Raw genomic sequence first — 55,837 nt, 5'->3', positions numbered from 1 at the left:
GGGTGCAACGTCGCGCGCGGGCGGCGTCGTTGCGGTGATGGCAGCGGGGTTGCACCGACTTGGGTCGCAACTGGTCGCTTTGCGCACGAGGGAGACCATCATGCGAGTTGCTACGAAAGGATTACTGCTATCGGCATTCATTTTGAGTTTGTCTGGCGCCGCCTAGCGCAGGGTGCGGGCACAAGCGGTGGCGGGGGCACTGGTGCAGGCCAGGGCGGCACCGGAATGGGAACGCCGAATGCAAACGGAACTACGGAGTCACCATCTGGCGCGTCGGGCGCAAACACGATGGGGAAGTCGGGCGACATGTCGCAAAAGCAGATGAAGCCGAAGATGCAGAAGAAGGGAGGAATGGATGCACCTGCTTCCGACAGTGGCGGCATGAAGAAGGCGTACTGACAGCGGTGCTGTTGCGGAAGCGTCCTGGGTAATTTGCAAGGCCGAGTTCCGGTCAGGAGTGTTATGCGGTAGCGTGAGGAAACCGGATAGCGTCCGGCACGTCGTGGGTCGGCGCACAGCGACAACGGAAGGACGCGCCGCGTGCATCGCGCCGCCGACCAGTTAGCCTGCAAGAGTTATGGCTGCGCCGGGCGGTCGACGGTGCGGCTCCTCCTCAGCGTCCGGTTTCCGTCAGGGCAGCCGGCTCTTTGGGTCAGTTCCGTTCCCGTCGGCCGCGGATTCTTCTTCGTCTATCTGGGCCCGAGCCTGCTTCCAATACTCGTCGGCGCGTCCCTCGGGGCTGCCGTCTTTTTCCCAGAGCTCATAGGCCCGCACACGAATCTTCTCGTCCCGCGAAACATTGTCCATTGCAGTCTCTCCAGTAGATTACGCACGAACAGCTACGCACGATGTCGCCCGGCCTACCGTTTCGACGGCGGAATGCGGTAGAGCCGACGCGCGAGCAAAAAGCCCCCCTCTGGCGAACGCATCAAAACGATTGGCATTTGCGTGCAACTCCTCAACTGCTGGGCTTCGTGTCCTTGAAAGTACGACGCCAGACGGACCGGGCATCGTACGATTCAAGGATGCAGACTTTTCCCTAGAGCCGGCGCGTGACTGCGACGGACTATATCGGGACAGACTGCAGGCATGGCTGCACGGTTCACTCGTCGCACAGGTCGTTACACGGCCCGGCATATCGAACATCCAGACTGGAGCCGTCCCTGAAAACGAGTCGCTTCACGGTTCCAAAATCCGTAACGCTCCGAACGGCATCGCGTTTTACGAAGACGCCTGGACGCTCGTCAGGCAGAACCAGTTGCATCAGCGCGCCGAATTTTTGCATGGCATCGAAAAAACTGGACTCGCGCGACGGCTCGGTCGCTCCTAACCAGTAGACGATGGCGGCGCAGGGATTCTGGGCATCGCGCGCGAGAAACCTCAGCCTTTGTTCGGTATGGATGTAGGACGACGGTTCGATATGTGGTACATCGCGCATTCGATTCTCCGTTGTCTGCCCCTGCGTATCACGGCGCTGACGCGTGACGTAGACCTCAGGCATTCAGGTCAACCCAGATGCGTCCCCAGCGGGTCGCATACCTCAACGCCTGCTCGTCGTCAAAGAAGTAGTCCAAAGCAGCGAACGTCTCCGGCGCACGGCCGGGCTTCTCGATAACAAGGTCTGCGGCATGCAGACCACTGTGCGCGGGACATGCCCTTGCGATAAGTCGGTAACCTCGATGTAACGTCGAAACGGCCGCCGTCATTGCGTTATCTCCATCACGTTTCTTCGTCCACGCCGAAGTGTTTGTGGCGCGTCACTGCAACGACACGACTTCGCTGCAGTTGCCAGCGCGGCAACCCACGTATTGGGATTTCATGTCGAACGAGCATTCTGCGGTAAACACGCGACAGCTAAAACCAGTGTTAACTCTACGTATTTTGACTCCACATGCAAGTTGTAGCCGGTGAGTTCACTGTCAGTCGGCAGGACCGGGGAAGGTAGCTGCCAGCGGCGTCGCGCGCTCTGCTATATGCGTTTCCATCCAGAAGCATCAAGGCGGAGTGCGGCTAGCTGTCGACGAGGCGCAGTTTGTGCCTCGCACCTTTGACCGTCGTAGCATCTACGAACAGGCGTTGTGGTATCAATTTCTCCGGGGCCTTCGCTGCTCGTGACAGAGTCGCACTTACTCATGATGGTATGCCTTGTTGACGATTTTCCAATCATCATCAAATTTAATCAGCGTTAAATAGTCCGTAAACCGCAACCCCTCATAAAGAACAACGACTTTCGCCATTGCGACGCGGCCCGTCACATCGGTAGAAACAATGCGCATGTCAAAAGCTTCGCCGCTTTCCGCAGGTTTCGGTGTGCTCTCAACTTCATTCATCCATTCCTCGAGGGAAAAGCGGGAAAACGGACCCTGGTAGTACCCGAACAGGTACGCGTCTGGATGAAACGCCCTCCGAAGGAGCGCGGTATCACCTCGATGCATTCCGTCGAAATAGCCCTGTATCGTCCTGCCGACGGCGCTTAACTCACTGGTAGCGTTCATGTCTTTTCTCCTGTTTCCTTGCCTGGAAAAACAAACGGAACTGCGTCGCCGCTGCCGGAGGACGACATCATTGATACTAGGCAAGCACGCAGGATTTTCAACTTTAAGCAGCGGAATAACCTCAGCACGGCATGCTCATTTGGAAGCGCGTTGCCGTCGACGGCCGCATCGGGCACGTTTTCAGGCGGAATCAAAACCCGTGTGGCATCGGCCTCCAAAAGATGAAAGGCTTCAGGAATACCTCAGACGTCAAGGCTGCATTTATACCAACGGGATTGGCCATCGAACGAGGATTCGCGACACTAGCGCGAATATCACTCTGCTCACGACGGCTGGAGGTTGTATGCAGTGAAAAGCGCGTTCCAGAATGGCGGGGCGACTTTCCCCTCAAGAGCTGAGGTAGCACCAGAGGCCGTCAGTGAGAAAAGTCTGCAGCGTGCAGCTTTATCGGCTCGGCCGAGCCCCTCAGTACTTTTCGTTCAACAGCCGCGGCAATCCGCTTGTGTCCATCCGTATAAGCCTTCAGAAGGCGAGCGTCGCTTGCGCCGATGGGCGCCCAGAAATACTGTTCGAGAACATCCCGAGTAATCGAACATTGCACCACACGCCCACGGGCGAATACGACAAACTCAACGAGTTTTCCGTCCGTTGAAACGTTGGCTTCTACGGTGAGTGTGGTGTCCATGACGGTATTGGTTCTTTGTTGACCTTGGCGGACCGGCTGTCCTTGGAGGAGGAGCGTCGAAGCGACGCTGCTACCTCACCCAGTTCGCCGGCTTTTGCGAGTTTCTTCACATGCGCAGTCGAGACGCTTTGAAACTTCGCAACTGGCTCTGCGGGCAGCCAGTCTGTACTTTCGTCAGTTGCACGCGCTTGCCCAGGAGATGTTCCGGGCAGAGGCGGCTCACTCGCGCGCAATACTGCGACGAGCGATGCCCGACGTTCGGACATCGACTTTCCGCCTGCGAGCAATTCCTGTTCAAAGGCCCGCTGGAGCAGCTCGGGGACCGCGTCGCTGAGCGCCTGCGACAGACAGTCGAGCGTTTGTTTTCTTGCGTCATCGAGAACCGTCGCTATCAGCGCCGCGAGTTCTTCCGTCAGCGCGGTGGCAATGAACGCGAGCTCCGGTTTCAGGTCGTCGCGTAGAGACGGAACTTCCGATGGGTTGATGCTGCTCAGTACAGACTTGCGCTTTGCGGCCATCGTGGGCTCCCGAAAGTCTGTCAATAGCATGCACCCGCCATGAGTCCGTGTGGGGGCCGTTGAAATATTAACAGCGCAACCAGCTCGCGACTTCGATGTCGCGGTGCGGCGGAAACTCCGCAGCGACGCCGGAGGAGGTGAACTCCACCTGCATATGCGAGCCTCTCTAGCGGTAGCCGAACGCATCGGGAGCTCCGACCTTGAGTCGGGTATTTCAAGCAGGCAAGGAGTCGATGCTTTCCAACAGTCTCTGCAGCCGTTGCTGCTGGTTTGGCAAAAGTCCCGGCGTTGCACCTGCCTGAAGAACCCGCTCACGCCAGTAAGTTCTGGAGAATAGAGAATCCGCTCCTTCCGCCCGCAGCACCCGCTCGAGATGGGCAATCGCGGGGTCGATATCGCGGAATGTGTAGGGGCTGATGCCCGTCGAAGTTCTGTTAGTGGCAGTCATTGCATGTGCCCTGATTTACCTGCTTTTCCTGTCCGGCCTGCGTACGGGACGAACGCCGGCATCTAACTAGTCTGCTATAAAAAGCGTAGCAATATAGGTCGCGTTTTGTCATCAATCAATGCAACAGGCAGGCCGCGGCGATGACCCGGTCACACGGAGCTAGCGCCGGCACATACTGTTAGCCGCCGGTCCCGGGCGGGAACACCTGCCATGCGCCGTCATCGTGCCGGAAGAAAAAAAGCCCAACCGAACCTTCCGGTCGCTGTGCATCCACGCGTACGTAACGCCCGCGGCTGGAGCCTGTGCGACCGAATCGGGTCACCCGAATCGGCGTCGCCGCAGTTGAGGTCAGCCATTTTTCAACCAGCGAACGCAGGGACCTTTCTGCCGTGTTCATCAGCTCCTCCTTCAGTCTCGTTGCCGTGCCCTGTGGCACCCGCCTCGATGCGCCCCAGCCGCGAGGAATGTGGTCGCTTCGCGTGATTGATACCGGGCGAAATCAAATGCAGCCAGGGCAGGCGACCTGCGCAACGCCGCACGAAAATTTAGGGCTAGGAAGACGGGCTTCGTGACGGCGGGCGAGGCGCACTGGTTGCCTCCAAGCGTTCCGAGCGCCACTGATGGCGACCCGCAAGCAAGGCGAGCGGGAGCCCGCTTGGAGGATTTGGCCTCAGTGAGCTACGACAAGACGCTATTACTTCTCATTGGCTTCGACAGGTGCTGCAAGCTGTCGAGTCCGCTTGGCCGGAACCGATGCCACCGTGCTGATATTGCTCTGCGCAGTCTCTACTGCCTGCTTTGCGGCCTTCCTCGCAGCTTCATACGTCGTGTTCGCCGTCTCGCTTGCCGTGGTGATGAACGTTTTCCATGCTGCCGCAGCGGTTTCGCTTCCTGCCGGCGCTTTCTTCGCGAGGCTGTCGACAAAAGCCAGCGCATCTTGCTGGTACTGCTTGAGTTGCGCTTCGGCGACGGCCGCGAATTCGGCTTGAGTGCTGGAGATAATTTCGTGAACGCGGCGCCAGTACGACTGTGTTTTTTCTATGGCGGGTTGAGCGTGGCTTGCCTGTTGTGCGAACAACGCGTGCGGCTCGCCGGCTGAAACCGCCTTGAGCAGGATTTCCCGATTTTCGGCGAGGCTTGATTTGACCGCTTGCACATTCAGCTCGGCCAGCTTTTCGACGCCGTCAAAGATTTTGTTCAGGAGGCCAAATGTTGTGTCAACGCTGGCTTTCTGCGCAGCGACGATTTGTTCCGGGGGAAGACTGCTCATCACTAAACTCCATAGAGGTGAAGCGACTAATGTCGAAAAGTCAGATGAATCAGATCGCGCTATATCAGCAGCAAAGGCTGGTGCACTGCAGCAATACCCATTCTATGGGGGAGTGAGTGGATGTCAACCACCGGTTCGATGGCAGCGCCGAGCGGCGCGTGAGAACATGGGCGAACGCCCTGCCAGTATTGAAAGAGACAGAAGTTTAGGGGAATACCCTAGCAACCTTTTCGGTTCCTCAGGACGTCACTAGTGACCTTTTAGTCAGATGTGTGCAGCGCCACAAAAGCGTCACGGCCCATCCGCCAGCGTTGCTTCGAGCATCGTGGAATTCGACGACGAGAGGCGTTGAATGCGCGACAGTTCGTTACCGGAAGCCCGGGGCGCAAGATTGATGTGGGCGCAACGATTTACTGTTTATATTTGACAGCGGTTTATTGGCGAAGGAATAGTTGTACATGTAACCATGTGCGAGTCTGGTCGCCATACAGCGCTGCGAGGGTTAACTATGACGTCATGAGGCCGTCATAACGTATACGTAGATTTGACCGGCAGCCGGAGAGCGTACTAAATTGCATAAAACATAATATCTGAGAGAAGTTTCATAAGATGAATCGTTACACTAATACTATCGGTCATCTCGAGCGCAGTGCCGAGAATGACCGCCTGAGACGCGCCGTGGCCGCACGCCTTGACAGGGCACTCAAACGCGGCAACATCAGCTCGGCACGCGCGGCCAAGTGGTTGGAAGTGAATGAATACGACGTGCAATATTGGCGAGGCGGAATCACCGTCCCGCCGCTGAACGCTTGTATGCGTCTCGCCACCCTTCTCAATCTCGATGTTCACTGGCTTTGCACCGGGCAGCCTCAGGTCGCCTGATTCGCATTTCGCGGGAATCGCGAGCCAAGGGAGTTTCTTTCCCGTTGATGCCCATACGCTCTGAAGTTCGCAGCTCGTCGGCATCGCTTTCGCAATGACGCCGCTGCGCGGATTTCTGATGCGGCACGGCAGGTGTTCCCGCAGAACCCGGGGGTATCGATGTGAAGGCACTAAAACGAAAAGGGGCGTTCGACGAAGCACCGCGCCTGAATGAATACGAGATGGAGTTGTCGAGAGGCGCCTCGCATATCGCGAGCATGCTGTACGAGCAAAGCATGCTCGCGGCGGTTAGGGAAACCATTCTGGAATTCGAGGCCTCGCACGGACGCGACGACCTGAGGACATTTGCGCATGCCCTTTTCAGAAGACTGGAACAACGCGGGAAGCCGGCTGCGGGCAAGGTGCTTCGGGAGTTCATAGAGCGTGGTCGTCTACCAGAGCGGACACTCAGCGCACCGACCAGACCTGTGCCTACTCGCAAGCCCGTCGCCCAAAAGTGGCGAAGTACTCAATCAGGGAAGGTTAGCGAGTGTGAAAACAGGTGAGGCTGCGTGAATGCAACCGAACAGCAAAGCGGAAAAGAGCCCCGTTTGAAGGGGTTGTCGCAACAGACGAACGACGTCGCAGCCGCTGTATTGCTGCTGGCAGGCTTGCACTGAAGCGAAAACGAGCAGGACTGCTTGATAACATGCATTGACCGCGCCTTGGGAACGGAGCCAGAGGCGGGCCGGGGAAACGGGAGGAAGCGAAGCTGCCGTTCTCATGGTAAAGGCGGTGGTCATGGAAAAAATAGTGTGGTGGATGGAAGCGGCAAAACAGGCGAGTCGGCCGAATTTTCAATCGCCAGGCGTCGCATGGTTATCCGGTTTGACATTGAGACGACAGGCATTAAAAACCGAGCACGTTAGCAGTCGAGGGTGTGACTTACCAGGCAAAAATAGGGTGGTCCTTTAACCGCAGCAAGAACCGGGAGTAGAACATGTCAAAGCGAATCGCTTACGTAACCGGTGGTATGGGGGGGATTGGAACAGCGATATGCCAGCGGCTTTACACCGACGGGCTGACCGTTGTGGCGGGATGCGGGCCCAACTCGCCGAGACGGGAGCGGTGGCTGGCCGAGCAGGCCGCGCTCGGATTCTCCTTTATCGCCTCCGAGGGCAATGTCGGCGACTGGGAGTCGACGGAAGCCGCTTTTGCGAAGGTAAAGAAGGAGGTCGGTGAGATTGATGTGCTGGTGAACAATGCCGGTATTACGCGGGACGGCGTGTTTCGCAAGATGTCACGTGAGAACTGGAACGATGTCATCGACACGAACCTGACGAGCCTCTTCAATGTGACCAAGCAGGTCATCGAAGCGATGGTCAGCAAGCAGTGGGGCCGCATCATCAACATCTCGTCGGTCAACGGGCAGAAAGGGCAGTTCGGCCAGACCAACTACTCGACGGCGAAGGCGGGCATTCACGGCTTCACGATGTCGCTGGCGCAAGAGGTGGCGACGAAGGGCGTCACGGTGAATACAGTTTCGCCCGGCTATATCGGAACGGATATGGTTCGTGCCGTGCGCCCCGAGGTACTGGACGCAATCGTGCAGAGCATCCCGGTACGCCGTCTCGGGGAGGCTAAGGAAATTGCCTCGATTGTCTCATGGCTTGCCAGCGACGAAGCGGCCTTCGCGACAGGGGCAGATTTCTCGTTGAACGGTGGCCTGCACATGAGCTAGCAACCGCCGACGCCTGAACCGGCACGAAAGCGGCTGTCCCCGGCGCTCGCGGCAGAGCGCCGGGGACGCGGAAGCGCCTCGTGCGCGATGCTTTTTGCGCTGCACTTATTCCTCGACGACACGCAGATATTCAGAGACGTCCCGCGCCTGGCGCGCACCCAGATTGACCTGAGGCACCGGACCTCCCGTAGGGACAGTACGCCACGAACTTCACCCACACTCATGGAGACCCATATGTGCGATGTGCAATGCATCGAACCATCTTCATACCCCGTTAGGTCAAGGACACTGCGTTTTCTTGCGCGCGATGGTCAGCTCGCCGCCCGGTGCGACCACTTCGGGTTCAACGTTCCTTCAAATTAATGCTTCAACGCCTTCGACTTCGTCGCATTCTCGACTGCCCGGTCTGCCGCTTCGCTCGCCACTGATGCGGCTTTCGTCGCGGCGTCCAGGTTACTTTGCGCGACTTCGACGGCCTGCTTCGTTGCCTTTTGCACGCTTTCCTGAGCCGTGCTGGCCAGCGTGACAGCTTGTTTCAGAAAAGCGATTGCGGCTTCGGAGCCCACCGGGGTGTTTTGCGCGAGATTTTCGACGAACGATTGAACCTGGCGGCTCACCGCCTGGTACCGCGCATTGACGACCTCTGCCAGCTGCGTTTGCGTGGTCGTCGCAATCTCGGCAACCTGACGTTCGTACGTCAGAACCTTCTCGGCCGAGGGCAGCGCCAGCGTGTCTTGCAGCCCGGTAACTTCCTGTCTGTCCTGTTTTGCCAGCCCGTCTTGCGCGCGTTGGTACCAATCGGCAAGCGTCGTTTTCGCCGTATCGAGATTCAGTCTCACGAGCTTTTCCTCGCCCTCCAGCATGCTGCCGGCCAGGCCGAAGAAGAAGTCAAGATTAGCTCGCTGGGCTGCAGCAGCTTGTCCTTGAAAATCAGCCATGTTCACCTCCTGAAAATGGATGCCCAATGCCCAGCATGTTCGGCAACGGTGACCAACTGATGAAGCGCGTCGTATCGAAGCTCCTGTGTCGGCTTCATTTTCGACACTGGCTCCGCAGGCGTATGGGTCTCAGCCGCGATTGCCCGTACAACATCCTCCGCGCTGGGCTGCGTAAGGGTGCTCTGCGGGCGTCGACAGGTGCAGGAACTGCCAAACGACGAAGATTCCATTACAGGACGGTAGCGGTCGGGGTGCCAATTGAATCGGCCTATCTGGAGCATCCTTGAAGTAGTGTTTTTTCTCGCCGCCACCGACTGGATGTGTCTGCGCCCCTTATTGCGATGACAGTTTCGCCGGCGACCATCATCGCGATGGGTGACGACGTCGATTTCGCCAGTGGAACTTCCCGGACCCGCTGGCGACAAAAACACGTGATGCCAAACAGGACCTTTGAACAGGTCTTCGACAGACCCTTCGTCGTGCGAGCGTTTTCATTGAGCGCCTGCTTCACTCGAAGAAAGCGGCGGAGTGACTTCTGGCCGTGTACGGAACAGCGAAAACGGCATCCGTGTCGATTACAGGGGGCATTTAAAGCGTTAACTCAGAGCGGGGACGACGCGCAGCAACGGGCGTTCAGGCGCAGTGAAGCCCACGCGAACGACGTGCCAGCCCTGGTGATGGCGTTCGACTGCAAGCATCACCCCTTCGTAGCCTGAAGTACATAGGTTTGGTCAGGATGAGTTACACGGAGCATTGCACGCCATGAATCGTCGTCTGAACCTTGACGTACATCTGCAAAGCACTCTCAACCACAACGGCTCCAGGCGCGCCTTTGCGGCACGGCTGGACATGACCATCAAGCGCGCAAAGGTGACCTCCGGTCGGGTGGCCAGGTCACTCGGCGTCGCCGAACACGAGGTGGCCTTTTGGCGTGCCGGCGTTACCGTTCCGAAGAGTGCGGATTGTGAGCGCCTTTCAGAACTTCTCGACGTGGACGTCGCCTGGCTATGCGCAGGTCAGGCGTAAGCCACAGCATGTCATCGCAGTCTCATCGGACACGGCCTCGCACGTGGTCCGGCTTGTCGCCACTCACCGGCACCCCGGTCGGCTCACGTGCCTGGCCACTGCCATTGACCGGCAGCACGGTCGAAATGGCATGTTTGAATACAAGTTGCACGGCTGGGCCAGACTCCAGCAGAACTGCAAACTGGTCAAAGGCGGCCAGTTGACCGCTCAGCCTGATGCCGTTCACGAGGAACACGTTTACAGCGGTCTTGTCGTTCACGAGCATCTGCAAAAAATCGTCTTGTACGTCTGGGCGCGCGGTCATGTTCGAGGTCAAAGCGAGAGGTCATTCGATTGTACCGGCGATACCTGAAGCCGCCAGCCGGTCCGGAGGAACTGTGTTACTGCGACTCCAGGGCGTCGAGGCGCGCTTCCGCAATCTCGCCCGGGTGCTGGAGTGGTACGCGTTTAGCAACTGGAAGCATAGGGCAGCGCGACGGATGAAGGTGGCCGGATGGCCGGCGCAGAGATTCTGAGCCAGTCCGCGGCGCGCTCATCGCTGCAGCGGGTCAGCTCTGGAAGCAGTTCCGGTTGCGCTTGACGAGAACGCGTGGGTCGTCCTGGCTTGATAGTTGTGACAAGAGTGCATGCCGGGCGCAGACGCTGTATTGCCCGCGTCGTCGACGCAGGCTGCTGGATTCAATTCGGTGAGACGTTGGCGGGCCCGCGCGAAATCAGTTTAGCGTTATTCGAAGGAGGCGAATGCGGAGTGTGAGTCTGCATCACCTGTGTTTTCGTAAACTGAAGCGCAGCGCTCGCCAGAAGCTGGCGTCCAGTTGGAATGATTTGAGCCCCGATAACTATCCCCAGCAATCCCACGAGGGCCACCATTGGCGGCGCCGGCGAGCGTACACGAATCAGACTGTATATCGCGCCGGCGAGAATGCCACCAAGGAGCGAGAGAACATAAGGTTTCATTGGCAGAAAATTCCTCGGATTCGCGTATCAACGCGTTCGATGGCCGTCGCGAACTATGTGCATTCAGGTAATAGTCTTGGTCATTGCGCTGAAAGTGCGCTGAAAGGCCCGCACCGGAATGATGATTCCGGGTGCGAGCCTCGCATTTCGGCCCAGGATGCGTCACCCTGTCAGGTCTTCGCCGGGACCGGGGCGAGAGACTCGTGTTTCGTTTCGGTGCGCTGGGGTGCCTTATGAACCATGGTGTAGGCGTAATCGACGCCCATCCCGTATCCGCCGGAATGTTCCTTCACGATTTTCATCACGTCGTCATAGGTTTCTTTGCGGGCCCAGTCACGCTGCCATTCGAGCATCACCTGTTGCCACGTCACGGGCACGACGCCGGCCTGGATCATGCGCTGCATCGCATAGTCATGTCCGTGCTGCGACGTGCCACCCGAGGCGTCTTCGACCATGTAGATTTCGTAGCCGCCTTCGAGCATCGCGCAGAGAGCGAACGTCGTGTTGCAGACCTCCGTCCACAGGCCGGCGACGACGACCTTGTTCCGGCCGTGTTTCTTGAGTGCGTCGCGGACCTTCTGGTCGTCCCACGAGTTCATCGAGGTTCGCTCGAGAGTGGGCTGGTCCGGGAACACGTCGAGCAGCTCCGGGTACGTGAAGCCGGAGAAGCTTTCGCTCTCGACCGTCGTGATAATCGTCGGGATGTTGAATGTCTTCGCCGCCTTCGCCAGTCCTACGACGTTGTTCTTCAATACTTGCCGGTCGATTGACTGGACGCCAAAGGCCATCTGAGGCTGTTGGTCGATAAAGATGATTTGGCTGTTGGTCGGAGTCAGTACTTCCAGTTTCTCTTGGCTCATGATGCCATCCGTTCGTATGAGGTTTTAACAAAACGTCGCGCCAGATTTGAGCGCCGGAAGAGCCACTCGCGTTGCTCTAATGAAGCCAATAACGACGGGTCTCTCGCTGGAGAAAAAACATGACCAATGTCGTCTCGTGGTCCCAGAGAAGCATAGTCCACATTGCCTGGATGTGAAGTTAGGGATGGCGATACCAGGGACTTATTTATGGGTTCCATGCAATAAGATGCTTTTCTTTGGAGATGGAAAGTCATAAGCTGCGAGGGACTCGTTGTCCTTCAATAGCCGGTTTTTCGTTATGTTTTCGGTCAGTATGTGTATTGCCCGGAGGATTGCATCCGTCGTGCTGGTGCGCGTACTGTGATGCCACGTCATCTGTCGTTGCAAGATGGGGCGACACTTTTCGAAGCCAGTTCATCGAATACGTGTAGGTTGCTTGCGGCGTACTGGAGGAGGGTTGGTCGATGAAAGCGTATGTGTTTTCGCTGCTGGCTGGAATCCTGGTAGGCGTGGTCTATAGCTTGATTGGCGTGCCGTCACCAGCGCCTCCTATCGTCGCCCTGGTGGGCCTTTTAGGCATACTCGCGGGCGAACAAATTTTCCCGGTTGCAAAAAAGATGCTTTCCGGAGCCAACTTTCGCGTGGCCTGGAGGGAGGAGCATTGCAATCAACACCTGTTTGGGTCTTTGCCTGGCCGGAACTCCGGAGGACCTCGGCCCATCGCGGGAGTATCGTCTGAGGAGAACCGTTCATGACGTCTCATCAAGATACGCCGGACTTGATTCTTATTAATGGCCGGTTCACGACATTAGATAAATCGAAGCCAACTGCCACTGCGGTTGCTATCAAGGACGGTAAATTCATTGCCGTCGGCGGCGACAGCGAGATAAGTCAACTCAAGTCCGATAGCACGCGCACCGTCGACCTGAAGGGACGCTCAGCTGTCCCGGGGTTAATCGACAACCATCTTCACATCATCCGTGGCGGGCTGAATTTCAACATGGAGCTTCGGTGGGATGGTGTGCGCTCACTGGCGACTGCCATGGAGATGCTCAAGGCGCAGGTTGCTATCACGCCGCCGCCACAATGGGTACGTGTCGTCGGTGGATTCACGGAGCACCAGTTCGACGAGCGTCGTTTGCCGAGCATCGAGGAGCTGAACGCCGCAGCACCAGACACACCGGTTTTTATGCTTCACCTCTACGACCGCGCGCTGCTGAACGCCGCGGCGTTGCGAGTGGTGGGCTACACGAAGGACACGCCTGAGCCCCCTGGAGGCGAGATTGTGCGTGATAGCGCGGGCAATCCGACAGGGTTGCTCCTGGCGAAGCCCAACGCGGCCATCCTTTATGCGACGTTGGCAAAGGGGCCAAAGCTTCCTCCCGAATATCAGCTGAACTCGACGCGGCATTTCATGCGCGAGCTGAATAGATTGGGCGTCACCGGAGCCATTGATGCCGGTGGCGGTTTTCAGAACTTCCCCGAGGACTACGAGGTCGTCCAGAAGCTTGACGCTGAGGGACTGCTGACCATCAGGCTGGCCTACAACCTGTTCACTCAAAAGCCCAAGGGTGAGAAGGAAGACTTCCTCAACTGGACGAAGACGTCGAAGTATAAGGACGGGAACGACTACTTCCGGCACAACGGTGCAGGCGAGATGCTCACGTTCTCCGCGGCGGACTTCGAGGACTTCAGGGTGGCGCGCCCGGACATGCCTCCGGAAATGGAAGGCGACCTCGAAGGCGTCATCCGCGTGCTCGTTGAGAATCGCTGGCCGTGGCGCATGCATGCGACGTACGACGAGACCATCAGTCGTGCGCTCGACGTGTTCGAAAAGGTAAACCGCGATATACCCCTTGCCGGCCTGAGCTGGTTCTTCGACCACGCGGAAACGATTACAGAAAAGTCGATGGACCGTATCGCTGCTCTCGGTGGGGGGATTGCGGTCCAGCATCGGATGGCGTACCAGGGCGAGTATTTCGTCGAGCGATATGGTGAGAAAGCTGCTGAGGGCACGCCTCCAGTTTCGCGAATGCTCGAGAAGGGGATTCACACATCGGCGGGGACCGACGCGACTCGAGTTGCGTCCTACAACCCGTGGGTCTCCCTGTCGTGGCTGGTGACCGGCAAGACTGTCGGCGGCCTGCGCATTTATCCCCAGCGCAACTGTCTGGACCGTGAGACGGCCCTGCGCATGTGGACCGAGAAGGTCACCTGGTTCTCGAATGAAGTCGGCAAGAAAGGGCAGATTGCAGTTGGTCAGCTCGCGGACCTTATCGTCCCTGACCGCGACTTCTTTGCCTGCGCCGGGGATGACATCGCTGGCACGTCGTCCTTGCTTACAGTTGTAGGAGGCAAGGTTGTGTATGCGACTGGCGAATTCGCCTTGCTGGACGATTGTCCGCCTCCTCCGGCGATGCCTGACTGGTCACCAGTGCGCAAGTATGGCGGGTTTGCCGCGTGGAAGCAGGGCGACGCGTCCGGTGCTCCGCTGCAACAGGTTGCGTCCGCAGCATGTGACTGCGCGCGAGCTTGCGGCATACACGGACACGACCATCGACGCGCTTGGCTCAGCAATGCGCCGACATCGGACTACAAGGGCTTTTGGGGAGCGCTGGGATGCGCGTGCTGGGCGGTCTAGAACGGGGGCCATTGGTGGACAGTCCATCCTGGGTCGCGGCGCTACTGCGTCAACCGTGGGTAATGCCACTGGTCCGCATCTGTCTCGTTTCAGCGTACCTCATTGGCGGCGTCACCAAGTTGTTGCATTTCGATGCTGCGGTCGCTGAGCAGGTGCACGTCGGTCTCCACCCGGGGCGGCTCTGGGCTGCAATGGCAGTTTTCGTGGAGATAGCCGGCTCCCTGTGCGTTATCTTCAACAGGTTCACCTGGCTCGGAGCGGGAGGGCTGGCTGCATTGACGGTGGTGGCGATGCTCGTGGCGAACAACTTCTGGCGTCTGGACGGTGTGGCGCGCTTCATTGCGTTGAACAGCTTCTTCGAACACCTCGGGCTTATTGGCGCCTTCGTAATGGTCACCTATCTGGCCAGCGGTGAGCGACGCTCTCGCGTCTAAAAGAACAGCATCGGAAACTCACTATCATGCGTAACGTTCAATCTCTGGGTGTCGCCGTTGCTCTTGCTTTTGGCCTCGTTGCGGTTGCCCCGTCGATTTCTTTCGCAAAGGCGAACCTCGGTACGCCGCAGTCGGCGTCCTTCTCTGTTGGAACGCAATACGACATCACTCACGTGTATGTGGCACCGGAGGACTTTGACAAGTTCACGGACAGCTTCGTCGCCACGTCGTGACGGTCCAAACGTGCGGCAGGCATACGATGCACTATGGGCGGACTACGAGTACGAGAAGTGGCGGTTCATCGGCTACGTGACGCAGCCTGTTCAGTACCGCGAAATCTCGCCATTCGACGGCACGTCGAATCGCCAACTGACCTTTAGCGGCGTGCGTTTCGAACGTCAGGGCGTTGGGCCTGGAGACCTATCTGGATATTATTCGCTTTACACCCGTGACGGCGCGCGGTTCCTCGATGCGCAAGGCGATGAGCATCGCAACGTGTTTGACCTGCGATATACGGGGAAAATCGCTGCAACAGGCCGTTCATTTCCGGGTCGGAGATTTCAACCGCGAGCTGGGCGGGAGCAACTCGGACTATGTTGGGCTGGAGCTGAAGTATGGCTGGTAGCGTCGAGCGGGCGAGCCTCGGACACCGTATCATGCGAGAGAAAAACAAGCTTTACGCTGCCTGTCAAGGCAGCGCTCGTGCTCTCGAAATTGCCCATGGATAATGTCCAGTTTTTCCATTACCTGCTAGTGCTGATGGCGGGCGCGTGCGTTCTGACCTGGCTCGCGGACCGTGTGGCATTTCCTCCCGCGCTCGCGCTCCTGGTCGGCGGGTGTTGCGCAGCCCTGTTTGGCGGGCATTCGCCCGAAATCGACCCCGGTCTTGTGCTTGCAGCGGTCCTTCCGCCGCTCCTGATGTCGAGTGCGTTTTATACGGCGTGGGACGACTTTCAAAGAGAGGTCGGCGCCATCATTTCCCTGGCATTGGGGGCCGTGATGTTCACCACGGTCGTCGTCGCGGCCGTCGTGCACGCTGTTAACCCTTCGTTGCCGTGGAGCGCATGCTTCGCATTGGGCGCCATTGTCTCGCCGCCTGACGCAGTCGCTGCGAAGGCGATACTTCAACGTAATCCGCTGCCGGGCAGGTTGGTGACCACGCTCGAGGGTGAAAGCCTGGTCAACGACGCGTCGGGTCTTCTGCTTTATCAGATAGCCATTCTGTCCGCATCGACGGCCAACATTACGCTGGCAAAAGGCGGCAATCTCTTTCTCGCGCTCACCGCCATTGGAGTCGCAGTAGGAGCTCTGAGTGGCACGGTGATGACCTGGTTGATAGCCAGGATTGAGGATGTCGCTATCGGCATCACGGTGACATTCATCATGGCGTGGGCAAGCTACGCCATAGCTGAGGAATTGGGCGGTTCTGGTGTCCTCTCGGTTGTGACGTGCGGACTAATATTGGGGATTTGCCAGCATCGGATTTTCGGCGCCAGCATGCGTCTGAAGGCGAAGGCCACATGGGAAGCAGTCGAGTTCATTCTTAACTCTCTGGTGTTCATCCTTATCGGCCTTGCACTGCGCGGCATCATGGTCCGCATGCAGCAGGAAGATTCGTTGCTGGTCGCTGGCCTGAATATGGCCATCCCGACCATCATCGCTACCTTCGTTGCGAGACTGGTATGGGTCGGCGTCGCGATGTACGTTCCGGGGCAACTGTTCAAGAAGACGAAGGTGGTTCGGGCCTGGTCGCTCCGCGAGTCTGTGATTCTCGCGTGGGCGGGTATGCGCGGAGTGGTCAGCCTCGTGGCCGCACTTGCGTTACCCAACGATTTTCCCGCGCGCGACCTGATTGTCTTCAGCTCCTTCGCGCTCATCATTTCCACCCTGGTCATCCAGGGTGGGACGTTATCGTTTTTGATTCGCCTCGTTCGAATTCGTCCGGTGAGGCGCCAGACGATGTCTGAGCTGGAGGCGAGGTCAAAAACATTCAATGCGGCGCTGCAGGAGCTGGAAGCGCGAGAGGCCGCCCGCGAGGAGGCCGAGGATGTTGCGCTTGAGCGGCTTGTGGACAAATACAGGATTCGGGTAAGCAATAATGACCGAGCCCATCGCGAAGGAGCCGAGCAGGTCAATGTCAGAGCGCGACAACTACGCCTTGAACTGGAAATGGTGAGCGTGTCGCGCCGGGAACTGTTGAAGCTCAAGGAGGCAGGGCGCATTGACGATGCGGTCCTGCATCGGATAGAAGCCGAACTTGACTTCGAAGAGCTGAGGCTCTTGCGCCTCCTGGAGCCCTGACTGGAGCGTGCCACGCGCACAGCCCGTGCAGCTGCTACTACCGGTGCTACCGCAAGCAACGAAACCGGACGACGACGCGGAGCTTGCTCGCGGCTCGCCTCCGACGGCACGGATGCGGGCTCGGATGCCAATATCGGCGTTGCGCCCCCCGGATGTCGACCTGGTCTGCGAGCGGATTCCCCCTTGCCAACGGACCCGCAGGCACGGGTGAGCGCCCGCATATGCTCATGATTGACGCGAGCCGAACATACCCTACACCGGTGCCTAACATTACGCGTGCGATTGCCGGAGACCGCAAGACCGCCAGCCTTTTATCCAAGTTCCAGGAAGCGCTTACCCTTAGACATTCTTCTTTCACCAAGCTCGGGCATGTCTGCCCTCGCTGTCGCCCATATCTTCGCGTAGCAGCAGGCCTTGCTGAGCACAGAGAAACTCTCACCCGAACAATTCCACCCCGCGGAGGCAATCGCGGAGCGTGTGCACCGACGTGCACTGCATCGACGGCGTATTTACTCAGTGATAGACGATGGCCAAATCTGTCGAAGCCACTTCTCGCGTTGCTCTGGCTCCGGCTAGTCGCCCCTGCTTAGATTGCCGAGGGCCGACGTTGCCAGGTACTAGCCGTGGTTATCGACCCAGGCGCGTGCCCAGCCTAGTCCCGCGAACTGAGCCTCTTCTTCCGTATCGAAAACACCGACTACCCCCGAGGCTTCAACCATCTTTGTGTCGCGGGTGATGGTCCCGCTGCCTGCGTATCGCTCAGGCGAAAGAATGTCCTCCTGCTGAAGTATGGCGTGACCGAAGATGCGGTATCCCTTGTAGCTTCCCGATTCCATCAGCGCACGACCTCAACATACGAGTCGACGGAAGGTGCATGGGTCCGCGTCAGGACCGGAAACATACCTGGTAGTGCCGGCCAGGTACCTTTCATCCTTCAGGTCCGGCCCTGAACCGTCGCGTTACGACGTGGACCTCGGTTCGGGCCAAGGCCACCCTCTCTTCTCGTTGCGGACCGCGACATCCAAAGCCGCGGCCGGCTTCGCCAAAAGCGGCGCCTCAAGCGACCAAGCTTCATCTTCGGCATCGTGCGACGGTTTGACCACCGAGTCCTCTTCGATACCCGAGAGTCCCGTGCCGAACCACGTCACTTGCTTCTGGACGTAGCTGATATACGCGTTCCAGCCGTCAACATTGCGGCTGAAAAGATGGCGCTGAACGCTTGACGCCAAGGCGTCGCGATTGAGCTCCGCCTCAAGCAGCTCCCTTGGCCACATGCAGAACGCACTAGCAACGCCTTGGCTGAACGCTGCCACCGTCACATCGGGCGACAGTGCCCGGAGGAACTCGAAATTCTGCAAAGAATCGTTTCCCTGCGCGAGCTGCGTCACCAACGCGCCTGGTTCGCTTGTCCTGGCCAAGCAGCTCAGGGCGTCGAGCATGTCGCCAAGGTGCAGCAACAGTTCTCGTCTGTCAAATCGGTCGTCCATGCAGTTTGTCCGCTGATTCATTCCTTGGGTTGACACGCTGTTTGGGCGCAACGTCTTGTCCGGTCGCTTCATATCCGGCGTGTCATGACCGAAAGGTCGACGTATTCTGATTGGAAGAAGCGGCAGTGCTGTCACTATCGGCGAGATGGCATCGCCATTTTGCGGCGCGACAACGTTTCAAACAACTCGAGTCACGGTCAACATTCGTCGCTTCTCAGTACATCCAATGCCGGAAGGACAAATGCGAACCAAAGTTCGCATTTGCAGACACATTAGCGCAACGGGAGCAGCAGTCTTACTGGACGGTGGACACCGTAGCGACGAACTGCTTTGCAGCCTTGTTGGCCGATTCGTAGGTCGCGTTCGCTGCGGAGAAGACTGAGTTCCACGCAGCTATAGCCGATTCACTTCCTGCAGGCGCGTTCTTTTTGAGGGTTTCGACGAACCCTTGAGTATCTCGCTGCAATTGCTCGCCCTGCGCTGTCGCGGCGGCCGAAATCTCGCTTTGAACTTGGGACACGATTTCGTAAACGCTGCGACCGTACGCGACTACCTTTTCCGCAGCAGGCTGGGAGAGGCTTGCTTGCAATGCGAGCAGCTCGCCCGGATTGCCGGCCGAAATGGCTTTGGTCACGATTTCCTGGCTTTCGGCAAGAGCCGCCTTGCTAACCTGCAAATTCAACGCGACCAGCTTTTCGAAACCTCCAAATGCCTTGTTCGCGACGCCAAAAAATGCGTCCAGGTTGGCTTGCTGGGCGGCAATCAACTGCTGAGGGGTAAGAGTGCTCATCACTGCTCCGTAAGGTAAGGCGGCAAGGGCTACGAGTGAAACCGGATACGCGCCAAGATGTGCGAAAGTTAAATGCTGCGCTGCACCATGAGTCCATTGTACGGGTCGACCTCAGGAAGTCAAACAGTTTCGGCGCGAGACGGCTAACTGCTTTTGCTGCACATCCATCGACGGATGTATCGAGACGCCTTACGGGTACGACTGAAGACCAATCCCATCTTGACTGCCCCTTATATCGCAACGGGTGCTGGCTGTGCGCCATCCGCCCTCGCGGCTCATGCGCATGGCGTTAACCCTAGCAAGACAAGACCGATTTCTGGCTCTATCCTCTGGATACAGAGTTCGGAACCCAAAAATCGGAGTTCGGAATTCAAGCCCGACCGAGCATCCCGATTAATCACTGGAGGAAACCAGACATGAGCGTCAAGTCAGACAAGATGGATGAGCAAAAGCGCACGGGTGGCTCCGCCCTGGTCACAAGGAAGCTAATTCCTTTCGGCGGGTACTTCACGAACAAGGTGCCCGAGCACGACGCCGAACTGACCGAAACCGGGCCGGGCACTCCTATGGGGGAATTCATGCGCCGCTTTTGGCATCCGGTGTGCATGTCCATCGAGCTAACCGATACGCCGCGTTTTCTCAAAATTTTGAACGAAGAGCTCGTGGCGTTTCGGGATAAGAGCGGCCGTGTGGGTGTGCTGCATGCCCACTGCGTGCACCGCGGCGCGTCGCTCGAATATGGTGCCATCCAGGAACACGGCATCATGTGCTGCTACCACGGCATGGTTTTCGACGTCGATGGCACGTGCCTGCACGTCCCTTTCCCGAAGGGCGAGGAGAAGGAAGCCGAGAAGTTCGCCTGCTCGATTCGCCAGGGCGCGTACAAGGCGGTCGAACGCAACGGTCTCGTTTTCGCATATATGGGTCCCCCGGACGACGAACCGCCATTTCCCGAATGGGAAGGCGACTTCACGGTGGCGGAGGGCGATGAACTGGTTCCGTACAGCAACTTCCAGCACTGTAACTGGCTGCAGGTCCAGGACAATGCCGCCGACAACTATCACCCGACGGCCTTGCATGCCGGCAAGAACGTCGTAGATGGACACTATCAAGGCACGACGTTCGACGAAGTCGGCGCCGCATCGATGGAAGTCGCGCCTGACATGAATTTTGTCCCGGTGCAGAGCGGTCGTAGTCTCGCTTGCGCCGGCGCTCGTCGAGTCGACAAGGACAAGCTTTTTGTCCGCGTCCAGCATCAGGTGCTGCCGAACCTCAGCCTGCATGCTTACACATCCGAGGACGGCTCGAAGAAGAAGCTTTTCAGCCGGTTCCACATCATCCGCTGGACGGTTCCGGTTGACGACGAAAACAGCAAGATGATTGGCTGGCGCGTTATGGGCCCGGGCATAGACACGCGAGGTATCGGCAATAAAGAGCTGGTCGGCTACGAGTCCATCGATTTTCTGGAAGGGCAGGTCGCGATGCGCCGCCCTGAGCGCTTCGGCAAGTACAAGCTGGAAGACCTGCCGCCCATCCCGCAGAATCACCGGGGGCGCGCGAACTATAAGGAAGCGCAATACGCGCCGGGCGACTACGAAGCCATCATCAGCCAGCGACCCATCGCTATCCATTCGCTCGAAAACCCCACCAAGTTCGATGCAGGCCTCTACCAGTTCCGCAGGATGTTGCGTGACGCGGTACGCGGCACGAATGCGGCAGCATCCGCACAAGGTTTCGCCGAGTGGTTCCGCGAACTCGGTGGCGCACCCAACAGCTATTGCTCCGGCAACGTGTTCGAGATTGCCGAAGGCGAGACTGTCGAGGATGAGATTGCCCGCCGTCGGAAAGTCCTCAAGACTGTCGTCGCAATTCTCACCGAAAGCGAAAACCTCAAAGGCGATATACGCGCTGAATTCGTCCGCGACAAGTTTGACGAACTCGAGCAGTCTCTGAAGCGCTGAGACCATGCGCCGTCTTTACGTGATTGCGTAAATACCAGCTGGGTCGGCCGCTCCGTTGTCGAATGGCAGGCTACCAGCGAGGAAGGGAGATAACGATGGAAACCTCACTGGAAACGGAAGAGGCCATTCAGGATATCGAAGCCGGCACGCTGGATGTACGCGTGAAGCAGGTACGGTACGAAGGGAGAGGCATCAACTCCTATGAGCTGACTAGCCCGGAAGGCGTGAAACTGCCGCCTTTTGAAGCGGGGTCGCACATTGACATCCACCTGAAGAACGGTGTGATTCGCCAGTATTCGCTATGCAACCCGCCGGCCGAGCGTCACCGCTACGTCATTGCGGTCCTGAAGGATGAAGCTGGCCGCGGCGGTTCGCGCTCCATGCATGACGACGTTGCAGCAGGCGACGTCGTCACCATCAGCAAGCCGCGCAACCACTTTGCGCTGGACGGCAATGCGAAGAAAGTCATTCTCATCGCCGGCGGCATCGGTGTAACGCCGCTCAAGGCGATGGCACACGAGCTTGAAGCACATAACGTTGATTTCGAAATGCATTACTGCGCTCGCAGTCGCGAAGCAGCAGCGTTCAGCGAAGAACTCTGTGACATGCGGTGCGCTGGCAAGTTGCACTATCACTTCGACGACGGCGAAAAGAGTAACCAGCTAGACCTGGCGAAGCTGCTCGCGCAGCCCTCGCCGGGAACGCATATCTATTACTGCGGGCCGTCCGGCTTCATGAAGGCATGTGCAGACGCGGCCAGCCACTGGCCGAAGGGCACGGTGCATTTCGAGCACTTCAAGGCGCCCGAGCAGCCGAAGCGTGTGGCCGCAAGCGCGGAATCCGCGGATGGGTGCAACGTGACCATCGCCAGCTCGGGACAGGTCGTGCATGTCGGAGCGGACCAGAACCTTGCCGAAACGCTCAATGCCGCCGGTGTCGACGTCCCGACGTCGTGCTGCGCCGGCTTGTGCGCGACCTGCAAGGTCCGTTACCGGGATGGTGATGTCGAGCACAACGACTTTATCCTCAGCGAAGAAGAGCGGCAGGAGTACCTCACTACGTGCGTGTCACGGCCAGTAAGTAAAACGCTGGTGCTCGAACTGTGAGTGACGCCGTCGCATCGCATTAATCCGGGCCGCCAAACATGTAGCGGCGGTCCTTTTCTGGAACTCGCCTGACGCAAGAGGAAATTGCCGAGCAGCTTTCGGTCTCGCGGTCGCCCGTTCTGCAGGCCCTACGGCTACATGCGCCGGGCGCATCGGCATCTGGTCGATGAAATCAGGATTGTTCTGGGCCGTGCGCCCAGCCCCCGCTGGAGACGGTGCGTCAGGCAGACGAAATTTCTGCATGACGCCAATGTGCTCTACGGGTGGCTACAAGACACTGTTACACCGCGTGATGAGCGAGATTTACCAGACCTCTACGTCTCAAGTCCGACTGCCGCGTAGAGCCAGTCTCGAAAGCGCCTGACCTTGTCCGTATTGCCGTCGTCCGCTCGATACGAAAGAAAGTGAGTTTCGCGACTCATGGGGATGAATTCGTCGTCGCCCAATATCACCAGGTCTCCCCGTGACAATTCCCGCTCAGCGAGTCGAGTGGTTTCGAGCGCGACTCCCATTCCGTCGACCGCTGCCGATAAGACCAGGGCGGCGCGGTCAAAAGATGGTCGCGGTCGGTTGGGAAGTGTCATGCCGTTATGTGCGAACCAGTCGGACCACGTGATGCTACTTAGCTGTGAGTCAATGAGCGTGACTTCATTTATCAGTTCGCGAACGTGCGTGCCGGCACGCAGTAACGTCGGAGAACACATCGGCGCAACTCTTTCGGCGCCCATGGCTACGGTGATGACCCCTGGCCGCTGCGCTGCTGACCCGTAGGAAATCGCAACATCGACTTCTCGGGCACGGGTCAAGTCGATGGGAGCGGCTCCCGAAGAGAGCCTGATAGTCACGTCAGGATTGTCGTGCATGAACTGAGGCAGTCGAGGACCTAACCACTTGGCTGCAAAGCTCGGCGCACTGTGGACTGCGAGCACTTGCGCAGTCGGTGCAAGGCTTACCTCATTGCATGCTGCTTCTATCACGTCGAAGACGCGTCCAAGGCTCTGCTGAAGACGTGCGCCCTCTAAGGTCGTTTCAACGCGTCGATTGTGGCGGACAAGTAGTGGGCGGCCGAAGTATTCCTCCAGCTCGCGGACCTGGTGACTGATTGCCGACTGCGTCAGGTGGAGCTCTTGTGCGGCCAGCGTAAAGCTCTGGAGCCGTGCAGTCGCTTCAAACGCGCGAAGTAGTACGAAGTTAGGAATACGTCTCATGCATGCCCCGATGTATGAACCTCATTCATGTTTGTATGAACAGTCATTGTTTGTCAACCTCGCTCGCACGTAAGACCATGACTGACATCAGCCCTGCTGATAAGGGTGAAGCAACGGTTGCCTTGGAGCTAACAAAACAGGCTTCATATTCTCCCCATTTACATCGAATTTAAGGAGCTAGCCATGGATACAGTAGTCGCGGAACCGAAGGTCGAATTGATTGTGAAGACCGGCAAGGTTTCAATCTACCAACCCGAACAGGAAGGTCTGATTTTTCCTGAGTTGCCGACGTTCAAGACCGCCGCGGAGCACCGGCAGTATCTGAAGGAGCATCTTGTCGCCGCGTGCCGCGCGTTCGCATTGCAGGGCTTCGATTACGGCTTTGCTGGCCACCTTACTGTTCGTGACCCGGAAAATCCGAACCTGTATTGGACCAATCCGATGGCCGTGCATTTCGCGCAGGTCAAAGTTTCGAACCTCATCTGCGCTGACCACAAGGGAAATGTCGTCGAGGGCCAGTATGCCATCAACCGTGCAGGCTTCGTGCTCCACGCTGCCGTGCACGAACAGCATCAGGACATCGTCGCTATGTGCCACGCGCATACCGTGTTTGGAACTGCATTCGCCGCACTCGGAAAGCCGCTTGCGCCCATCTCGCAGGATGCGGCTGCTTTCTTCGAAGACCACGTCGTCATCGGCGACGAGGCCGGCAAGGTTGCTGTCGAAGTGAAAGGCGGCAACAAGGTTGCAAACGCCTTTGCCGGCGCGAAAGCTGCAATTCACCAGAACCACGGTCTGCTCACGGCAAGCCGTCACAGCATCGACTCGGCCGCCTTCTGGTTTATCGCACTCGAACGTTGCTGCCAGCAACAACTCATGATTGAAGCGACTGGCGTCACGCCGAAGGAAGTAACGCCGGAGCGCGCTCGCTACAGCCGCGAACACGTCGGCAGCGACTACATCGGTTGGTTGCACTTCCAGACTATCTGGAATGACCTCGTCGCTACTCAGCCCGACATGTTCGACTAACCCGGTTAGCGTGCCCCAGCTTTCGGCGGTGTCAAGCCCGGCATTGCCGTGAGTTAGCTGAGGCGGAGAAAAGCACAAATAGCACCCGCCTCTAACAGAAGGCCCCTCAGGAGACAACAAAATGAGTTCCCATAGTCCGGTCGCATATCTGGAAGCTAGTGAGTCGTCGGCGTTCGCCAAGGCAGCGTGGCGATTGATTCCCTTCCTGTTCCTCTGCTATCTCTCCGCATATCTCGACCGAATAAACGTAGCATTCGCCAAGCTACAGATGCTGAATGACCTTGGCTTTAACGAAGCCATCTACGGATTCGGCGCAAGCGTGTTCTTCATCGGCTACCTTATCTTCGAGGTTCCGAGCAATCTGATGCTCATGCGCGTTGGTCCGCGTCGCTGGATTGCGCGCATCATGGTCACGTGGGGTTTAATTTCTGCCGGCATGATGTTCGTGAAAACGCCGGCGATGTTTTACACCATGCGCTTTCTTCTCGGGGTGGCGGAGGCCGGTTTTTTCCCAGCAATTGTTCTGTACCTCACGTATTGGTTTCCGTCCTCACGTCGCTCCAAAGTCACAGCACTCTTCATGACTGGCATCCCGATGTCTGGTGTGATTGGCGGCCCCCTTTCCGGATGGCTGATGACGGCGCTTGCTGGGGCTCATGGAATGGCAGGATGGCAGTGGCTCTTTCTGCTTGAGGGCGTTCCGACGGTTTTGCTCGGTGTGGTCGCGTTCTTTTTCCTTGATGACAAGGTGCAGGATGCAAACTGGCTGTCCGAATCAGAGAAGTCTGTCATCGAGGAGAAGCTGAAAGAGGAGGAACCCGAAAATGTCCTTCATTCTGTCAAAGACGGCTTGTTGAATCCGAAGATTCTCCTCGTCAGCGGAGTCTACTTCTTTTACACGATGGGCCTGTACGGGGTCAGTTTTTGGCTGCCGACCTTGATAAAATCAAGCGGCGTTTCGGACCCGCTCAATGTTGGTTTGCTCACTGCGATTCCGTATGCCGTCGGTGCCATCGCCATGGTTGTCGTGAGCCGGAATTCAGACCGCACGGGGGAGCGTCGGTGGCATTTGATTGTCCCGGGCGTCGCGGGTGCGTTTGGATTGGCGTTGAGCGTATGGTTTGCCCACTCGACTTTGCTGGCGATGATTGCCTTGATGATTGGGACCATGGGGGTCATGACGACCATCTCGCAATTTTGGGTCCTGCCGCCTGCATTCCTCAGTGGAGCTGCCGCGGCCGCAGGACTGGCCTTGGCAAACTCGGTCGGAAGTATCTCGGGAGTGGTCAGTCCCTCGCTGATTGGCGTAATCAAGAACGCTTCCGGCTCGGCTGGCGCCGGAGTTCTTGTACTTTCAGCCAGTCTGCTGATTGGAGGGCTGCTGGTACTCCTCGTTCCTCCGAGTCTCGTCAATAGTCGACGTCGCTAGGCGGACGAATCGCAATAGTTTTGCCGGCACGGGTAGCTGTACCTGTGCCGGCAAGGTTATTTGGCGGTCGGGGCAACACCCCTTGGCATCATGGTGCAGAACGGTGATTTCTGTCGACCGAAGCGACTGCCTGACTCATATGACGAACAAGATTCTCCCTTGCGAACTCGGTATGCTGAACGCTGAGCTTCGCCGCCAGTTCTTCGTCACCTTGGGCTATGGCATCGGCAATCGCGGCGTGCTCGTCCCAAACGGTCTTTCGTTGACCGGCTACCTGGTGAACCGCTCCCATCACACGTCTCAGATGCAACCAGTGCAGACGCGCGTTCTCGACGATGAGAGGGTTTCCGGACGCGGCGTAGATAGCAGTGTGAAAGGCCATATCGGCCTCAATCATGGCCCGAATGTCGTTGCCCTTCGAAAGCTTCCGACCATTGGCGACCAATGCCTTGTCAATCTTTACTCGCTGCCGCGCGGCCAGACGCGCAGCCAAGCTGTCGAGCGCCCCCCGAAGTTCGTAAAGATGCCCAATTCGCGTTGCGTTCAAAGGGGTCACCTGCAACCCGCGGCCCGGCGCATCCTCCACCAGTCCGTCTTTCTTCAACATGCGGAAAGCTTGCAGTACGGGCGACCGTGAAACAGCTAGCTGCTCCGCGATTTCCTCCTGGACAATACGGGTGCCCGGGGCGATAGAGCCCTCGCTGATAGCGTCTACCAGGACCCTGTAGACCTCGTCTACGTAGTCGGTACGGGCCTGAATCTTCAGGAGTTTTGCTGGCATGGCGATGCTGACTGTGGATACAGAATACCGTCAGCTTACCAGCATTGATTGCGCACACGGAAGTCACTTCCCGAAGCGTGCGTTTCCGGCCTCACGTTCGAGTCAGATTCACGGCGTTGTAGATGCTGGGTGTTTCGCGTGATTTGAAATTGATTGCCGCAATCGACGGCCGTTCACGAGAGGTCTGAAGTCCGGTTGAGCGGACGTCGACGAATCATCATCGATTGCGCCCTGGCGCTGCGGTGATAACTAGCGGATGGACTGCCTGCTACGCGAAGGCATTCGTTACGCGTCCCATTCCGGCGCGAACGGCGGAGTTACGAAGCGGTGGTCCTTCGGCAACATCGCAATGGCGTGCCGGTCATCATCGTCGAGTTTCACCGCCAGCGCGTCGAGATTGGCTTTCTGACTTTCGCGGCGTTGAGCCTTGGGAATAACGGCCACTCCGTTCTGTTCCAGAAGCCACGCAAGTGCATGCACTCCCAGGCTGGTTCAGGTCCGCAGCGCAAGCCGCCGCAGCGTTCAGGCGGACAATTTCTCATTTTTTGATTGTTGAATAAAGTACGTACTGTTCAAATCACTCGTGATTAACCTATCTGAATGAGACTGGCATTGGAGGGAATATGACATTTGATGGTCGGCTGTTTTCTGGCATCACTGTGCTCGCCGCAGTCGCGGAGAGCGGCAGTTTCGTGCGCGCAGCAGACGCTCTCGGATTGTCGCCATCGGGCGTTAGCCGTGCTGTTTCACGCCTCGAGAAGCGGTAGGCGTGAGGCTGCTTGACCGTACGACACGCTCGCAGACGCTGACCGACGAAGGGAGACGTCTATATGACGCGGTTGGCCCGCATCTGACGGGCATCGAGGAGGCGGCTTCAGCGGCGTCGGGTTCAGCGAACGTTGTGCAGGGAAAGCTTCGTGTTAACGTCGACCCGTTCCAGGCGTTGGTTTTTTGGGGTGCTATTTTCCAAGGGCGGTCGCCTGATGTAGAGCGGCAAGCGGTAGTGGTGCAGTGCGGCATAGGCCACTCTGGAACCATATTTTTGAGCGGCGGCAAACGCGCTACAGGCGCCGTTGCCTCAAACTTTGCGTCTCGGGAAGAACCCGTGTTTTTGGGGGCCAGATTTTCCGCCAGGCTTTGATTGCTACGGCAGCTATATGCGTCAACCAGTCGATCGGGGGTGAGGGAAGATGTTCGACGCGAACTTTGTTGTCATTTTTTAATCCTTCGGTATTTGGCGGCGCATATAGCCGCGCGGCAGCTGCAGAAATCGCATCGTTTCACGCTAGCGCTAGCGCTGGCGCGGGCACGCCCGCGGTTGCGGACAACGCGATCGCGTTGCTGCTTGCGCTGCGCGTGGGGCGCTTCAGCGCGCCAGCAGCGCGACCGTCGCAATCCCGAGCACGGTCATGACCAGCGACGCCCCCACGTGAATGACGATCTCGCCGGCGGCCCAGCCAAGCCGGCCGTCCTGCAAGCGCTGCACGACTTCCGCTGAAAAGGTCGAAAAGGTCGACAGTCCGCCCATCAGGCCGGTAATGACAAAGAGCCGCCATTCCGGCGCGATCTGCGGCGCCCGCGCGAATCCCGCGATGGCGACGCCGATGACGTAGCCCGCAATCACGTTGGCGGCGAAGGTGCCGAGCGGCAAACCGGCAAATATGCCGTTCAGACGGATGCCGAGAAACCAGCGGAACAGCGAGCCGAGCGCGCCGCCGATGCCAACCGCGAGAATGGACAGATACATATCGATAAGGTCTGGCAGCAGTGTCGAATGGTCGTCGGAATGGGTCGCGCGCGCCGGCCGCCGCGTCCGCGGTCAGCCGGGGCGAAGCGGAGCGTGGTCGACCCGCTGCCGGTGCGTTGCCGGCCTCCAGGCAGTCGGGAAGCAGTCGAGCTGCTGGCGACGAAGCCGCTCCGGCGCGCAAGTCTATCATCGGCACCGCGCCCGCTGCAGCGACGGCGCGCCGTGTCGCGCAGGCGATATCGATAATCAGCCGACGCTTTCGCGCTCCGGCGTCGCCGAAATCTTGTGGATCGACAGGTCCGCGCCGTTGTATTCGTCTTCCTGGTCGAGCCGCAAGCCCACCGTCAGGCGAATCGCGCCGTATCGCGCTCTGCCTTTGTCTTCGCGTCAAAACGCCGACATAATGTGCCGTCCCCCCGCGCGTCAGCTGCCGGGCCACCGAACTCCAATGCGCACGCATGAGACTGACTACCAAAGGCTTGCTGCTGATCGCGATTCCGGCCCTCCTCGAACTGGCGCTCCTGTCCGGACTGGTCAAGGCGCAGGCGGATGCGACGCAAGCGGAGCAATGGGCCATCCATAGCGAAGAAGTGCTGCGCAAGACCACCGCGATTCTCGAACCGGTGCTCGGCGAATCGGTGCGTCTGCGCGGTGCGGTGCTTGCCGGCGATACCCGCTTCGCCACGCCTGTCACGCTGTGGGTGGACGTCGACCGGCGCATCGATCAACTGGCCGAGCTGGTTGCCGACAACCCGGCGCAAGTCGAGCGCGTGGTTCAGATGCGCCAGGCTGTGCAGGCGTATCGCCAGTGGTCGGACCGCATGCAGGACATGCTGCGTTCTGGGCGGCGGCGCGATGTCGTCGAGCGGTTCCACGATCTCGCGACGGCCGACGTGCTCGATCGTTTCCGCCAGCAGGTGGTGGCGTTCCAGACCGAAGCGCGACGCCTCGACACGGAGCGTTCGAATGCCGCCGACGCCGCGCGCGAACGTCAGCAGATGCTGGTGGTCGCCGCGGTGTTCGGCTCCTTGCTGTTCGTCGCGCTCGCGGTCTGGCTCTTTACGCGCGGCGTGCGCGGCCGTCTCGCGCTGCTGTCCGACAACGCCGGGCGCCTTGCGGGAAATGAGCCGCTCGCGCCGCTCGGCCCAGGCACCGACGAGATTGCCCGGCTCGATCTGACCTTGCACGAAACCAGTCGGCGTTTACTCGAAGCCGAGCGTTTCCAGGCGCGCTTTCAGTCCGATCTGACGCGCCGCGCCGGTGAGCTTGCGCGCATCAACGAGACCTTGCGGCAGCAGACCCAGGAAAACGAAATGTTCATTTACAGCGTGTCGCACGACCTGCGCGCGCCGCTGGTGAATCTGCAGGGATTTTCTAAAGAACTGATTCGCGCCTGCGACGAGTTGCGCTCGGCGGTGCGCGAGTCGTCGCTCACGGTCGAGACCCGGCAGCGCATCGAACGGGTGGTCGACGAGGATATCGGCGAAGCGCTGTACTACTTGCAGACGGCCGTGCTGCGCGCATCGCACATCATCGACGCGCTGCTGCGGCTCTCGCGCGTCGGCCGTGTCGAGTACCGGCAGCAGAAGGTCGAGGTGCGTGACATCGTGCCTCGCGTGGTCGATGCGATGCAGGCGTCGATCCGGGCGCGCCGCGCCCGCGTCATCGTCGATGAATTGCCGGCGGTGTGGGGGGACCCGACCGCGCTCGAGCAGGTGTTCGCGAATCTGATCGGCAATGCGGTCAATTATCTGGACCCGTCGCGCGAAGGCAGCATCGAGATCGGCACGACGCCGGCACCGCCGGGCGTGCACTCGCTACGGATTTTCTATGTGCGGGACAACGGTCTGGGCATTCCGGCCGTCGCGTTGCCGCGGCTTTTTAACGCGTTTCAGCGGCTGCATGGCAATGTGGCAGCGGGCGAGGGGATCGGCCTCGCGCTGGTACGGCGCGTGGTGGAGCGGCACGGCGGGCGCGTGTGGGCGGAGTCGAAAGAAGCCGAGGGGACGACCTTTTATCTGTCATTGCCCGAGGCCGAGGCGCGGGCGGCGCACCTGGCCGCCGAGGCGGCGCAGGCCACGCTCGAAGCGGGTGGTCTTAATGAAGTGCGCGATGCGCGGGAGATGCGTGATGGTCGTGATGGTCGCGATCCAGCGGGCGGCGGCAGCGCTGCTGCGCGCGCCGCCGATGCGGCGCAGAGCGTCAGTACGCGGTAAATAAACGGCGCGGTTTGAGCAGCTTGCTTGCGCGAATCGACCAGTAGCAACTGAAGCAGGCGAGGATAACGACGCCCGTGAGCGCCTCCAGCGGCGCCGGGCGCAGGCCGGGCAGGCCCTCGAGCGCGAACAGGCCGTGCGCGAGGATCAGCAGCGCCGCCCACAGCGAGCACGCGGCTTGCAGCAGCAGACGCGTGCCGGCAAGACGGCGCGCGCGGTTTTCCCGCGACCAGTCGGCCCGCGAGCGCGCGCAGAAAAAAGCAATTGCCATCAGCGTGACGGCGAGAATGACAATCCAATCAGTCAGTTCCATCGAAAAAGGCTCCCAAGTCAACCGGCGACTGTAGGAGAGCCTTCCGCTGCAAACTATCGGACTAGTCTCAAATGCTGATGGGATTAGCGAGCGCACGTTGTCGCGAGGACAAGGCGCCCGCCCCGGGATCAAAGTTCGATGCGGGTGCCGAGCAGCACGAGGAATTGACGCAGCCACTCCGGATGAGCGGGCCATGCGGGCGCGGTGACGAAATTGGCGTCGGTGATCGCCGCGTCGACCGGGATGTCGGCGTATTCGCCGCCGGCCAGTTTCACTTCGGGCGCGCAAGCCGGGTAGGCGGAAATGCGCTTGCCGCGGATCACGTCGGCGGCGGCCAGCAACTGTGCGGCATGACAGATCGCCGCGATCGGCTTGCCCGCTTCGGCGAATTGCCGCACGAGTTCGATCACCTTATGGTTGAGCCGCAAATACTCCGGCGCGCGGCCGCCGGCGATCGCTAGCGCGTCGTACTGGCGGGCGTCGGCGTCGTCGAAGGAAGCATTGAGCGTGAATTGATGCCCCGGCTTTTCAGTGTAGGTCTGGTCGCCTTCAAAATCATGGATCGCGGTCTTGATGCGATCGCCTGCCTTCTTGTTCGGACACACCGCGTCGACTACATGGCCGACCGCCTGCAGTGCCTGAAACGGCACCATCGTTTCGTAATCCTCGGCGAAGTCGCCGGTCAGGAACAGGATCTTCTTTGCTGCCATCGTATGCCTCCAATTGATCGACGGAACACATTGAACGCGTATTTACGTTCAGGCAGTCTACTCCAACGCGTTTGACAAAACCGCGACGGATCGTGCGGCGGCCAGTGCGACGGCTCTTGCAATTGACCTGTCGGATGGCGCAAGCCTTCGCCACGAGGCGCTTGCGCGGGCTTTCGTGTGCTCGCCGCGGAGACCGTGCAGCGCAACGGCGTATCATTGGCGCGTTTTCGCATGCAGAAGCCGCTTGACGCGGCTCATACTCAAACATGATTTCATCTATTCGTTCGCCGTTGCTGCGTCGTGCCGCTTTTGTCGTTCTCGCGTTGAGCGGCCTGGCTGCTTGTCAGAAGAATGATGCGTCGGCAGGGCAGGTCGCCGGCAAGCTCGACGACGCCGCGCAAGCTGCCGGTCAGAAGCTCGATCAGGCGGCCAGCTATGTCGGCCAGCAAGTCGACGCGACCAAGGCCGCCGCGCGGCAGAACCTCGACTCGGCCTCCGCGCCGTCGGTCAAGATCGATCCGGCATCGCTCGCTTCAAGCGCGCAAGCCAATCTGCAAGGCGCGGCGAGCGCGGCCAACGTGCAACTCGGCAAGGCTGCTTCGCTGACCGGTCAGGGGCTGGAGACGGCAGGGCGAAAGCTGCAGGAATGGTCGGCGCAGAATACGGCGTCGTCGGCGACCGCTTCGACTGCTTCGTCGGCTTCGAGCGATTCCAGCGATGCGCAAAAGCAGATGGACAAGTAACACGCCGGCGAGCCCGTTCGACGGTTTGAGGACGGTTTGACAAGCGGATTAAATGTAATTACCATGGTTACACATTGTCGTTGCCAGGCAGGTTTGCTGTGAATACGAGTAGCCGGTTTGCGTTTGCGGTGCACGTGCTCGCGCTGCTGTCGTTGCAGGAAGGCGTGCCGCTATCGTCGGAGATGATCGCGGGCAGCGTGAATACGAATCCCGCGCTGATCCGGCGTCTGCTGACCATGCTGGCCGAAGCGGGCCTCACCAGATCGCAGCTTGGCGCGGGCGGCGGCGCGCTGCTGGCTCGGGCGCCGGAAGACATCACCTTGCTCGAGGTGTACCGTGCGGTGGACGACGCGCAATTGTTCGCGCTGCATCGTGAGGAGCCGAATCCGGCGTGCATGGTCGGGCGTCATATTCAGGTTGTGCTGCGCGACATCATCGACGAAGCACAGCAGGCAATGGAGGCATCGCTTGGCGCACGCACGCTTGCCGATGCCACCGCAGACATAGTGCGTGCCGAACGGGCGCGCGAACGCAAGCGGCGCCCGCACGGGTGACGCGATAGAGATGCTGTACGAGAGGGTGCGTGTCGAATAGTCAAGACACTCGCGCCTGATAATGGACGGGGCCGTGGCCCCTCTTTTTTCCGCATTATATGTAATTGACATGGTTACATATAGGCTAATGACAGGAGCATTGAAATGAGCAAGCAGTTGAAAATCGCATTGTTTGGCGCCACCGGCATGATTGGTTCGCGGATTGCAGCAGAGGCCGCCCGGCGCGGCCATCAGGTGACGGCGCTGGCGCGTAATCCGGAGCGCGTGCCCGCCGACGTGGCGAATCTGAAGGCCGCCAAGGCGGATCTGCTCGACGCCGCCAGCGTCGGCGCCGCGATGCGCGGTCACGACGTGGCGGCAAGCGCTTACGCGCCGCCGCACGGCGATGTTGCGGCGCTTACGAAAGCGACCCACGCGCTGGTCGAAGGCGTGCGCGCCGCCGGTCTGAAGCGCCTCGTGGTGGTGGGCGGCGCGGGCTCGCTCGAAGTCGCGCCGGGCAAGCAACTGGTCGATACGGACGGTTTTCCCGAAGCCTACAAGGCGGTCGCGCTCGCGCACCGTGACGCGTTCAACTATTACCGCAGCGTGGCCGACCTTGACTGGACCTTCTTTGCCCCCGCCGCGCTGATCGCACCGGGTGAGCGCACCGGCAAGTTCCGCACCGGCACGAACACGTTGCTGGCCGACGCCGAAGGCAACAGCCGCATTTCCGCGGAAGACTTCGCGATCGCCTTCGTCGATGAACTGGAACAGGGCCGTTTCATTCGTCAGATCGCGACGGTGGCTTATTGAGCATAGTGGGACGGCTATCACGCATGCGCCCTGCACGCGTGTGACAGCCGGCGCGTCGCACGCAGAGGGAGAACCAGCCCGGCCTCACATTCCGGGCATGCGCAAGCGTCCTAACATTCGGTTACGCATGTTCGGTCGCTTGCGATGCAACTGCGGCTACACTGGCGTCTCCCGTTTTCTTACGGATCGCCATGCAGTCATGCCCGTTGCGGCGTGAGTCCGGGGCTACGCCGTTCAACGGCGGGCAACCGGCGACTCGCGCCGCCTTTCATTTTCCTTTTGGTCCTGCCCGGGACGACGCTCGCCGCGGCGTTCGCGCGCGCGTGGCGGTGTGGCTCGGCGCATGGCCGGCCATTGTTTGCCTCGCGCTGCTGCTGTGCCTGGGATGGATGCCCGCCAACGCGCAGGCTGCCGGCAGCACCCCGGTCATTCCGGCGTTGCAGAGCCTGATCAATAGCGCGACGGCGACGACCGCCGCCTCCAGCGCTTCGGCGGCAGAGGCGGCCTCCGCGCCGTCGCCCGCCAGCCAGGCGGAACTGGCACGCTCGCTCGACAGCGTGATCGCCACGCTCGACAACGATCGTCAGCGCACCGCGCTCGTCGCGCAACTCAAGAAGCTGCGCGACGTCTCGCAGAACGTCGCACCGCCGGCGTCCGCGCAACCGAGTCCCGGCTTGCTGGGCGCGATCGCGTCGGGCATCGCGTCGTTCGAATCCGGCGTGCATCAGGGCCGCTCGCCCGTGCAGTACTGGGGCGGACGCTTCAATGCGGCCGGCAACGAGTTGTATACGATCATTTCGGGCCAGGGGCAGGAGAGCCTCGGCCACATCGTGTTGTCGATGTTCGCGATGCTGGCCGGCTGGGGCGCCTGCGCCGGCGCCCTGATCTATCTGCAACACCGCTTGTACCGGCGCTTCGGCATCGTCATGGGACTCAAGCCGAACCCCACCACGCGCGAGTTGCTGATTTTCGCGCTGCGCCGCGTGGGTCCCTGGATCGTCGCGTTTCTCGCGGCGCTCCTGTTCGTGCACGCGATGCCCGATGCGCTCGGCCGCACGCTAGGCATGGTCGTCGCCTATGCGATCGTCGCGGGCGCGGTGTTCTCGGCGATCTGTCTGATCATGTTTTCGCTGTTCGGCTCGGGGCATCGGCGGGTCGCGGTGCATCTGCTGATCGATCGCGCGCGGCGCCTGCTATTCGTGGTCGGCGTGTGCGGCGCGCTCGGCGATGCGGCCGTGAATTACGACGTCGCGCATCAACTCGGAACGAACCTTGCCGCCCTGATTTCGACCGTGGCCAACATGACGGCCGCCGTGCTGACCGCGTATTTCGCGGTGGCGTTCCGCCGCCCGGTCGCGCATCTGATTCGCAACCGGACCTACGAGCAGCGCAACGATCACAGGGCCGCGACCGACGCGTTCGAAGTGCTCGCTTCGCTATGGCACGTGCCGGTGCTGGTACTCGCGACGGCCTCGGTGGTGGCCACGCTCGGCGGCTCGGGCAGCAGCGAAAACGTGCTGCAGATTTCTCTGGTGACCGCGCTGTTGCTGGTGCTGGCCTTTTTTCTGTCGGCCATCGTGCTGCGCATGACGCGCCCGCGCAGTCCGCGCGCACGCCGCCGCTCGCCGTATCTGACGCGCTTGCTGCGCTTTTCCGGCACATTGCTGACGCTCTTCATCTGGCTGTTTTGCTTCGAACTGGCGGCGCGTTTGTGGGGTGTGTCGCTCGCGGCCGTGGTCGAGAAAAACGTCGCGGCGCGCGGCATTGCCCACGCTGTGACGGCGATCATCGCGACGGTGTTCATTGCGTGGCTGTTGTGGATTCTGGTCGACACGGCGATTACTGAAGCGCTCAACCCGGGCAGCCTGCGCAACAAGTCGCGTAATCCGAGCATGCGCGCGCGCACGATGTTGCCGCTGGTGCGCAACGTGCTGCTGGTGTCGATCATGACGATCGCCGGGATCGTCACCGCGGCCAACCTCGGCATCAACGTGACGCCGCTGCTGGCAGGCGCGGGCGTGATCGGCCTGGCGATCGGTTTCGGCGCGCAATCGCTCGTGACCGACCTGATCACGGGCCTCTTCATCATCATCGAAGACACGATTTCAGTCGGCGACTGGATCGACGTCGACGGCGGCCACGCGGGCACCGTCGAGCATCTGTCGATCCGTACCGTGCGGCTGCGCGACGGGCAGGGCGCGATTCACGCGATCCCGTTCTCGCAGATCAAGATCGTGAAGAACCTGTCGCGCGATTTCGCCTACGCGGTGTTCGAAGTGCGGATGGGGTTCTCGACCGACGTCGATCAGATCACGCAACTGATCCGTGAAGTCGGCGCCGATCTGATGGCCGACTTCCGTCACCGGCGCGAAATGCTCGGGCCGATCGAGGTGTGGGGACTGGATCGTTTCGATCCGAACTGGATGGTCGTGAAAGGGCAGATAAAGACGCGGCCGTTGCAGCAATGGAGCGTGGCGCGGGCCTTCAATCTGCGGCTCAAACGCAAGATGGACGAAGCCGGCATCGAGATTCCCGTGCCGCAGATGCGTGTGTACACATCGTCGAAGGATAACGAAGGGCAAGCGCTGCCGGACGACGACCTTCCCGGGTTCGGCGTGCATGGCCACGCCCATGCGCGCGCTGATACGGCCTCATCCGGACGGGCCGTTCATGCGCCTGCCGCGGTGGTGCGCGATGTCTCGCACGAACCGCGTCCTGCGCCGCCGCCAACTGGACAGACCGCGCCGATTCCGCCGCAAATACCCACAGCAGGCGAAGCAGGCGGCAAAAGCTGACTGAATGACGAGCGGGTCATCGGCGAAGGTCAAGGCCTCACCCCGCATCGCCCTGCGCAATGAGCGCGCTTAGGCGAACACTGGCGCGTAGTCTGCACGTACCACGTCGTTGACATGCGTGGCGATCTGCGCGCCCGGGACGCCGTAGATATGCAACGAGACAGCGGGTTCGCTGCTGCAATTGCCCAGCCGATGAATGCCGCCGCGGCCGCCGCGCACGAACGACACCGCGCCGCTGTTGCGCGCTTGTGTGCGTGTGGGGCTCGCGCAGTGCTGCGCGCCGTTCCATTCGAATACCGTTTCGCTCAGCGTGCCGTCCAGCACCGCATAGCCGCACCACGTGTGATGCCCATGCACGGGGCTCGCCTGATGCGGCAGCCAGACCAGTGCGGCAATGGCATAGCGGCCCTGCGGATCGGCGGCTAACAGATGACGCCGATAGCGTTCGGCCGAGCCCTCGCGTTGCGCAGGCGTGAGCAGCGCGGGATTCGCCGCGGCGTCCGCGAGCGCGACGCGCATGGCGCGAGCGAAAAAGGCGGAGTCCGACGGCTCGGGAAATTTCGCACAGGCTGAGAAGATCGCGTCGAGCGCGTCGCACAGGTGCGCGACCGGCGCGCTTCGTCGCGTACGTGCCACCGCTTCATTTGGCTCGGCAAGCTGCGCGCCGCTGGAGGAGGGGCGGTCGAAAGGTGTCGGACGGAGGCCTTGGTTCATGATGGCTGTGCAGCGGGCGGCTGCTCCTTCACTATTTTTGGATAGCCACATTTATACCTGTTTGTCTGGAGAAAGAGTTTCCATATAATTCCCCTTGTGTTCTTAAAAATAGAATAATTTTCTATAAGGGCGAGGTGATGGGAATGGATATCATCGATCGGAAGCTGCTTGAACTGCTGCAGGGAGACGCGACCCTGCCGATCGCCGAGTTGGCGCAACGCGTGAACCTGTCGCAAACGCCGTGCTGGAAGCGGCTGCAACGTCTGAAGGAGGCGGGCGTGATTCGCGCGCAGGTGGCGCTGTGCGACGCACGCAAGCTCGGCGTGGGCACGACGGTATTTGTCGCGGTGCGGACCAACCAGCATACCGAGGCCTGGGCGCAGACTTTCACGCGTGCGGTGCAGGAGATTCCGGAAGTCGTCGAGGTATACCGGATGAGCGGTGAAACCGATTACCTGCTGCGCGTGGTGGTGTCCGACATCGACGACTACGATCGCGTCTACAAGCAGTTGATCGCTGCCGTACCGCTGTACGACGTGAGCTCGAGTTTCGCCATGGAGCAGATCAAGTATTCGACGGCGTTGCCGGTACGGCCGTCGGCCGTTGTGGAAGGGCGCTAGCGGCGAGTTGCGGCAGTCCCGGCGCCTGGCTGCTGCAACGCACAAGGCAAGGCTGCGAATCTGCCCGCAACACCCTTTGAGCCTGTCCAATTGCAAGCCGTGTGCAAGCTCAGTGGGCGTAGAATGCCGCCTTTCCAGACTAACCGCGACTGCCTCGCGAACCGAGCCCGCCTCATGAACAATCCGCCGCGCAAGAAGAACCCGACCTTCGGCATTGCCATCTTTATCGTGGTCGCGGTGCTGCTGGTGATCGCCACGCTCTTCTATAACGCCATCACGGAAAAGCGCGATTTCGACCGCCTGAATACTCCGGCGCCGTCGAGCGCATCGGACGCGGCGGCAGCGGCAGCAGCGAGCGGCGCTTCGCAATAAAGCGCGCAAGCCGCGGCGCATTGCGAAGCGGGTTGCTCCGTTGCGGCCTCTACGAATCTCACTCTTCCGGCAGGCGAATCACGCTCGCATCCTTGCGAATCTGCGCCGACGCCGCGAGCATCTGCTTGCATTGATGCGCAAGCAATTTGACGTCATGCACGGCGTCCGCCGAATAGCCCGGCGATTTCTCCGCCTCGACTACCATCGCGTCCAGCTCGCGCGTCAATTGTTTGATCTGCTCGCCCTGATCGGCTGGCGGCGCGTTGCCGGCCTCGGCTTCGGTCAGATTGTCGCGGACTATGCTCAGCGCGCGTTGCAGCGGTTGTAGCGAGACGCCCTCCGGTTGTTGCGCCGAGGTGCGCAGCAACGGCGCCGCCACCGTGATCTGCGACGCCAGCACGTGGCTGCGCACCAGCAGGTCGTTCAGTTCCGGGACGAACTTCTGCGCCGACCTGGGCTCCAGCATCATGCGCTGGAATGCCTGGCCGAGATTGGCAAACGCGACATGGACGTTCTTGCGCGCGAGCCGGTAGCGATAGTCGCGATCGAGCGCGGTAGCAGCGGCTGCGGCGGCAGCAGACGTCGCGGTAGCGGGTTTGGCCGTGACGTTGCCGACGGTAGTGATGCCCGGGTTCGTGCTCACGCCCGCACCCGCACCAGCAACCGCGAGCGCCGGCGTGCCGAACTCGAGCGCCGGGTCCGCCATCGCCGCGACCGGCGCGCGCGCGCCGGCTTCGGTCACGGTCGCTGCAACCGCGGCGGCCGGTTTGCCGCTCCACCACCAGCTCGCTTCCAGATACTGCCGGGTCGCGCTGATCATGTTGTTGACGAGCTTGCCCATCAACCGGTATTCCCAGTACGGGAACAGGTGGCTTGCCGCAATCGCGATCGCGCAACCCACCACCGTATCGATCGCCCGTTCGCCAATGATGCGCATGCTGCCCGGCGCGAGCAGATGGAACATCAGCAGCACATACGACGACGTGAACACCACGCTAGCCGTGTAGTTGAACAGCAGCAGGCTGTAGCTCATCACCATCGACGCGAACATCACCACCAGCAGAACGGCTGGCTCCTTGACGAACACGATCAGCGCAATGCTGACCGCGCAGCCGATCAGCGTGCCGATGATCCGCTGCCCGTTGCGCTGCTTGGTCAGCGAATAGCCGGGCTTCAGAATGATGACGGTGGTCATCACGATCCAGTAGGCGTTGGTGAGCGGCAGCAGACGGCCGAGCCAGAAGCCGACCGCGACGGCAATCGTCACGCGCAACGCGTGGCGGAAACTCGGCGAGGCCATTGTCAGATTCGAGAAGATTTGTCGGAACGGCACGCGGCGGCTCGATACGAAACGTGTGAGCGCCTGGTCGAGGCGCAGTTCGGTTTCGGTGACGCGTGCGTCGCTCGACAGGCTCTTGCGCATCTTGTCGATCAACCGTGTCGCGCTCCAGATGCGCCGGAAGGTGGCCGACACCGCCGAATAAGCCTCGGGGTTTTTGGCCGGCAGATCCTGCTTGCGCATCAACTCGATCTCGAACTCGATGGCGCGCAATTCGGCTTTCACATTGACACGCGTACGCGGCGCCTGGTTTTGCAGCACCGCGAGCCCGATCTCTTCGAGATCGGCGGCGGCTTTGCGAATCAGATCGCGATAGAACACCAGCAGATCGGAGCCGCCGAACGTGTTGCGCACCAGCGGGTAATCGGTATGCGTGCCGACAAACAGTTCGTGCAGATCGACGGTGTTGACGAACAGATTGAACAGCATCGCGCGGCGCGGTTCGAGCCGGCCGGTTTTCAGCTTCGGCAGGTTGCGCAACACGATGTCGCGCGCGGCATCCTGGCGATCGACCGCGGAAATCTGCTTGTCGACCAGATTGCGATAGCACTCGTCCAGATCGTTATCGAGATCGTAGAACGCCGCGCGCGCGAGCAGATAGTCGGCGCACGCGAACACGCTTTCGGCGAGCGCCTGCTGTTCGATGCGATGCATCATCCAGCGGCTCACCAAAGTCGACCAGTAGGTGTACCAGAGGCCGCCCACCAGAATCCACGACGCATTGACGAGCGCCTGAATCGGCGTGAAATGCTCCTCGAGCGTCATGACCATCATGAAGAGCGTCGCGAAGCTGATCTGCGGCCAGCGGTTGCCGTACACGACGATCAGGGACAGCACGAAGGTCAACGGCACGACCGTGCACCACAGCGTCACCGAGTTGACCGTGGCGAGGCCGGTGGCGAGCGCGGCCAGGAAGCCGATCACGCTGCACGCGAGCATTTCGTTGTGCTTGTACTTGAGCGGTCCCGGCATATCGACCACGCACGCGCCGAGCGCGCCGGTCGCGATCGTGAAGCCGATCTCCCGATCGTTAAACACGATCAGGCACAGTACAGCTGGTAACGAGACGCCGACTGCGATGCGCAGGCCGCCATAAAAGTACTGGCTATAGAGGAATTTTTTTATCTCGACCGAATAGCGCATCGACTGCCTGGATTCCATTCACAGAGAAAGCCGCGGTTGAAGGGACAGACCCAAACTGCCGTCGAGTCTAACTGATTTTGCCGGCGATCTGACCGCATCCGTTTGGCCGGGTTTTGCCGCGGTAGCGCGTTTGTTATGCTGTCGCTTCAATGGCTGCCGTGGTGCGAGTATTCCACTCGCCCCGCACGCTTGCTCGGGATCCATGCTTCAACTCTTCTACTCGAACCGCTACGAAACCCTTGTCGGCGCGCTGCTCGACGACCTGGCGCAAGCGCCGTCCGATCCTTGGGCCGCGCAGCCTGTGATCGTTCCGAACGCGGCGGTGCGGCGCCGGCTCGAACTCGATATCGCGGCTCGCCAGGGTATCTGCGCAAATGTAAATTTTGGTTACCTCGCGCAATGGCTGTGGACGCAGATCGGCGGCGTGATCGAGGTGCCGAAGCATTCGCCGTTCGCGCCGGATCGGCTCGTATGGCGTTGCTACCGGTTGCTGGGGGATGCGGATGAAGCGCTGCCATGGAATGCATCGCCGCGTCTGCGCACGTATCTCGATGCGGCCGATGCGTCGATGCGCTACGAACTGGCGCGGCGCGTGGCCACCGTGCTCGACCACTATCTGACTTATCGCCCGGAATGGCTGCTGCAATGGCAGAAGGGCGGTTCGATCTTCGCCGGCGGCGCAGCGGACGACAACGGCCCGCGTCTGGCCGGCGCAAGCGATGCGGCCCGCGAGGACGAGCGCTGGCAAGCCGCGCTGTGGCGCGCGGTGCTCGCCGAAGTGGCGGGCGACGCGCAAACGCCCGCGGCTGCTTTGCCGCCCGCGTACCGCTTTCTCGACGAAATCGGCACACTCGATCTTGAAGCGATTTCGAACGCGCAATGGCCTGAAGCGGTCAGCGTGTTTGCATTGCCGACCATGCCGCCGCTGCACGTCGCCTTGCTGCGTGAGCTGTCGCGTTGGATCGACGTGCGTCTGTACGTAATGAACCCGTGCCGCGAGTTCTGGTTCGACGTCGTTAGCGCGGGCCGCGTCGAAGCGCTCGACGCGGCGGGCCAGCTCGACTATCAGGAAGTCGGCCATCCGTTGCTGGCGGAGTGGGGCCGCCAGACTCAGGCGCAACTGCATATGCTGCACGAGTTGACGGAGAGCGCCGCATCCGGCGAGACCGGCGACTTCACCGAGAATCCCGCACCGAGCTGGCTGGCCGCCGTGCAGAACGGCATTCTCGATCTGCGAGCGGAAACGGACACCGGCGAGTTGCCGATCGCGCGCGGCATCGAAGTGCATGTGTGTCACAGCCTGTCGCGGCAGTTGGAAGTGCTGCATGACCGCCTGCTCGGCTGGTTCGATGAGTTCGACGACCTGCAGCCGTCCGACGTGCTGGTTGCCGTGTCCGATCTTGCGGCCGCCGGTCCGTTGATCGACGCGGTGTTCGGCACCGCGCCGCCCGGCGATACCCGCCGCATCCCGTATCGGATTACCGGTTTGCCGCCGTCGCAGGCCAATCCGGTCGCGCGTTTGCTGCTCGACTGGCTGGCGCTGCCGGAGCGCAGCGTCGGTGCGCCCGATCTGATCGAATGGCTGCGCGTGGACGCGATCGCCGCGCGCTACGGAATCGATGCCGGCGCGCTCGAAGCCGCCCAGGAATGGCTCGCGGCAGCCGGCGCGCGGCGTGGGCTTGCGCCGGTCGAGCCGGTCGGCGAACACGTGCCGGTCGCCCGTCACACGTTCGCCGACGCGCTGACGCGTTTGTACCTCGGCTACGCCATGCCCGACGGTGGCGAGCCGGTCGATGCATGGCTGCCGGTTGAAGGCGCCGGTGGCTCGGAGGCCGAATTGCTCGGCCGCCTGGCGCGTTTCATCGACGATATCGACGCCTTCGCGCAACGCTGCGCGGTCGAACAAACGCCGGCCGAATGGACGCAATTGCTGCTCGAAACGCTCGCGCAGTGTTTCGACGGCGGTGTCGAGTTCGCCGATTCGCTAGCTGCCGTGCGCGACGCGATCGACAAGATCGGCGACGCGATGCGCGCCGGCGCGCAAGACGTGGCGCTGCCTGCCGCCGTGGTGCGCGGCGCGCTCACCGAAGCGCTCGACGACCCGGCGCGCGGCGGCGTGCCGTGGGGCAGCGTGACGTTTTCGTCGCTGACCAGTTTGCGTGGCTTGCCGTATCGCATTGTCTGCCTGCTCGGCATGGACGACGGCGTGCTGCCGAGTCTCGCGCGCGCCGACGAGTTCGACCTGATGGCCGCATTCGGCAAGGCCGGCGACCGGCAGCGCCGCGCCGACGAGCGCAACCTGTTTCTCGATCTCCTGCTGGCCGCACGCGATCGTCTGTTCATCGCCTATACAGGCCGCAGCATTCGCGACAACGCACCGTTGCCGCCGGCCGCGCTGGTCGACGAATTGCTCGACCATCTCGCGCAAGTGTCGGCGGGTGAGGATGCGAGCGCTGCGGAGATCGAAGCCGCGCGTCATGCGTTTATCGTCGATCATCCATTGCAGGCATTCGCATCGGACTATTTTTCGTCGCAGCGTGGGTTGTTCACCTACGACACCGATCGCGCGGAATTGGCCAGCTTGCTGGCCGCGCCGCAACATCCTCCGGCTGCGCCGTTCTTCGATCGACCGCTGCCGGCCGAAGACGCCGCTCCGGTTGCTTTCGACGAATTCGCGCGCTTCTGGCGTCATCCGGCGCGTGCGTTGCTGCGCGACCGGTTGGGTATCGTGTTGTCGGATGCACAGGGCGAATTGCTCGACACCGAGCCGTTCGAACTTGACTATGCGGGCCGCGATGCATTGGCCGATCGTCTATTGCCCGTGTTGCTGGACAGCGATGCCGAAGACGACGCAATGTTCGACCGTGTGCGCCGCGTCGCCGAAGCAAGTCCCGAGTTGCCGGGCGGGGCGACTGGCGCCGTATGGCGCGCGCGCGAACTGGGCGCGCTGCGCCAGCTCGCGGACAGCGTGCGCCGCGAAGTGGCCTCGGGTGTCGAACGTTTGCCGTTCGTGCTCGATATTGCGCCGCGCTGGCCGGACAGCGCCGCTACCGAAGCGCTCTTCGGCGCTCACGACGCGGTGCTGCGCCCGGCGGCCGACACCCCGTTGCAACTGCACGGCACCTTGAATCTGCTGACCGAAACAGGACAGGTGATTTTCCGCTACGCCAAACCCACCGCGCGCGACTACCTGTCTGCGTGGCTCGCGCATCTGGTCTATTGCGCGGCGCAACCGGATGGCTCGCGCCGCACTGTCTGGCACGGCAGCGCAGAGAGCTTCGAACTCACGCCGGTCGCCGCGCCGCTCGACGAACTGGCGCCGCTTGCCGCTTTGTTCAGAGCGGGGCGCAGGTTGCCGTTGCGCTTTTTCCCGAAGAGCGCCTGGGCCAAAGTCAGCGAGGGCGATTCCGCCGCCCAGGGCGCGTGGATCAATGACCGTGTGCGCGGCGAATCCGATGACCCGGCCTTGCGCATCGCGCTGCGCGGCACGCCGCTCACGCTCGACGAACCGTTCGGCAGTCTGGCGTCGATCGTCTTCAAACCGCTGGTGCAGCATCTGCGGAGCGCGTCATGAGCGGCGCTCAGAATGATGCGCTGGTCGCCGGGGAGCTCGATGTCTTCGCCTGTTCGCTCGACGGTGTCAACCAGATCGAGGCGTCGGCCGGAACCGGCAAGACCTGGAACATCTGCGCGTTGTACGTGCGGCTCCTGCTCGAAAAGAACCTCAACGCCGATCAGATCCTCGTCGTCACCTTCACGAAGGCCGCGACCGCCGAATTGCACGAGCGGATTCGGGGCCGGCTCGCGGAATTGCACCGGGCCATCGAAACGGACGACGACGGCGGCGATCCGTTCATCAAGCGCCTTTTCGAAACGACCTTGGCACCGGAGCGGGGCATCGAACGCGACGCCGCCTTGAAGGTGGTGCGCCGCGCGCTGCGCACCTTCGACCAGGCCGCGATTCACACGATCCACGCGTTCTGTCAGCGCGCGTTGCAGGAAGCGCCGTTTGCCGCCGCGATGCCGTTCGCGTTCGAGATGGAAGCCGACGACGCCGCATTGCGTTTCGAAATGGCCGCCGATTTCTGGCGCGAGCAAGTGGAACCGGTGGCGCACGCGCATCCGGCATTTGCTGCCTGGCTGGTGCAGAGGCGCGCCGGGCCCGCGTCGCTCGACGAGCAACTTGCACGGCGCCTGAAAAAGCCGCTCGCGCAATTGCGCTGGGGCAGTGTCGACGCGGGCGGAAACGCTGCGGATTCGCAAGCGAGTTTCGACGCCGCCGGCGAGGTCTGGCACGCGCAGCGCGACGCGATCGTCAGTCTGCTGGCTGAGGCGCAAGACCGTTTGAGCAAGACTTCGCACAAGCCGGAACTCGTGAGTGCCGCGATCGCCGCCTGGACCGACTACTTCGCACAGGGCGACCGCCATGCGTCGCCGCCGCGCGCCGCGTTGAAGCTGACCGCTTCGGCGTTGAAGAAGGCTACCAAAGTCAAGTTCGAGCCGCCTGAGCACGCGTTCTTCGCGCACGCCGAGGAACTGGCGGCCGCGGTGGTCGCAGCCGAAGCCGCGCAACGCGCGCGCTGGCTCGCGCTCGTAGAGACCTGGCTCGACTACGCGCCCGCCGAACTGGTGGCGCGCAAGCGCACGCGCCGCGTGGTGTCGTTCGACGATCTGCTGTCCAATCTTTATCGCGCGCTGGCCGCGCATCCCTGGCTTGCCGACGCTTTGCGCACGCGCTATCCGGCGGCGCTGATCGACGAGTTTCAGGACACCGATCCGCTGCAGTTCGCGATCTTCAGCCGCATCTTTGCGCCGGCCGGGCCGCTGTTTCTGGTCGGCGATCCGAAGCAGGCGATCTACAGTTTTCGCGCAGCGGATTTGCATACTTATCTGGCGGCGCGCGCGGCGGCTTCAGCGTGCTACACGCTGGCCGTCAATCAGCGCTCGACCGCGCCGATCGTCGAGGCCTGCAATCGTCTGTTCGAAGCCAATCCTCAGGCGTTCGTGCTCGACGGTCTCGACTATCAGCCGGTGCGTGCCGGCGAGCGGCGCCGGCCGCTTTTGGCCGATCCCGATGCGAGCGCGGGCGACTTCCGTATCTGGACCTTGCCGCAAGGCGACGCTGCGTTGACCAAACGCGACGCCCAGCGCGAGGCGAGCGAAGCGTGCGCCGCCGAGATCGTGCGGCTCTTGCGTGGCGCGCGTGAAGGCGCGGTGACGATCGGCGACGCGCCGCTCGCGCCGGGCAATATCGCGGTGCTGGTGCAGACGCATAAACAGGGCAGTTTGATCAAGCGCGTGCTGGCGGCGTGGGGTGTCGGCAGTGTGGAACTGGCGCAGGCCTCGGTGTTCGCGACGCTCGACGCCGAGCAGATCGAACGCGTGCTGGCCGCGGTCGATACGCCAGGCGACCTGCGCCGCTTGCGCGCCGCGCTCGCCACCGATTGGCTCGGCATGGACGCCGCCGCGCTCTGGCGTCTGGAGCAGGTCGCGGATGTCCCCGCGCCAGCCGACGATCCCGCACATGCCGCCGACGCAATGGGCTGGGTCGAGCGTTTTTCGCGTTATCGCACGTTGTGGCACGAGCGCGGCTTCGCGCTGATGTGGCGCACGCTGATGCGCGAGTTGCGGGTCGCGCAACGACTGGTTGCCGGACCGGACGGCGAGCGCCGTCTCACGAATGTGAACCATCTGGCCGAACTCGTGCAGGCGCGCGCCGCCACGCAACCGGGCATCGCGCCCACGTTGCGCTGGCTCGCCGCGCAGCGCACACAAGGTGGCGGTGAAGACGCGCAACTGCGGCTCGAGTCGGATCGCAACCTTGTGCAGATCGTCACCGTCCACAAATCGAAAGGGCTCGAATACGCGGTCGTATTCTGTCCGTTTCTGAGCGACGGGGCGCTGCGCGATCCGCCGTCGTCGGGACTGCCCGATGCACGCGAGTATCACGACGAAACCGGCGACGCGGTGCTGCACTACGGTTGCGATGACGACGAAGCCGAGCGCGCGTCCCGTTACGCGGCGCGCGAGCAGGCGGCCGAGCGGGCACGGCTCGTCTATGTGGCGCTGACGCGCGCGGTGTACCGCTGCTACCTGGTCGCCGGCACATACCTGTCGTCACGCTCGAGCAAGGAATCGCGGCGCAGCGTGCTGAACTGGCTGGTGGGCGGCGGTGGTCACAGCTTCGACGACTGGCTCTCCGATCCGCCCGACGAAGCCGCCTTGTCCGCGCGCTGGCAGGCGCTGGCGGGCGGCCCGATCGTGTTGCAAGCCTTGCCCAAGGTCGAGCGCCGTGTGCCGTTGGAAAGCATGCAGGATAGTGGCGCGCGGATGCAGGCGCGGGTCAGTCGCCGACCGTTACGCGATCAGTGGCGCATGGCGAGCTTCAGCGGCCTGATCGCGGCCGGAAGTAAAGCCGAAGACATGCAGGCGCCAGCGGAAGAGGTGCGGCCCGACCACGACGAGATTGCCGACGCGCTCGCGCCCGCGCCGCTGCCGGCGCCGCAAGCGCCGTCCTACGCGGCGGACGACATTCTCGCGTTTCCGCGCGGCGCGGCGGCGGGCGACTGTCTGCACCGGATGTTCGAACTCGCGGATTTCACCGAGCCGCACACCTGGCCGGACGCAATCAGCGGCGCGTTGCGCGAGCGTCCCGCGCCGGCGGTGCCTGAACTCGCGGCGCGCTTGCCCGCGATGATGCATAACCTGCTCACGGACGTGGTGACAACCGAACTGCTGCCCGGCATGGTGCTCGCGAAACTGAATCCGCGGCGGCGGCTGAACGAACTCGAGTTTCTGTTTTCGGCGCCGTCGCTCGATTTCCCCGCGTTGCGCGCGTTGCTGATCGAGCATGGGTATTCCGACGTCGCACTGGAACCGGGCGTGTTGCGCGGTTTCGTCAAAGGATTTATCGACATGATCGTCGAGCACGACGGACGTTTCTGGATCGTCGACTGGAAGTCGAACCATTTGGGCGACAGCGCCGCTGACTACGCCGCGGCGCCGCTCGAAGCGGCCATGGCGAGCCACGCGTATCACCTGCAGGCGCTGCTTTACACGGTCGCGCTGCATCGTTATCTGAAAACGCGGGTGCGCGATTATGCGTACGACACGCACGTCGGCGGCTATCTGTATCTGTTCGTGCGCGGCGTGCGTCCGGAATGGCGCGACGCCGACGGGCCAGCCGGCGTGCACATGCGCCGGCCCGCGTTCCAGCTGGTCGCGTTGCTCGACGCGGCGATGATCGGAGGTGCGGCGTGAGCACGTTCGATCAGACGTCAGTCGCGCCGCCGGCGCTCGACGATATCGAAGTGAATGCGCCGGCGCCGGCCGATTTCAGCACCGCGCTCGCCGAAGGATTCGCGCGCCGCATCGGCATGTTGGCACGGCGCGGCGGTGCGTCGGCAGCGGCAGTGAAGTGGGCTGCGCGCGCGGCCTTCGCTGCGAGCCGGGCGACTGCCGAAGGACACGTTTGTGTGCCGCTTCCGGTGCTTGCGCGGCGCTTCGAGGCATCGAGCGCCGACGTGCGCGCGGCGCTGTTCGCAAGCGGGATGGCCAGCGACGGTTCGCAAAACGCGGCGGCACTGCGTCCGCTGGTGATCGACGGGCAAGGACGGCTCTATCTCGCGCGCTATTACGATTACGAGCGGCGCCTCGCGCGCTCGCTGGTGGCGCATGCGGGGGAGGGGGCGGGTGCAGGGCAGACGGATACGCACGCGCGAAACGGCAAGCTTCGTGCTGACAACGCGGAGGCCAAAGCGAATGCCGGCGGTCGCGCTAACGCCGACGTGAGCGCCAACGCCAATGCCAACGCCGACGCAACCTCGCAGACGCTGCGCGAGCGCCTGCTGCGCTACTTCGGCCCGCCTCAGGACGAAGCGATCGACTGGCAGCGAGTCGCCGCAGTGATGGCGTTGTCCGGACGGCTCACGATCGTCAGCGGCGGTCCCGGCACCGGCAAGACCACCACCGTGGTCGGCGTGCTGGCCTGTCTGCTGGATGCGCGCGCCGATCTGCGGATTGCGCTGGCTGCGCCCACCGGCAAGGCGGCCCAGCGGATGCAGGAAGCCTTGCTCGCGCGCGCCGGCGATTTGCCGCCGGCACTTGCCGCGCGGTTGCCCCAGACTTCGTACACCTTGCATCGGCTGCTCGGTTCCGGGCCGGGCGGGCGCTTCCGGCATCATCGCGACAATCCTTTGCCTTACGACGTCGTGGTGATCGACGAGGCGTCGATGATCGACGCCGCCATGGCGGCGCATCTGCTCGATGCCGTCGCGCCGCAGACGCGTCTCGTGATGCTCGGCGACAAGGATCAGCTGGCGGCCGTCGAGGCCGGCGCGGTGTTCGCCGAACTTAGTGCACGGCCGGCCTTTACGCAAACAGGGCTGCAGCGGATCGCCGGCGCGCTCGGCATCGAGGCGGCGCGTCTGGCTCAGGCATTGCCGGGGGCCGCGAGCGGCTTCGATGCGGGACCCGGCGATCCATTCACGCATGCCGGCGCGCCAGACGACCCCGCTGCGCCGCCACACGACCTGTTCGCATACGTGGATGAGCCGGACCGCTTCGACGCGCCGCCAGGCGAGCCGTTTGCAAGCGCCGCCGATCCCGCAACCGCGCCGGTTTCGGCCGCGCAGAGCCCGCTTGCCGACAGCGTCGTCTGGCTCGAACGCAACTATCGATTCGGTCTCGACTCGCCGATCGGGCGCTTATCGCTCGCGATCCGCAACGGCTCCGCCGAGGCGGCGCTCGACGCGCTGCGCGTCGATCCCGCCGAACCCTGCGCCGCGGCGCTGCACGAAGACACCCACGCGACGCTGGCCGAGCGCACCGTCGCGCGTCTCGCAGCAGGCTTCGCGCCGTATGCCGACGCGCTTGCCGCAGCGCTCGCGGTCGGCACGCCGGATCCGTTGCCGCTCTTCGACGCGTTGAACCGATTTCGTATTTTGTGCGCGACCCGTTCGGGGCCGCGTGGCGTCGATCAGGTGAATACAGCGATGGCCGCGCAGGTGCGGCGCACGGCCGGTGTGACGCTGGCGGTCGGCGCGCAGTGGTTCGCCGGCCGGCCGGTGATGGTGACGCGCAACGACTACGCGCTCGGTCTGTTCAACGGCGACATCGGGATTGCGTTGCCTGGCGCGGGCGGCGCATTGCGCGTGTATTTCCGCACCGGCGACGGCGGTCTGCGCGCGGTGTCGCCGGCGGCGCTCCCGCCGCACGACACCGCCTTCGCATTGACGGTTCACAAGTCGCAGGGCTCGGAGTTCGAACACGCGGTGCTGATGTTGCCGTCGGTGTTCAGCCGGGTGTTGTCGCGTGAACTCGTGTACACGGCGATTACGCGCGCGCGTGAACGGGTCGAAGTGATCGGTGCGCGCGCCGTGCTGGCGCAAGCCATCGCGACGCCCACGCAGCGTGACTCGGGATTGGCCGCGCGAATTGCCGAGGCGTGGCGCGGTGCGTAGGAATGTGGCGCGGGCGAGGTTGACACCCGGCTCGCCGGAGTAGCCGGGTAGCCCGTCCCGCTTAGCTCGCGATGCCGTCGGGCTGCACGCGCGCCCCGACCCGGCTGCGCATGGTCTTGCGATACCACAGCGTCCACAGCGTCAAGCCGCCGTAGATGCCGTAGCCGATGAACGGCGAGACCAGCAGGAAACGCTCGATCGGCCACGTGAGGGCCATCCAAGCACGCAGCGCGGTTTCGCCGGTCAGGCCGACGCCCCACACCAGCGTCATCAGCCGCAGCGAAGTAGCGAGAGCAGGGCGCTCGCGCCACAGTGCCTCGAAGCGCGCTGCGCCGCCTTCCATCTCACGGGCGACAGTGACGCGCGCGAGATAGAAGATCAGCGGACGGCGCATCGGCAACGACAACAGAAACACCACGCCCACCGCGCCGGACACCAGCGACTCGCGCAGCAACAGCATGCGTGGACTGCCGCCCAGCGCCATCGCCGCGATCGACAGTACGATGCCGGTCACGACCATGACGCTCAACGCATCGACGCGGCGGAATCGCGCCAGTTCGATCAGGCTCCAGACGATCGGCGGCACGGCGGATGCGATCAGTGCGCCTGTCTCGCCCAGATGAGGCAGCGCGAACCGGTAAGCGAGCCACGGCAGCAGGAAGTTGACGGCCAGTTCCAGTACAAAACCCGGGCGGAGCTTCATATGAATTTACGCTGTAAGCGGAAACCTGCAGTATCGATGAACTGGCCGATCACGTGCAAATAGTTTTTCGCATCGGTGGGCGCGGTCGATAGCCGATGGTCGTCGACAGTCGATCCGCCCTGTGTACACTTGCGGTTCCTAGCCCTTTTTTGCGTCATGACCTCCCGTTATCCGATCCCGCCGAATGAAATCGAACTGACCGCAGTGCGCGCGCAAGGGGCGGGCGGTCAGAACGTCAACAAGGTATCGAGCGCCATCCACCTGCGTTTCGACGTTCAGGCTTCGTCGTTGCCTGAGGTGCTGAAGATGCGTCTGCTGGCGTTGTCCGACCATCGGCTCACGCGCGACGGCGTCGTGATCATCAAGGCGCAGGAGCATCGCACCCAGGAAATGAATCGCGCGGCGGCATTGGCGCGGCTCGATGAACTGATCGAAAACGTCAGCGTGACGCGCAAGCCGCGCGTCGCGACCCGGCCGACGCGCGCGTCGAATCTGCGCCGCCTCGACGGCAAGGCGAAACGCAGTGAGATCAAATCCGGCCGCGGCCGGGTGGACGATTAACGCTTAGCGCTTGCCGTTCCGGCCTAAGGAGCGCGTGCCGTTCGGCAAGGATGCCGGCACAAAGTCGACGCAAAGCACGTGGGTATCGCCGTCGCGCTCGAACGCGAGCGCGGCGGTATAACAGTCCTCGCCGTCGGCCAGCGAATAGTGCGGACCCATCATCGCGACGCGTCCTGGCGCGGCCAAAGCATGCTTGAAGTAGGCACGCCGCGACCAGTTGCTACGCGTATTGGTGTAGAGCGGCGCGAGCCGCAGCGGTGGCGGCGGCACCGAGGCGGCCGTTACCGATGGCTGAGTCTGTTCGCCCTGACGGTCGGTGACGAACACCCGGCGCGCTTCGCGCAAATGCCAGATATTTTGCGCCGCCTGGCGCAGATCGCCGGTCGCTTTGAACGCATCGGCGGCGGCCAGCACCGCTTCGGCGAAACCTTCGAAGCCGAGCCGCTGGTGGCCGGCATGGGCGCGTTCGTAATCGGCGAACTTGCTCCACATCGATTCGATCAGCGCGGGCACCTTAGCGCACGCTGCCTGCACCGAGCCCTTCGGCTGGCCGAGCCAGAAACCTTGCACAAAATCGACGTCGGCCTGCATCAGGATCATCAGTTCCTCGTCGGTTTCGACGCCTTCGGCCAGCACCAGCGTGCCGCACTGATGCAGCATCGCGATCAGGTGGCCGATCATCGAGTCGTCGCCTTCGCGCTTGCCGGCGCGCGCTACCAGCGAGCGGTCGAGTTTGACGATGTCGGGGCGGAAGCGCCACACGCGGTCGAAGTTCGAAAAACCGGTGCCGAAGTCGTCGATCGCGATCAGGAAGTCACGCGGCTGCGAGGCGGCGAGCATGCTCGCGACGGCGGATTCGTCGTCGGCCGGCTGTTCGAGCACTTCGATCACGATGCGCTCCTGCGGCAGGCCGAAGTGCGCCGAAAGCTCGTCGATGAAGGTACGCTGCGGCCAGCCGGTTTCGAACACCTGTGGACGCGTGTTCAGAAATAGCCAACCGGTCTCGATGCCTTGCTCCATGAAATTTGCCACATGCAGGCAGCGCGCGATGCGGTCGAGTTCGCGAGCCTCGGCGGCCGAGCGTGTACCGGAAAACAGCATCTCCGGCGACACCGGCAAGCCGACTGGATCGAACGCGCGCAGCAGTCCCTCATAGCCGACCACGCATTGATGCGTTACCGACAGCACCGGTTGAAACGCGCTGTGCAAGGTCAGCGCACGCCATGTCGCGGTCCAGCCCGACTCGTCCCGGACCAGATGCGGAAGCAGGCCGCTCAGGGTCAATTCACTGACGGTTGGCTTAAGGGCTGACATGAGAGCGGACATAAGGACATCACGGCAAGCGGGTGATGGGGCGCGCAAGCAGATTTTGCGCGCAACGGATGCACAGCCCAAGCGTTGGCAGGATGATGCGGGTCAGGCCTGAAAACGCGGAGAGCGACGCCAGCCATGCTGGACTCCGGCGGATTAGTCAAACCAGTCTAACAGTTCGTACTTCGCATGAATGTGCGGGTTATCACAGACGCGGGCGATGGCCGATTCTCGGCAAACCGGCCACCGGCGTGTGCGTTTGGCACGGCAGCGCGGGCGTATGAGAGCCCTTCGCAGGCGTTTGCCCGGCGTGTCTGAACCCATGAGCCGAGCCCATGAATCAAGCATATGACTCAAGTGCACGAGTTAAACGTATGAAGCCCAGCGTAACAGGGCGGCAAGCGGATGCCCGCCAAACTCCAGGTGAGGACGGTGCTCAGACGTTTAGCGGGCGGCAGGTCTTTGGCCGCCTGCACGTTTGCCGGGCGGCGGGTATGCTGCTGCTTTTCGTGAAACGGAGATCAAGCATGGCGGAAATCGCGGTGGTCGCAATCTCAGTGGCCAAGCCGGGCTATGAAGAGCAATTGCGTGAGGCGCTCGAGGGCATCGTCGGGCCGACGCGCAAAGAGCAGGGCGCGCTTCAATACGACCTGCATCGCGACGTGCAGGAGCCGCGCCGGTTCGTGTTTGTCGAGCGTTGGGAAAGCCAGGACGCGCTGGCCGCGCATGCCAGATCCGCGCACATCGCGGCTTACAGGGAAACCGTTGCGGATTGGGTCGAACACGCGGAAATTCGCGTCGTGTCGAAGATTGCGTAGAGCGTGCAAAGCGGCTGAAAGGCGGTTCAGCGGGATGCGAACCGCCCGGTAACGGCGAGCGGGCTGCCTGCCCGGATCTGGTCTGTGCGTCGCTCGCCGTTTGTTTTTAGTGAGTTGCTTGCGGGACGTCGAGAATCAGGATGATGGTCCAGTCGGCGTCGCCGTCGTGATGATATTGGCGCTCGGCGACGATGAATGGTTGCTGCTTGCCGTCCGGGCCGAGAAACAGCACGTCGCCTTCCATCGGCAGGCACTCGACGGGCGGCAGCGCGAGGAACGCTTCCTGACCGCCGCGCGGCATCAGTTTTTCGATTTTGCGGGATGCTGCTTCAGTCCATTCGATATCTAGCTGGATGTTGCTCATGCTGTCCTCCGCACCAAGGTGCGTACGGGTTGGGGGGATTCCGGGTGGGGCTTCCGGTCGGTGCGCGACTTTAGCATACCGTGCGCGGCGCACAGGAGCGTGTGACGCGCCGGTAGCGCTTCTTCAACGAGGCCCGGCCGGCGCGCTACACATCGAACACGCTCAGTCCATTAGACAACAAAAAAGCCGAAACCGGCGGTGCCGGCTTCGGCTTTTCACCTTCGCGGCGACACCGCGGGTGAGGCTATCGAACTGCGCTTACGAACTCGCGGCGTCGGCCTTGGCGGCCTTCTTGTGATGAGGCGGGGCCATCTTGTGATGTTTGGCCGGCATGGCCGGTGCACTTTCCATTGCCTGTTGCCGGTTTTGCAAATCTTGCGCACGCTGTTCGACGTCCGCCGCCTTGGCCGGATCGGTGCTCATCATGACGCCGTTTTCCTGCGCATAAGCCGCGCCCGTTACGGCGCTAAGGGAAACCAGGATCGCCAGGGACACTTTCTTCATGTTACCTCCGTAGAGTGGTTGTGGACCCGAGTACTTGCCTGTCCGAACGGAAAGACAATGCATTCTAGCCAGCAATATCCGCTCCAGCGGACGTTTTGTAACAGCGATGACAATTCGTTACACCTTGTTACTTTCAGCCTGCGGCCAATACCGGTCATGCGATTTCGAACAACCCGGTTGCATATTGCCGATACTAAAAAATATTCGCATCGCTAAATAAATAACATCCGCGCTGCAGCGATCATTCAGAACCAGCCGATTGCACAATAGACATGAAATTGTGCAATTCCAATGAGTTCGTGCAGCGCGATCTCCGCGTTCACAAGGTTGTCATAGCGCGGCAGTAGACCGAGACGTGCGCGCCGAGCACTGGAGATCAGCGGCTGCGGCGCGAGCCCGAAGCGCTGGAAGTCGAGCAATGCGCGAGGCATCTGATACGCGGAGGTGACGAGTATCAACGAATCGTAGCGTGAGCGTTCGACGATAGCCGATACGTTGCGCGCGTTTTCGAAAGTCGTGCGGCTGCGGTTTTCCAGCACGATATCCGCGCGCCGCACCTGTTTGCGCAGCAGGTAGGGCAGGTAAGTATCGGCTTCGGTCGCTCGATGCCGCTGTGGATTGCCACCGCTCACGATCACCTCGCACGTCGTTGCCGTGCGCTTACATGCGGCATAGCTGTCAGCGCTGACGGCGATGCGCGCAAGCACGTCGCGCGGCGGAACCAGCACGTCGTCGTCGTATTCGGTGCCGCCGCCCAGCATGATGATCGCCGTACGCGGCGCGAACCTCGCGGGTGCGTCCGTCTGCCGCTGCGGCTGAACCAGGTCGAGCAACGGAGCAGTCAGCCAGCCGGCGGCGAGCAGCCAGAACAGGGTGATCGTGCAAACGGCAAGGTGCCGGCGGGCGCGTTTCCATAGCACGATTGCTGCAAAAAAAAGCGCTAATAAAGTGAATAGAATCAATTTAAATGGGGTAACGTATGACTTTCGGGCCAATCCACTGGCTTGCTATCGCGCCGCAGCGGTTGCATCGTCGGCTTGTGGACAGAACGCTATCATGCGTTGAGACGGGGATCCTGAAAATAACAAGAT

Annotated in this window: 53 protein-coding genes and 4 pseudogenes (1 of these 57 only partly in view); 28 read left to right on the top strand and 29 right to left on the bottom strand. The window is 61.5% G+C overall.

All coding sequences use genetic code 11. The features are described 5' to 3' along the window. Positions 1-399: the 3' portion of a class I SAM-dependent methyltransferase gene (locus SB772_RS20920; RefSeq protein ID WP_410835109.1), read on the top strand. The gene continues 315 nt to the left of window position 1, outside the view; only the last 399 of its 714 coding nucleotides appear in the window; its start codon lies beyond the left edge, outside the window; its stop codon occupies positions 397-399. 231 nt (positions 400-630) lie between these two features. Here the strand turns inward: SB772_RS20920 and SB772_RS20915 are convergent, their stop codons facing one another. The 8 genes from SB772_RS20915 to phaP (SB772_RS20880) form a co-directional block, all read right to left on the bottom strand. Next, on the bottom strand, positions 631-807 hold the full coding sequence (locus tag SB772_RS20915; RefSeq protein ID WP_410835108.1) for a DUF2934 domain-containing protein: 177 nt from the start codon (positions 805-807) through the stop codon (positions 631-633). Positions 808-1,102: 295 nt separating this feature from the next. After that, positions 1,103-1,438 carry a hypothetical protein gene (locus SB772_RS20910; RefSeq protein ID WP_410835107.1) on the bottom strand — a complete coding sequence of 112 codons (336 nt, stop codon included), beginning with the start codon at positions 1,436-1,438 and terminating at the stop codon, positions 1,103-1,105. Positions 1,439-2,126: 688 nt separating this feature from the next. Continuing rightward, positions 2,127-2,495, bottom strand: a complete 369-nt coding sequence (locus tag SB772_RS20905) for a nuclear transport factor 2 family protein (RefSeq protein ID WP_410835106.1) — start codon at positions 2,493-2,495, stop codon at positions 2,127-2,129. A 415-nt stretch (positions 2,496-2,910) separates the two neighbouring features. After that, positions 2,911-3,180: a DUF1488 family protein gene (locus SB772_RS20900; protein WP_410835105.1), complete on the bottom strand. Its 270-nt coding sequence runs from the start codon at positions 3,178-3,180 to the stop codon at positions 2,911-2,913. Next, the gene (locus tag SB772_RS20895; protein WP_410835104.1) at positions 3,159-3,698 is read right to left on the bottom strand and encodes a hypothetical protein; all 540 of its coding nucleotides are present in this window, start codon (positions 3,696-3,698) and stop codon (positions 3,159-3,161) included. The genes SB772_RS20900 and SB772_RS20895 overlap by 22 nt, the downstream gene beginning before the upstream one ends. Before the next feature lie 214 nt (positions 3,699-3,912). Then, positions 3,913-4,146, bottom strand: coding sequence for a hypothetical protein (locus SB772_RS20890; protein WP_410835103.1), 234 nt, complete (start codon positions 4,144-4,146; stop codon positions 3,913-3,915). A 178-nt stretch (positions 4,147-4,324) separates the two neighbouring features. Continuing rightward, the gene (locus SB772_RS20885; RefSeq protein ID WP_410835102.1) at positions 4,325-4,543 is read right to left on the bottom strand and encodes a hypothetical protein; all 219 of its coding nucleotides are present in this window, start codon (positions 4,541-4,543) and stop codon (positions 4,325-4,327) included. 297 nt (positions 4,544-4,840) lie between these two features. Beyond that, positions 4,841-5,416: a TIGR01841 family phasin gene (gene phaP, locus SB772_RS20880; protein ID WP_410835101.1), complete on the bottom strand. Its 576-nt coding sequence runs from the start codon at positions 5,414-5,416 to the stop codon at positions 4,841-4,843. A gap of 609 nt (positions 5,417-6,025) precedes the next feature. On the opposite strand from phaP (SB772_RS20880), the gene SB772_RS20875 reads away from it, so the two are divergent. Together SB772_RS20875 and SB772_RS20870 are read left to right on the top strand one after the other, a co-directional pair. Next, positions 6,026-6,298: an XRE family transcriptional regulator gene (locus tag SB772_RS20875; RefSeq protein WP_410835100.1), complete on the top strand. Its 273-nt coding sequence runs from the start codon at positions 6,026-6,028 to the stop codon at positions 6,296-6,298. 979 nt (positions 6,299-7,277) lie between these two features. Next, the gene (locus SB772_RS20870) at positions 7,278-8,018 is read left to right on the top strand and encodes a 3-ketoacyl-ACP reductase (protein WP_410835099.1); all 741 of its coding nucleotides are present in this window, start codon (positions 7,278-7,280) and stop codon (positions 8,016-8,018) included. Positions 8,019-8,377: 359 nt separating this feature from the next. On the opposite strand, the gene phaP (SB772_RS20865) is transcribed toward SB772_RS20870, so the two are convergent. After that, on the bottom strand, positions 8,378-8,956 hold the full coding sequence (gene phaP, locus SB772_RS20865) for a TIGR01841 family phasin (RefSeq protein WP_410835098.1): 579 nt from the start codon (positions 8,954-8,956) through the stop codon (positions 8,378-8,380). 762 nt (positions 8,957-9,718) lie between these two features. Here phaP (SB772_RS20865) and SB772_RS20860 point away from each other — a divergent pair. Beyond that, positions 9,719-9,982: an XRE family transcriptional regulator gene (locus SB772_RS20860; protein ID WP_410835097.1), complete on the top strand. Its 264-nt coding sequence runs from the start codon at positions 9,719-9,721 to the stop codon at positions 9,980-9,982. Positions 9,983-10,004: 22 nt separating this feature from the next. On the opposite strand, the gene hfq is transcribed toward SB772_RS20860, so the two are convergent. From hfq to SB772_RS20845, 3 genes are all read right to left on the bottom strand, one after another. Beyond that, complete coding sequence (hfq, locus tag SB772_RS20855; RefSeq protein WP_410835124.1) at positions 10,005-10,286, bottom strand: RNA chaperone Hfq; 282 nt, start codon at positions 10,284-10,286, stop codon at positions 10,005-10,007. Between the two features lie 374 nt (positions 10,287-10,660). Further along, positions 10,661-10,939 carry a DUF1427 family protein gene (locus tag SB772_RS20850; RefSeq protein ID WP_410835096.1) on the bottom strand — a complete coding sequence of 93 codons (279 nt, stop codon included), beginning with the start codon at positions 10,937-10,939 and terminating at the stop codon, positions 10,661-10,663. A gap of 170 nt (positions 10,940-11,109) precedes the next feature. Continuing rightward, positions 11,110-11,799, bottom strand: a complete 690-nt coding sequence (locus SB772_RS20845) for a hydrolase (protein ID WP_410835095.1) — start codon at positions 11,797-11,799, stop codon at positions 11,110-11,112. 464 nt (positions 11,800-12,263) lie between these two features. On the opposite strand from SB772_RS20845, the gene SB772_RS20840 reads away from it, so the two are divergent. From SB772_RS20840 to SB772_RS20815, 6 genes and pseudogenes are all read left to right on the top strand, one after another. Continuing rightward, positions 12,264-12,554 carry a XapX domain-containing protein gene (locus tag SB772_RS20840; RefSeq protein ID WP_410835094.1) on the top strand — a complete coding sequence of 97 codons (291 nt, stop codon included), beginning with the start codon at positions 12,264-12,266 and terminating at the stop codon, positions 12,552-12,554. Next, positions 12,551-14,440, top strand: a complete 1,890-nt coding sequence (locus SB772_RS20835) for an amidohydrolase (RefSeq protein WP_410835093.1) — start codon at positions 12,551-12,553, stop codon at positions 14,438-14,440. Before SB772_RS20840 ends, SB772_RS20835 begins: the two co-directional genes overlap by 4 nt. After that, positions 14,419-14,874: a DoxX family protein gene (locus SB772_RS20830; protein WP_410835092.1), complete on the top strand. Its 456-nt coding sequence runs from the start codon at positions 14,419-14,421 to the stop codon at positions 14,872-14,874. Before SB772_RS20835 ends, SB772_RS20830 begins: the two co-directional genes overlap by 22 nt. 26 nt (positions 14,875-14,900) lie before the next feature. After that, positions 14,901-15,107, top strand: a complete 207-nt coding sequence (locus SB772_RS20825; RefSeq protein ID WP_410835091.1) for a hypothetical protein — start codon at positions 14,901-14,903, stop codon at positions 15,105-15,107. Next, positions 15,103-15,393 (top strand): annotated as a pseudogene (locus tag SB772_RS20820) (alginate export family protein); the annotation flags it as partial. The gene SB772_RS20825 and the pseudogene SB772_RS20820, both read left to right, overlap by 5 nt. Before the next feature lie 201 nt (positions 15,394-15,594). Continuing rightward, positions 15,595-17,175: a cation:proton antiporter gene (locus tag SB772_RS20815; protein WP_410835123.1), complete on the top strand. Its 1,581-nt coding sequence runs from the start codon at positions 15,595-15,597 to the stop codon at positions 17,173-17,175. Between the two features lie 617 nt (positions 17,176-17,792). On the opposite strand, the gene SB772_RS20810 is transcribed toward SB772_RS20815, so the two are convergent. The 3 genes from SB772_RS20810 to phaP (SB772_RS20800) all read right to left on the bottom strand — a co-directional run bounded on the left by SB772_RS20810 (position 17,793) and on the right by phaP (SB772_RS20800) (position 19,452). Beyond that, on the bottom strand, positions 17,793-18,011 hold the full coding sequence (locus SB772_RS20810) for a hypothetical protein (RefSeq protein ID WP_410835090.1): 219 nt from the start codon (positions 18,009-18,011) through the stop codon (positions 17,793-17,795). Between the two features lie 123 nt (positions 18,012-18,134). After that, a complete protein-coding gene (locus SB772_RS20805; protein ID WP_410835089.1) occupies positions 18,135-18,662 on the bottom strand; it encodes a hypothetical protein in 528 nt (175 codons plus the stop codon). A 295-nt stretch (positions 18,663-18,957) separates the two neighbouring features. After that, the gene (phaP, locus tag SB772_RS20800) at positions 18,958-19,452 is read right to left on the bottom strand and encodes a TIGR01841 family phasin (protein ID WP_410835088.1); all 495 of its coding nucleotides are present in this window, start codon (positions 19,450-19,452) and stop codon (positions 18,958-18,960) included. A 416-nt stretch (positions 19,453-19,868) separates the two neighbouring features. Between phaP (SB772_RS20800) and SB772_RS20795 the strand changes: the two genes are divergently transcribed. The 3 genes and pseudogenes from SB772_RS20795 to SB772_RS20785 all read left to right on the top strand — a co-directional run. Next, positions 19,869-21,413 (top strand): Rieske 2Fe-2S domain-containing protein, encoded by a 1,545-nt coding sequence (locus tag SB772_RS20795; protein ID WP_410835087.1) that lies wholly within the window; start codon positions 19,869-19,871, stop codon positions 21,411-21,413. 95 nt (positions 21,414-21,508) lie between these two features. Next, positions 21,509-22,519, top strand: a complete 1,011-nt coding sequence (locus tag SB772_RS20790; RefSeq protein WP_410835086.1) for a PDR/VanB family oxidoreductase — start codon at positions 21,509-21,511, stop codon at positions 22,517-22,519. Positions 22,520-22,578: 59 nt separating this feature from the next. Further along, positions 22,579-22,656, top strand: a pseudogene (locus SB772_RS20785) (winged helix-turn-helix transcriptional regulator); the annotation flags it as partial. 177 nt (positions 22,657-22,833) lie between these two features. On the opposite strand, the gene SB772_RS20780 reads toward SB772_RS20785, so the two are convergent. Further along, positions 22,834-23,727, bottom strand: coding sequence for a LysR substrate-binding domain-containing protein (locus tag SB772_RS20780; RefSeq protein WP_410835085.1), 894 nt, complete (start codon positions 23,725-23,727; stop codon positions 22,834-22,836). Between the two features lie 183 nt (positions 23,728-23,910). Between SB772_RS20780 and SB772_RS20775 the strand changes: the two genes are divergently transcribed. Together SB772_RS20775 and SB772_RS20770 are read left to right on the top strand one after the other, a co-directional pair. Beyond that, on the top strand, positions 23,911-24,756 hold the full coding sequence (locus tag SB772_RS20775; RefSeq protein WP_410835084.1) for a class II aldolase/adducin family protein: 846 nt from the start codon (positions 23,911-23,913) through the stop codon (positions 24,754-24,756). 121 nt (positions 24,757-24,877) lie between these two features. Next, positions 24,878-26,185 (top strand): MFS transporter, encoded by a 1,308-nt coding sequence (locus SB772_RS20770; RefSeq protein ID WP_410835083.1) that lies wholly within the window; start codon positions 24,878-24,880, stop codon positions 26,183-26,185. Positions 26,186-26,273: 88 nt separating this feature from the next. On the opposite strand, the gene SB772_RS20765 is transcribed toward SB772_RS20770, so the two are convergent. Continuing rightward, positions 26,274-26,966, bottom strand: a complete 693-nt coding sequence (locus SB772_RS20765) for a GntR family transcriptional regulator (RefSeq protein WP_410835082.1) — start codon at positions 26,964-26,966, stop codon at positions 26,274-26,276. A 285-nt stretch (positions 26,967-27,251) separates the two neighbouring features. Then, entirely contained in the window at positions 27,252-27,446 is a 195-nt protein-coding gene (locus SB772_RS20760; protein WP_410835081.1) for a hypothetical protein, read from the bottom strand. Positions 27,447-27,589: 143 nt separating this feature from the next. Here SB772_RS20760 and SB772_RS20755 point away from each other — a divergent pair. Next, a pseudogene (locus SB772_RS20755) lies at positions 27,590-27,903 on the top strand (LysR family transcriptional regulator); the annotation flags it as partial. A gap of 429 nt (positions 27,904-28,332) precedes the next feature. On the opposite strand, the gene crcB reads toward SB772_RS20755, so the two are convergent. Together crcB and SB772_RS20745 are read right to left on the bottom strand one after the other, a co-directional pair. Beyond that, positions 28,333-28,713: a fluoride efflux transporter CrcB gene (gene crcB, locus SB772_RS20750; RefSeq protein WP_410835080.1), complete on the bottom strand. Its 381-nt coding sequence runs from the start codon at positions 28,711-28,713 to the stop codon at positions 28,333-28,335. Between the two features lie 246 nt (positions 28,714-28,959). After that, positions 28,960-29,088, bottom strand: a pseudogene (locus tag SB772_RS20745) (ammonium transporter); the annotation flags it as partial. Between the two features lie 83 nt (positions 29,089-29,171). On the opposite strand from SB772_RS20745, the gene SB772_RS20740 reads away from it, so the two are divergent. Next, the gene (locus SB772_RS20740) at positions 29,172-30,929 is read left to right on the top strand and encodes a sensor histidine kinase (RefSeq protein WP_410835079.1); all 1,758 of its coding nucleotides are present in this window, start codon (positions 29,172-29,174) and stop codon (positions 30,927-30,929) included. On the opposite strand, the gene SB772_RS20735 is transcribed toward SB772_RS20740, so the two are convergent. Further along, complete coding sequence (locus SB772_RS20735; protein ID WP_410835078.1) at positions 30,916-31,242, bottom strand: hypothetical protein; 327 nt, start codon at positions 31,240-31,242, stop codon at positions 30,916-30,918. The genes SB772_RS20740 and SB772_RS20735 overlap by 14 nt on opposite strands. A gap of 128 nt (positions 31,243-31,370) precedes the next feature. Further along, positions 31,371-31,952 carry a DJ-1/PfpI family protein gene (locus SB772_RS20730; RefSeq protein WP_410835077.1) on the bottom strand — a complete coding sequence of 194 codons (582 nt, stop codon included), beginning with the start codon at positions 31,950-31,952 and terminating at the stop codon, positions 31,371-31,373. A gap of 266 nt (positions 31,953-32,218) precedes the next feature. On the opposite strand from SB772_RS20730, the gene SB772_RS20725 reads away from it, so the two are divergent. From SB772_RS20725 to SB772_RS20710, 4 genes are all read left to right on the top strand, one after another. Further along, positions 32,219-32,695, top strand: coding sequence for a hypothetical protein (locus SB772_RS20725; protein WP_410835076.1), 477 nt, complete (start codon positions 32,219-32,221; stop codon positions 32,693-32,695). A gap of 98 nt (positions 32,696-32,793) precedes the next feature. Further along, on the top strand, positions 32,794-33,249 hold the full coding sequence (locus SB772_RS20720) for an Rrf2 family transcriptional regulator (protein ID WP_410835075.1): 456 nt from the start codon (positions 32,794-32,796) through the stop codon (positions 33,247-33,249). A gap of 144 nt (positions 33,250-33,393) precedes the next feature. After that, complete coding sequence (locus SB772_RS20715) at positions 33,394-34,041, top strand: NAD(P)-dependent oxidoreductase (protein WP_410835074.1); 648 nt, start codon at positions 33,394-33,396, stop codon at positions 34,039-34,041. Between the two features lie 191 nt (positions 34,042-34,232). Then, a complete protein-coding gene (locus SB772_RS20710; protein ID WP_410835073.1) occupies positions 34,233-36,836 on the top strand; it encodes a mechanosensitive ion channel family protein in 2,604 nt (867 codons plus the stop codon). 69 nt (positions 36,837-36,905) lie between these two features. Here SB772_RS20710 and SB772_RS20705 read toward each other — a convergent pair whose 3' ends face one another. Then, complete coding sequence (locus SB772_RS20705; protein WP_410835072.1) at positions 36,906-37,550, bottom strand: cysteine dioxygenase; 645 nt, start codon at positions 37,548-37,550, stop codon at positions 36,906-36,908. Positions 37,551-37,687: 137 nt separating this feature from the next. Here SB772_RS20705 and SB772_RS20700 point away from each other — a divergent pair, with 137 nt between their 5' ends. After that, on the top strand, positions 37,688-38,170 hold the full coding sequence (locus SB772_RS20700) for an Lrp/AsnC family transcriptional regulator (RefSeq protein WP_410835071.1): 483 nt from the start codon (positions 37,688-37,690) through the stop codon (positions 38,168-38,170). A 174-nt stretch (positions 38,171-38,344) separates the two neighbouring features. Next, positions 38,345-38,542 (top strand): hypothetical protein, encoded by a 198-nt coding sequence (locus SB772_RS20695; RefSeq protein ID WP_410835070.1) that lies wholly within the window; start codon positions 38,345-38,347, stop codon positions 38,540-38,542. A gap of 58 nt (positions 38,543-38,600) precedes the next feature. Here the strand turns inward: SB772_RS20695 and SB772_RS20690 are convergent, their stop codons facing one another. Further along, positions 38,601-41,024, bottom strand: a complete 2,424-nt coding sequence (locus SB772_RS20690; RefSeq protein ID WP_410835122.1) for an FUSC family protein — start codon at positions 41,022-41,024, stop codon at positions 38,601-38,603. A gap of 202 nt (positions 41,025-41,226) precedes the next feature. On the opposite strand from SB772_RS20690, the gene recC reads away from it, so the two are divergent. The 3 genes from recC to SB772_RS20675 are packed head-to-tail and all read left to right on the top strand — an operon-like array spanning position 41,227 to position 50,485. Continuing rightward, positions 41,227-44,598 carry an exodeoxyribonuclease V subunit gamma gene (gene recC, locus SB772_RS20685; RefSeq protein ID WP_410835069.1) on the top strand — a complete coding sequence of 1,124 codons (3,372 nt, stop codon included), beginning with the start codon at positions 41,227-41,229 and terminating at the stop codon, positions 44,596-44,598. Beyond that, a complete protein-coding gene (gene recB, locus SB772_RS20680; protein WP_410835068.1) occupies positions 44,595-48,284 on the top strand; it encodes an exodeoxyribonuclease V subunit beta in 3,690 nt (1,229 codons plus the stop codon). The genes recC and recB overlap by 4 nt, the downstream gene beginning before the upstream one ends. Continuing rightward, positions 48,281-50,485, top strand: a complete 2,205-nt coding sequence (locus tag SB772_RS20675) for an AAA family ATPase (RefSeq protein ID WP_410835067.1) — start codon at positions 48,281-48,283, stop codon at positions 50,483-50,485. The genes recB and SB772_RS20675 overlap by 4 nt, the downstream gene beginning before the upstream one ends. A gap of 61 nt (positions 50,486-50,546) precedes the next feature. On the opposite strand, the gene SB772_RS20670 is transcribed toward SB772_RS20675, so the two are convergent. Continuing rightward, entirely contained in the window at positions 50,547-51,188 is a 642-nt protein-coding gene (locus SB772_RS20670; RefSeq protein WP_410835066.1) for a VC0807 family protein, read from the bottom strand. 156 nt (positions 51,189-51,344) lie between these two features. On the opposite strand from SB772_RS20670, the gene arfB reads away from it, so the two are divergent. Further along, entirely contained in the window at positions 51,345-51,749 is a 405-nt protein-coding gene (arfB, locus tag SB772_RS20665; RefSeq protein ID WP_410835065.1) for an alternative ribosome rescue aminoacyl-tRNA hydrolase ArfB, read from the top strand. Between the two features lie 3 nt (positions 51,750-51,752). Here arfB and SB772_RS20660 read toward each other — a convergent pair whose 3' ends face one another. Next, positions 51,753-53,063, bottom strand: a complete 1,311-nt coding sequence (locus tag SB772_RS20660; protein ID WP_410835064.1) for an EAL domain-containing protein — start codon at positions 53,061-53,063, stop codon at positions 51,753-51,755. Between the two features lie 524 nt (positions 53,064-53,587). Between SB772_RS20660 and SB772_RS20655 the strand changes: the two genes are divergently transcribed. After that, complete coding sequence (locus SB772_RS20655) at positions 53,588-53,878, top strand: putative quinol monooxygenase (protein WP_410835063.1); 291 nt, start codon at positions 53,588-53,590, stop codon at positions 53,876-53,878. Positions 53,879-53,984: 106 nt separating this feature from the next. Here the strand turns inward: SB772_RS20655 and SB772_RS20650 are convergent, their stop codons facing one another. From SB772_RS20650 to SB772_RS20640, 3 genes are all read right to left on the bottom strand, one after another. Next, on the bottom strand, positions 53,985-54,242 hold the full coding sequence (locus SB772_RS20650; protein ID WP_007182306.1) for a hypothetical protein: 258 nt from the start codon (positions 54,240-54,242) through the stop codon (positions 53,985-53,987). Positions 54,243-54,500: 258 nt separating this feature from the next. Continuing rightward, positions 54,501-54,746, bottom strand: coding sequence for a hypothetical protein (locus tag SB772_RS20645; protein ID WP_410835062.1), 246 nt, complete (start codon positions 54,744-54,746; stop codon positions 54,501-54,503). A 245-nt stretch (positions 54,747-54,991) separates the two neighbouring features. Then, positions 54,992-55,708, bottom strand: a complete 717-nt coding sequence (locus SB772_RS20640; protein WP_410835061.1) for a YdcF family protein — start codon at positions 55,706-55,708, stop codon at positions 54,992-54,994. Positions 55,709-55,837: the final 129 nt, after the last annotated feature.

The organism is Paraburkholderia sp. SIMBA_030 (genome assembly GCF_046535245.1).
In the GTDB taxonomy this organism is placed as follows: domain Bacteria; phylum Pseudomonadota; class Gammaproteobacteria; order Burkholderiales; family Burkholderiaceae; genus Paraburkholderia.
Note: the sequence above shows the minus strand (reverse complement) of the source record. Positions and strands in the feature narration are given on the sequence as shown.

What these genes read in the sequence shown, in the direction of transcription:
- SB772_RS20645 (WP_410835062.1), bottom strand. Translation starts at nt 54,746, where the DNA reads ATGAAGAAAGTGTCCCTGGCGATCCTGGTTTCCCTTAGCGCCGTAACG.
- SB772_RS20725 (WP_410835076.1), top strand. Translation starts at nt 32,219, where the DNA reads ATGATTTCATCTATTCGTTCGCCGTTGCTGCGTCGTGCCGCTTTTGTC.
- SB772_RS20905 (WP_410835106.1), bottom strand. Translation starts at nt 2,495, where the DNA reads ATGAACGCTACCAGTGAGTTAAGCGCCGTCGGCAGGACGATACAGGGC.
- SB772_RS20735 (WP_410835078.1), bottom strand. Translation starts at nt 31,242, where the DNA reads ATGGAACTGACTGATTGGATTGTCATTCTCGCCGTCACGCTGATGGCA.
- SB772_RS20910 (WP_410835107.1), bottom strand. Translation starts at nt 1,438, where the DNA reads ATGCGCGATGTACCACATATCGAACCGTCGTCCTACATCCATACCGAA.
- SB772_RS20740 (WP_410835079.1), top strand. Translation starts at nt 29,172, where the DNA reads ATGAGACTGACTACCAAAGGCTTGCTGCTGATCGCGATTCCGGCCCTC.
- hfq (WP_410835124.1), bottom strand. Translation starts at nt 10,286, where the DNA reads ATGACCGCGCGCCCAGACGTACAAGACGATTTTTTGCAGATGCTCGTG.
- SB772_RS20830 (WP_410835092.1), top strand. Translation starts at nt 14,419, where the DNA reads ATGCGCGTGCTGGGCGGTCTAGAACGGGGGCCATTGGTGGACAGTCCA.
- SB772_RS20670 (WP_410835066.1), bottom strand. Translation starts at nt 51,188, where the DNA reads ATGAAGCTCCGCCCGGGTTTTGTACTGGAACTGGCCGTCAACTTCCTG.
- SB772_RS20850 (WP_410835096.1), bottom strand. Translation starts at nt 10,939, where the DNA reads ATGAAACCTTATGTTCTCTCGCTCCTTGGTGGCATTCTCGCCGGCGCG.
- SB772_RS20835 (WP_410835093.1), top strand. Translation starts at nt 12,551, where the DNA reads ATGACGTCTCATCAAGATACGCCGGACTTGATTCTTATTAATGGCCGG.
- SB772_RS20650 (WP_007182306.1), bottom strand. Translation starts at nt 54,242, where the DNA reads ATGAGCAACATCCAGCTAGATATCGAATGGACTGAAGCAGCATCCCGC.
- SB772_RS20730 (WP_410835077.1), bottom strand. Translation starts at nt 31,952, where the DNA reads ATGGCAGCAAAGAAGATCCTGTTCCTGACCGGCGACTTCGCCGAGGAT.
- SB772_RS20715 (WP_410835074.1), top strand. Translation starts at nt 33,394, where the DNA reads ATGAGCAAGCAGTTGAAAATCGCATTGTTTGGCGCCACCGGCATGATT.
- arfB (WP_410835065.1), top strand. Translation starts at nt 51,345, where the DNA reads ATGACCTCCCGTTATCCGATCCCGCCGAATGAAATCGAACTGACCGCA.
- SB772_RS20790 (WP_410835086.1), top strand. Translation starts at nt 21,509, where the DNA reads ATGGAAACCTCACTGGAAACGGAAGAGGCCATTCAGGATATCGAAGCC.
- SB772_RS20695 (WP_410835070.1), top strand. Translation starts at nt 38,345, where the DNA reads ATGAACAATCCGCCGCGCAAGAAGAACCCGACCTTCGGCATTGCCATC.
- SB772_RS20825 (WP_410835091.1), top strand. Translation starts at nt 14,901, where the DNA reads ATGCGTAACGTTCAATCTCTGGGTGTCGCCGTTGCTCTTGCTTTTGGC.
- SB772_RS20710 (WP_410835073.1), top strand. Translation starts at nt 34,233, where the DNA reads ATGCAGTCATGCCCGTTGCGGCGTGAGTCCGGGGCTACGCCGTTCAAC.
- SB772_RS20895 (WP_410835104.1), bottom strand. Translation starts at nt 3,698, where the DNA reads ATGGCCGCAAAGCGCAAGTCTGTACTGAGCAGCATCAACCCATCGGAA.
- SB772_RS20655 (WP_410835063.1), top strand. Translation starts at nt 53,588, where the DNA reads ATGGCGGAAATCGCGGTGGTCGCAATCTCAGTGGCCAAGCCGGGCTAT.
- phaP (WP_410835088.1), bottom strand. Translation starts at nt 19,452, where the DNA reads ATGAGCACTCTTACCCCTCAGCAGTTGATTGCCGCCCAGCAAGCCAAC.
- SB772_RS20700 (WP_410835071.1), top strand. Translation starts at nt 37,688, where the DNA reads ATGGGAATGGATATCATCGATCGGAAGCTGCTTGAACTGCTGCAGGGA.
- SB772_RS20660 (WP_410835064.1), bottom strand. Translation starts at nt 53,063, where the DNA reads ATGTCAGCCCTTAAGCCAACCGTCAGTGAATTGACCCTGAGCGGCCTG.
- SB772_RS20890 (WP_410835103.1), bottom strand. Translation starts at nt 4,146, where the DNA reads ATGACTGCCACTAACAGAACTTCGACGGGCATCAGCCCCTACACATTC.
- SB772_RS20810 (WP_410835090.1), bottom strand. Translation starts at nt 18,011, where the DNA reads ATGGAATCGGGAAGCTACAAGGGATACCGCATCTTCGGTCACGCCATA.
- SB772_RS20860 (WP_410835097.1), top strand. Translation starts at nt 9,719, where the DNA reads ATGAATCGTCGTCTGAACCTTGACGTACATCTGCAAAGCACTCTCAAC.
- recC (WP_410835069.1), top strand. Translation starts at nt 41,227, where the DNA reads ATGCTTCAACTCTTCTACTCGAACCGCTACGAAACCCTTGTCGGCGCG.
- SB772_RS20915 (WP_410835108.1), bottom strand. Translation starts at nt 807, where the DNA reads ATGGACAATGTTTCGCGGGACGAGAAGATTCGTGTGCGGGCCTATGAG.
- phaP (WP_410835101.1), bottom strand. Translation starts at nt 5,416, where the DNA reads ATGAGCAGTCTTCCCCCGGAACAAATCGTCGCTGCGCAGAAAGCCAGC.
- SB772_RS20870 (WP_410835099.1), top strand. Translation starts at nt 7,278, where the DNA reads ATGTCAAAGCGAATCGCTTACGTAACCGGTGGTATGGGGGGGATTGGA.
- SB772_RS20885 (WP_410835102.1), bottom strand. Translation starts at nt 4,543, where the DNA reads ATGAACACGGCAGAAAGGTCCCTGCGTTCGCTGGTTGAAAAATGGCTG.
- phaP (WP_410835098.1), bottom strand. Translation starts at nt 8,956, where the DNA reads ATGGCTGATTTTCAAGGACAAGCTGCTGCAGCCCAGCGAGCTAATCTT.
- SB772_RS20770 (WP_410835083.1), top strand. Translation starts at nt 24,878, where the DNA reads ATGAGTTCCCATAGTCCGGTCGCATATCTGGAAGCTAGTGAGTCGTCG.
- SB772_RS20815 (WP_410835123.1), top strand. Translation starts at nt 15,595, where the DNA reads ATGGATAATGTCCAGTTTTTCCATTACCTGCTAGTGCTGATGGCGGGC.
- SB772_RS20690 (WP_410835122.1), bottom strand. Translation starts at nt 41,024, where the DNA reads ATGCGCTATTCGGTCGAGATAAAAAAATTCCTCTATAGCCAGTACTTT.
- SB772_RS20765 (WP_410835082.1), bottom strand. Translation starts at nt 26,966, where the DNA reads ATGCCAGCAAAACTCCTGAAGATTCAGGCCCGTACCGACTACGTAGAC.
- SB772_RS20845 (WP_410835095.1), bottom strand. Translation starts at nt 11,799, where the DNA reads ATGAGCCAAGAGAAACTGGAAGTACTGACTCCGACCAACAGCCAAATC.
- SB772_RS20780 (WP_410835085.1), bottom strand. Translation starts at nt 23,727, where the DNA reads ATGAGACGTATTCCTAACTTCGTACTACTTCGCGCGTTTGAAGCGACT.
- SB772_RS20805 (WP_410835089.1), bottom strand. Translation starts at nt 18,662, where the DNA reads ATGGACGACCGATTTGACAGACGAGAACTGTTGCTGCACCTTGGCGAC.
- SB772_RS20775 (WP_410835084.1), top strand. Translation starts at nt 23,911, where the DNA reads ATGGATACAGTAGTCGCGGAACCGAAGGTCGAATTGATTGTGAAGACC.
- SB772_RS20875 (WP_410835100.1), top strand. Translation starts at nt 6,026, where the DNA reads ATGAATCGTTACACTAATACTATCGGTCATCTCGAGCGCAGTGCCGAG.
- SB772_RS20840 (WP_410835094.1), top strand. Translation starts at nt 12,264, where the DNA reads ATGAAAGCGTATGTGTTTTCGCTGCTGGCTGGAATCCTGGTAGGCGTG.
- SB772_RS20705 (WP_410835072.1), bottom strand. Translation starts at nt 37,550, where the DNA reads ATGAACCAAGGCCTCCGTCCGACACCTTTCGACCGCCCCTCCTCCAGC.
- SB772_RS20795 (WP_410835087.1), top strand. Translation starts at nt 19,869, where the DNA reads ATGAGCGTCAAGTCAGACAAGATGGATGAGCAAAAGCGCACGGGTGGC.
- recB (WP_410835068.1), top strand. Translation starts at nt 44,595, where the DNA reads ATGAGCGGCGCTCAGAATGATGCGCTGGTCGCCGGGGAGCTCGATGTC.
- crcB (WP_410835080.1), bottom strand. Translation starts at nt 28,713, where the DNA reads ATGTATCTGTCCATTCTCGCGGTTGGCATCGGCGGCGCGCTCGGCTCG.
- SB772_RS20900 (WP_410835105.1), bottom strand. Translation starts at nt 3,180, where the DNA reads ATGGACACCACACTCACCGTAGAAGCCAACGTTTCAACGGACGGAAAA.